Here is a 57,671-nt window from a genome sequence, read left to right as displayed (position 1 = left end):
GCCGACGCCGAAATTTCGCGCCTTCGAGATGTTCACCTACAGCGCCGCCGCGCTGCGCAGCCCGTTCCAGCCGCCGATGAAGGTCGATCTGGTCAATCGCCAGAAAGGCTCCCACGAGGTCAAGCCAGATCCGAATCGGACCAAGCAATTCCTCGAGGGCTTCAATATCGAGCAGTTCGAGATGGTCGGCACCCTGTCCAATGCCAGCGGCATCTTTGCCCTGGTACGCGGGGCCGGGGGTGTCCATCGGTTGAAAGTGGGCGACTATCTGGGGCGCAATGATGGCCGTATCGTGGCTATCACCGACGCCCAGGTCGAGGTGATCGAGATCGTTCCGGATGGCGAAGGCGCCTGGCTGGAACGACCGCGCACCATCCCTTTGAAAGAGCACTCATAGTGGAATTCGATATGAACAGGATTATTTCATCCCTCGGCATTTCGCTATGGATGGCGCTGGTGTCGCCGATGGTGTTGGCGGCCAACCTGAAAACCCTGGACGTGGCGGCGCTGCCCGGGGATCGGGTCGAACTGAAGCTGGGCTTCGACAGCCCGCCCGCCGCGCCCCACGGCTACACCACCGACCAGCCGGCGCGTATCGCCCTGGACCTGAGCGGTGTCACCAGCCAGTTGGTCAAGAAGACCCGTGACCTGGGCGTGGGCAACGCCCGCAGCGTGACCGTGGTCGAGGCCAAGGACCGCACGCGGCTGATCATCAACCTGACCAAGCTGGTGCCTTACAGTACGCGTATCGAGGGCAGCAATCTGTTCGTGGTGGTGGGTCAGGGTGTCGGCCCGGCCGTCCAGGCCAGCGCGCCAAGGCCCGCGGCGGCGGTGTCGGTTCCGGCGCGAGCGGCGCCCAAGCCCTATGTGGCGGTGGGGCGGGCGATCCGCAATGTCGACTTCCAGCGCGGCGAGCAGGGTGAAGGCAATGTGATCATCGAGCTGTCCGATCCGTCCATCAGCCCGGATATCCAGGAGCGTGGCGGCAAGATCAGCGTCGACTTCCCCAAGACCCAATTGCCCGACCCCCTGCGGGTACGCCTGGACGTGAAGGATTTCGCCACCCCGGTGCAGTTCGTCAACGCCAGTGTCGTCGCCGACAAGGCGAGCATTTCCATCGAGCCCAGTGGCGCCTTCGATTACTCGACCTACCAGACCGACAACAAGCTGACCATCAGCGTGCGGCCGCTCACCGTCGACGACCTGCAACGGCGTAATGCCGAGCGTTTCGTCTACAGTGGTGAAAAGCTCTCGCTGAACTTCCAGGACATCGACGTGCGTTCGGTGCTGCAACTGATCGCCGACTTCACCAACCTCAACCTGGTGGCCAGCGATACGGTACAGGGCGGTATCACCCTGCGCCTGCAGAATGTGCCCTGGGACCAGGCGCTGGATCTGGTACTGAAAACCAAGGGCCTGGACAAGCGCAAGATCGGTAATGTGCTGCTGGTGGCCCCGGCGGACGAGATCGCCGCCCGCGAGCGCCAGGAGCTGGAGTCGCAGAAGCAGATCGCCGAGCTGGCGCCCCTGCGCCGCGAGCTGTTGCAGGTCAACTACGCGAAAGCGGCGGATATCGCCAAATTGTTCCAGTCGGTGACCAGTGCCGAATCCAAGGCCGACGAGCGTGGCTCGATCACCGTGGATGAGCGCACCAACAACATCATCGCCTACCAGACCCAGGACCGCCTCGACGAGCTGCGGCGCATCGTTGCCCAACTGGACATCCCGGTGCGCCAGGTGATGATCGAGGCGCGGATCGTCGAGGCCAACGTCGGTTATGACAAACAGCTTGGCGCCCGCTGGGGCGGCAAGATCAGCGGCGGCAACTGGAACACCTCGGGTGGTTCGCCGACCCTGAGCAAACTGACCGGGCAGAGTAGCAGCACGCCGTTCGTCGACCTGGGCGCGACCACCGCCACGTCGGGCATCGGCATCGGCTTCGTGACCAACAACACGACCCTGGACCTGGAGCTCAGCGCCATGGAAAAAACCGGCAACGGCGAAGTGGTGTCCCAGCCCAAGGTGGTCACTTCCGACAAGGAAACCGCCAAGATCCTCAAGGGGACCGAGATTCCCTACCAGGAATCCAGCTCCAGCGGCGCGACCTCGGTGGCCTTCAAGGAGGCCTCGCTGTCCCTGGAAGTGACTCCGCAGATCACCCCGGACAACCGGATCATCATGGAAGTGAAGGTGACCAAGGATGAGCCGGACTACCAGAACGTGTTGAACAACGTGCCGCCGATCAAGAAAAACCAGGTCAACGCCAAGGTCCTGGTCAACGACGGCGAGACCGTGGTGATTGGTGGCGTGTTCTCCAATACCCAGAGCAAAACCGAAGAGAAGGTGCCATTTCTCGGTGATGTGCCGTATGTTGGCCGCCTCTTCCGTCGAGACATTGTCTCGGAAGCAAAATCCGAGCTGCTGGTATTCCTGACTCCGCGTATCATGAATAACCAGGCGATTGCTGTGAGTCGTTGATTCTGTGCGAAATTTGATTCTTGTAGGGCCTATGGGGGCTGGAAAGAGCACCATAGGCCGGTTGCTGGCCAAAGAGCTGCGCCTGCCTTTCAAAGATTCCGACAAGGAAATTGAACTGCGTACCGGCGCGAATATCCCGTGGATCTTCGACAAGGAAGGCGAGCCCGGCTTTCGCGACCGCGAGCAGGCGATGATTGCCGAGCTGTGTGCGGCCGACGGTGTGGTCTTGGCCACCGGCGGCGGCGCGGTCATGCGCGACGAAAACCGCCAGGCCTTGCATGCCGGCGGTCGGGTGGTCTACCTGCACGCTTCGGTGGAACAGCAGGTCGGGCGCACGGCCCGTGATCGCAATCGACCGCTGCTGCGCACCGCCGATCCGGCCAAGACCCTGCGCGACCTGTTGGCGATCCGTGATCCGCTGTATCGGGAAATCGCCGACCTGGTGGTGGAAACCGATGAGCGGCCGCCGCGCATGGTGGTACTGGACATCCTTGAACGCTTGCAGCAGCTGCCTCCCCGTTAAAGCGCGGGAGGAAATGCGCTATTCTCGACCACCGCCATGCTCGGTGTCGGTCATGGCTTAAAGCCATTGGGCCGCGTCCACACCAGACGCCGCCGACAATCGTTAATCCTGAGACTGGACGCCCGCGTCCATCTTCACTGTGGGGACACATGCAGACACTTAAGGTCGATCTTGGCGAGCGTAGCTACCCGATTCACATTGGCGAAGGGCTGTTGGACCAGCCTGGGCTGCTGACGCCGCACATTGCCGGTCGGCAGGTCGCGATCATCTCCAATGAAACCGTCGCTCCGCTCTACCTCGAGCGCCTGACCCGCAGTCTGTCGGCCTATTCCGTGATTTCGGTGGTGTTGCCCGACGGCGAGGCCTTCAAGACCTGGGAAACCCTGCAACTGATCTTCGACGGCCTGCTGGGCGCCCGTCATGACCGCCGCACCACCGTGATCGCCCTCGGCGGCGGGGTGATCGGCGACATGGCCGGCTTTGCCGCCGCCTGCTACCAGCGCGGCGTGGATTTCATTCAGGTGCCGACTACCCTGTTGTCCCAGGTCGACTCGTCGGTGGGCGGCAAGACCGGGATCAACCATCCGCTGGGCAAGAACATGGTCGGCGCCTTCTATCAGCCCAATGTGGTGCTGATCGATACCACGACCCTCAGCACCCTGCCACCGCGCGAGCTGTCGGCGGGCCTGGCGGAAGTGATCAAGTACGGCCTGATCTGCGACGAACCGTTCCTGACCTGGCTGGAAGAGCACGTCGACCAACTGCGCGCCCTGGACCAGGGCGCCCTGACCGTCGCTATCGAGCGCTCCTGCGCGGCCAAGGCCGCGGTGGTCGGTGCTGACGAGCGCGAGTCCGGCGTGCGCGCCACGCTCAACCTCGGGCACACCTTCGGTCACGCCATCGAGACCCACATGGGCTATGGTGTCTGGCTGCACGGTGAGGCCGTGGCGGCTGGCACCGTGATGGCGCTGGAAATGTCCACACGCCTGGGCTGGATCAGTGCCCAGGAGCGTGATCGCGGTATTCGCCTGTTCCAGCGTGCGGGCTTGCCAGTTATTCCGCCGGAGGAAATGACCGAAGCCGATTTTCTCGAACACATGGCAATTGACAAGAAAGTGATCGACGGTCGCCTGCGCCTGGTGCTGTTGCGCCGAATGGGCGAAGCCGTGGTAACCGACGATTATCCGAAAGAAGTTCTACAGGCCACGCTGGGGGCGGACTACCGCACTCTGGCTCAGCTTAAAGGTTGATAGGATTCCGATGACCAGTTTGCATGCCGACGAGGCTTTCCTCGGCCATTACCAGTTAAGTCACGACCCTTTCGCTCCTCGGGTGCCTGGCTTCAAATTCTTCCCCGCCCAGCGCAAGCCGGTGCTCGGGCAATTGCACCACCTGGCTCGCTACAGCCAGCTGCTGCTGGTGGTTACCGGGCCGCAGGGCAGTGGCAAGACGCTGCTGCGCCAGGCGCTGGTGGCGAGCACCAACAAGCAGTCGGTGCAAAGCGTGGTGGTCTCCGCGCGTGGTGCCGGCGATGCGGCGGGCGTGCTGCGGCAGATCGCCCAGGCACTGAATGTGGCTCAGGCCGATATCCGCGAGATCCTCAACCAGGTGGTGCAACTGGCGCTGACCGGCCAGGAGGTCTACCTGCTGGTGGACGATGCCGAGTCGCTCGACGACTCCGCCATCGAGGCCCTGCTGGCCCTGGCGGCCGGCGCGCCGGAAGGTCGCCCGCATGTTTTCCTGTTCGGCGAATCGTCGCTGATCGCGGCGCTGGAGCAGCACGGCGCGGAGGAAGAACGCTTCCACGTGATCGAATTGCAGCCCTATACCGAAGAAGAAACACGTGAATACCTGGCCCAGCGTCTTGATGGCGCCGGCCAGGGAATCGAACTTTTTTCCGCTGAGCAGATCACTGAGATTCACGAAAGCGCCGAGGGCTGGCCTGGCAGCATCAACCAGGTCGCCCGTGACGCCATGATCGAAGCCATGATCGCCAGCCGCTCCGCGGTGAAGCGTCCAAGTATGGGGTTCAAGATGCCTAAGAAGCAGGTATTGGCGTTGTCCGCCGTGGTGGTGGTTGCCGTGGCGGCGGCCTGGATGATTCCGGGGCGCAACAAGGCGCCGTCCACCGCTGGCACAACCGCTAGTGAACAGGCGCAACTGCCATTGGGGCAGGCGCCGAAGCCGAACGCCTCGGGTAATCCAACAGTGGAATTCGCCGGCAATTCGCAACCGATGCCGCTACCGTTGGTCGGTCAGTCGCAGCCGGTGATGCGCGGTCCTCTGGCTGAAGCGGCGGGCGGCAGTATTGAAGGCGATGATGGCGTCGCGCCGCCAGTTGACGGTGGTCCGGCCAAGCCGCCGACCGTCACCACCACCGCACCGCCTGTCGGCGTGCCGGCGGGCCCGACGCCGACGCCGGTGACCAAGCCGGCCCCGGTCCCGGTTGCCACCGCCAAACCGGCCCAGCCCCCGGCTCCGGTGCCCAAGCCGGCCGCCAAGGCGCCAGAGAAGGCCGTTGAGAAGCCCGCCGTGGTGGCCAAGGCTGCCGCGACCGGCCACAGCTGGTACACCGGCCAGGCGCCGGGCAACTACGTGGTCCAGATCCTCGGCACCAGTTCCGAGGCCACCGCGCAGAATTTCGTCAAGGAGCAGGGCGGCGAGTACCGTTATTTCAAGAAAGTGCTCAACGGCAAGCCGCTTTACGTGATCACCTACGGCAGCTTCGGCAGCCGCGATGCGGCCGTCAGCGCCATCAAGACCTTGCCAGCGAAGGTTCAGGCTGGTAAACCTTGGCCTCGTACTGTCGCCAGTGTCCAACAGGACCTGGCTACAACTCGCTGAAGAATCGGCGGCCTTATCCAGGCCGCCTTCCCGGCACCTCAAAATTTCCGCAAGCGCATGCTGCTTTCAAAGCCGCGTGCCTTGTGGTGTCTGCGTCATAGTGGTTTTGAGTCGTCACGGTCAAAATTCAAAAATGTTTTGACTAGCACGAGATATCGCTTTAAACCTTTCATAAATGCGACATGAATTTTCGACAGGTCGTCGTTAAATTTGTGGGCGTGAATGTCGGTGTGTACAATGACCTCCCTTTTGCCCCTGCAAAGCCGGCGTACGTTCGGCGTGGATGGTAAGCGGTTGAATTGAAAAGAAATTTGCCTCGATAAAGAGGCAGCCTGGTGAGAAAGTGTCTATGAAAGCAGGTCTGTACCAACCAGATGAATTCAAGGATAACTGTGGTTTCGGCCTGATTGCCCACATGCAGGGCGAGCCCAGTCATCACCTGTTGCAGACGGCCATTGAGGCCCTGACCTGCATGACCCACCGCGGTGGGATCAACGCCGACGGCAAGACCGGTGACGGTTGCGGCCTTCTGATCCAGAAGCCGGACCAGTTCCTGCGTACTGTCGCCAAAGCGACATTCGGTAGCGATTTGCCCAAGCAATATGCGGTGGGCATGGTGTTCTTCAATCAGGACCCGGTCAAAGCCGAAGCCGCCCGCGAACACATGAATCGTGAAATCCTCGCGGCCGGCCTGCAACTGGTGGGCTGGCGCAAGGTGCCGATCGATACCAGCGTCCTTGGCCGCCTGGCCCTTGAGCGCCTGCCTCAGATCGAGCAGGTCTACATCGGCGGCGAAGGCCTGAGTGACCAGGCGTTCGCCATCAAGCTGTTCAGCGCCCGTCGTCGCTCGTCGGTGGCCAATGCCGCCGACACCGATCACTACATCTGCAGCTTTTCCCACAAGACCATCATTTACAAAGGCCTGATGATGCCGGCGGACCTCACCGCCTTCTATCCGGACCTCAGCGACCCGAGCCTGAAAACCGCGATCTGCGTGTTCCACCAGCGCTTCTCCACCAATACCCTGCCGAAATGGCCATTGGCGCAACCGTTCCGCTTCCTGGCGCACAACGGCGAGATCAACACCATCACCGGCAACCGCAACTGGGCCCAGGCCCGGCGCACCAAGTTCGCCAACGACCTGATCCCCGACCTCGACGAATTGGGCCCGTTGGTCAACCGCGTCGGCTCCGACTCCTCGAGCATGGACAACATGCTCGAGCTGATGGTGACCGGCGGTATCGACCTGTTCCGCGGCGTGCGCATGCTGATTCCGCCGGCGTGGCAGAACGTCGACACCATGGACGCCGACCTGCGTGCGTTCTATGAATTCAACTCCATGCACATGGAACCGTGGGACGGTCCGGCGGGCGTGGTGATGACCGAAGGTCGCCACGCGGTCTGCCTGCTCGACCGCAACGGCCTGCGTCCGGCCCGTTGGGTGACCACCAAGAACGGCTATATCACCCTGGCGTCGGAAATCGGCGTGTGGAACTACCAGCCGCAAGACGTTATCGCCAAGGGCCGCGTGGGACCTGGGCAGATCTTTGCCGTGGACACCGAAACCGGCCAGATCCTCGACACCGATGCCATCGACAACCGCCTGAAGTCGCGCCATCCGTACAAGCAGTGGCTGCGCAAGAACGCCTTGCGCATCCAGGCGACCATGGAAGACAACGACCATGGTTCGGCGTTCTACAATGTCGAGCAGCTCAAGCAGTACATGAAGATGTACCAGGTCACGTTCGAAGAGCGCGACCAGGTGCTGCGTCCGTTGGGCGAGCAGGGCTACGAGGCGGTCGGCTCCATGGGCGACGATACGCCGATGGCCGTGCTGTCCCAGCGCGTGCGCACGCCGTACGACTATTTCCGCCAGCAGTTCGCCCAGGTGACCAACCCGCCGATCGACCCGCTGCGTGAAGCCATCGTCATGTCGCTGGAGATCTGCCTCGGTGCCGAGCGGAACATCTTCGAAGAGTCGCCGGAGCACGCCTCGCGGGTGATCCTCAGCTCGCCGGTGATTTCCCCGGCCAAGTGGCGCTCGCTGATGAACCTCGAGCGTCCGGGCTTTGCTCGCCAGGTCATCGACCTGAACTACGACGAGAGCGTCGGGCTGGAAGCGGCGGTACGCAACATCGCTGATCAGGCCGAAGAAGCCGTGCGTGCCGGACGGACCCAGATCGTCCTCAGCGACCGCCATATCGCCCCAGGCAAGCTGCCGGTGCACGCGTCCCTGGCGACCGGTGCCGTGCACCACCGCCTGACCGAGAAAGGCTTGCGCTGCGACAGCAACATCCTCGTGGAAACCGCCACGGCGCGCGACCCGCACCACTTTGCCGTGCTGATCGGTTTCGGTGCGTCGGCGGTCTATCCGTTCCTGGCCTACGAAGTGCTGGGCGACCTGATCCGTACCGGCGAAGTGCTGGGCGATCTCTACGAAGTCTTCAAGAACTACCGCAAGGGCATCACCAAGGGCCTGCTGAAGATCCTCTCGAAAATGGGGATTTCCACCATCGCTTCCTACCGCGGCGCGCAACTGTTCGAAGCCATCGGGCTGTCCGAGGAAGTGGTCAACCTGAGCTTCCGTGGTGTACCGAGCCGGATCAAGGGCGCGCGTTTCGTCGACCTCGAAGCCGAACAGAAACTGCTGGCGGCCGAGGCCTGGAGCGCGCGCAAGCCAATCCAGCAAGGTGGCCTGCTGAAGTTCGTCTACGGTGGCGAATACCACGCCTACAACCCGGACGTGGTCAGCACCCTGCAAGCCGCCGTGCAGCAGGGCGACTACGCCAAGTTCAAGGAATACACCGCGCTGGTGGACAACCGTCCGGTGTCGATGATCCGCGATCTGTTCCAGGTGAAAACCCTGGACACGCCGCTGTCGATCAGCGACATCGAACCGCTGGAGTCGATCCTCAAGCGCTTCGACTCCGCGGGTATTTCCCTTGGCGCCTTGTCCCCAGAGGCCCACGAAGCCCTGGCCGAAGCCATGAATCGCCTGGGTGCGCGTTCCAACTCCGGCGAAGGCGGTGAAGACCCGGCGCGCTACGGCACCATCAAGAGCTCGAAAATCAAGCAGGTGGCCACCGGTCGTTTCGGTGTGACCCCGGAGTACCTGGTCAACGCCGAAGTGCTGCAGATCAAGGTGGCCCAGGGCGCCAAACCCGGCGAAGGCGGGCAACTGCCCGGCGGCAAGGTCAACGGCCTGATCGCCAAGTTGCGTTATGCGGTCCCGGGCGTGACCCTGATCTCGCCACCGCCGCACCACGACATCTACTCCATCGAAGATTTGTCGCAGCTGATTTTCGACCTGAAACAGGTCAATCCGCTGGCGCTGGTCTCGGTGAAACTGGTGGCGGAAGCCGGTGTCGGCACCATCGCCGCCGGCGTGGCGAAAGCCTATGCCGACCTGATCACCATTTCCGGTTATGACGGCGGCACCGGTGCCTCGCCGCTGACCTCGATCAAATACGCCGGTGCTCCGTGGGAACTCGGCCTGGCCGAAACCCACCAGACCCTGCGTGGCAACGACCTGCGCGGCAAGATCCGGGTGCAGACCGACGGTGGCCTGAAAACCGGCCTCGACGTGATCAAGGCGGCCATTCTCGGCGCCGAGAGCTTCGGCTTTGGTACCGCGCCGATGATCGCCCTGGGCTGCAAGTACCTGCGTATCTGCCACTTGAACAACTGCGCCACCGGTGTCGCGACCCAGAACGAGAAGCTGCGCAAGGATCACTACATCGGGACCGTCGACATGGTGGTGAACTTCTTCACCTACGTCGCCGAAGAAACCCGTGAGTGGCTGGCCAAGCTCGGTGTGCGCACCCTTGAGGAGCTGATCGGACGTACCGATCTGCTGGAAATCCTCAAAGGTGAAACCGCCAAGCAGAACCACCTGGACCTGACGCCGCTGTTGGGCAGCGATCATATTCCGGCGGACAAGCCACAGTTCTGCCAGGTTGAGCGCAATCCGCCATTCGACAAGGGCCTGCTGGCCGAGAAGATGGTCGAGATGGCCTTGCCGGCGATCAAGGACTTGAGCGGTGCGGACTTCTCTATGGATATCTGCAACTGCGACCGTTCCATCGGCGCGCGGATCTCCGGTGAAATTGCCCGCCTGCACGGCAACCAGGGCATGGCCAAGGCGCCGATCACCTTCCGCTTCAAAGGGACGGCGGGTCAGAGCTTCGGTGTGTGGAACGCCGGTGGCCTGCACATGTATCTGGAAGGTGACGCCAATGACTACGTAGGCAAGGGCATGACCGGCGGCAAGCTGGTGATCGTTCCGCCTAAAGGCAGCATCTACAAGACTCAAGACAGTGCCATCATCGGCAACACCTGCCTGTACGGTGCAACCGGTGGCAAGTTGTTTGCGGCGGGTACGGCGGGTGAGCGTTTCGCGGTGCGTAACTCCGGTGCTCACACCGTGGTTGAAGGCACGGGCGACCACTGCTGCGAATACATGACCGGTGGCTTTGTCGCGGTTCTGGGCAAGACTGGCTACAACTTCGGTTCGGGCATGACCGGCGGTTTCGCCTACGTGCTGGACCAGGACAACACCTTCGTCGACAAGGTCAACCATGAGTTGGTCGAGATCCAGCGGATCAGCGGCGAAGCGATGGAATCCTATCGCAACCACTTGCAGCATGTGCTGGACGAATACGTCGAGGAAACCAATAGCGAATGGGGTCGCAACCTCGCTGAAAACCTTGATGATTACCTGCGTCGTTTCTGGCTGGTCAAGCCCAAGGCTGCCAACCTGAAATCGTTGCTTTCCAGCATCCGTGCCAACCCGCAGTGATATGCGCCTGAAGAGTTTGATGAGGTTTTAACATGGCTGAACGTCTGAGTAACGACTTCCAGTTCATCGATGTCGGGCGCAAGGATCCGAAGAAGAAACTGTTGCGTCAGCGCAAGAAAGAGTTCGTGGAGATCTACGAACCCTTCAAACCCCAGCAGTCGGCCGACCAGGCCCACCGCTGCCTGGGTTGCGGTAACCCGTATTGCGAATGGAAGTGCCCGGTGCACAACTTCATTCCCAACTGGCTGAAGCTGGTGGCCGAGGGCAATATCCTCGCCGCCGCCGAGCTGTCCCACCAGACCAACACCCTGCCGGAAGTCTGCGGTCGGGTCTGCCCGCAGGATCGTCTGTGCGAGGGTGCCTGCACCCTCAACGACGGTTTTGGCGCGGTGACCATCGGTTCGGTGGAGAAGTACATCACCGACACCGCGTTCGCCATGGGCTGGCGTCCGGACATGTCCAAGGTCAAGCCGACTGGCAAGCGGGTCGCGATCATTGGTGCCGGTCCGGCGGGCCTGGGCTGTGCCGACGTGCTGGTGCGCGGCGGGGTGACCCCGGTGGTGTTCGACAAGAATCCGGAAATCGGTGGCCTGCTGACCTTCGGCATCCCCGAGTTCAAGCTGGAAAAGACCGTGCTGAGCAATCGTCGCGAAGTCTTCAGCGGTATGGGCATCGAGTTCCGCCTCAACACCGAGGTGGGCAAGGACGTGACCATGGAGCAACTGCTCGCCGAATACGACGCCGTGTTCATGGGCATGGGCACCTACACCTACATGAAGGGCGGCTTTGCCGGCGAGGACCTGTCGGGGGTGTATGACGCCCTGGACTTCCTCATCGCCAACGTCAACCGCAACCTGGGCTTTGAAAAGTCGCCGGAAGATTTCGTCGACATGAAGGGCAAGAAGGTCGTGGTCCTCGGTGGTGGCGATACGGCGATGGACTGCAACCGTACCTCGATTCGCCAGGGCGCCAAGTCGGTGACCTGTGCCTATCGGCGTGACGAGGCGAACATGCCCGGCTCGCGCAAAGAGGTGAAGAACGCCAAGGAAGAAGGGGTGAAATTCCTCTACAACCGCCAGCCGATCGCGATTGTCGGTGAAGACAAGGTCGAAGGCGTGAAGGTGGTCGAGACCCGTCTCGGCGAGCCGGATGCCCGTGGCCGCCGCAGCCCCGAGCCGATCCCGGGCTCCGAGGAGATCATCCCGGCCGACGCCGTGGTCATCGCCTTCGGTTTCCGTCCGAGCCCGGCGCCGTGGTTCGAGCAGTTCAGTATCCAGACCGACAGCCAGGGCCGTGTGGTGGCGCCGGAACAGGCGCAGTTCAAGCACCAGACCAGCAACCCGAAGATTTTTGCCGGTGGCGATATGGTGCGTGGTTCCGACCTGGTGGTGACGGCGATCTTCGAAGGGCGCAATGCCGCTGAAGGGATCCTCGATTACCTGGGCGTCTGATCCGTCTGGTCGAACTATGGCTTTATTGTGGCGAGCGGGCTTGTCGGAACGCCGCACCGCCGCTCTGGGCTGCGAAGCAGTCCTAAAACCTGTGACTGGTTCTGCCTGACACAATGTAGTCGCTGGTTTTAGGGCCGCTTCGCGCCCCGGCGCGGGCGAGCCCGCTCGCCACAAGGGGGGTATCTGCTGTTACAACGGCAAATCGCTCGCTCCAGCATTACCGCGACAAATTGACCCGATAGACAAAAGGCACGGCTCTTGCCGTGCCTTTTGCGTCGCGCTCTGAGAAAATGCCCGCACTTTTTTTGCGGATGCCGACATGACTGCCCTGAAGAACGACCGTTTCCTTCGCGCCCTGCTCAAGCAACCCGTGGACGTCACCCCTGTGTGGATGATGCGCCAGGCCGGTCGCTACCTGCCGGAATACCGCGCCAGTCGCGCCAAGGCCGGCGACTTCATGAGCCTGTGCATGAACCCGTCTTTCGCCTGCGAAGTCACCATGCAGCCCCTGGATCGCTACCCGGGCCTGGACGCCGCAATCCTGTTCTCCGACATCCTGACCATCCCCGACGCCATGGGTCAGGGCCTGTACTTTGAAACCGGCGAAGGCCCGCGCTTCAGAAAGGTCATCAGTACCCTGGCCGATATCGAGGCACTGCCGATCCCCGATCCGCAGAAGGACCTGGGTTATGTCATGGACGCGGTCGGCACCATTCGCCGCGAGCTCAATGGCCGCGTGCCGCTGATCGGCTTCTCCGGCAGCCCCTGGACCCTGGCCACCTACATGGTCGAAGGCGGCTCGTCGAAAGACTTCCGCAAGACCAAGGCCATGCTCTACGACAACCCCCAGGCCATGCACCTGCTGCTGGACAAGCTGGCGCAGTCGGTCACTTCCTACCTCAACGGGCAGATCCTCGCCGGCGCCCAGGCCGTGCAGATTTTCGACACCTGGGGCGGCAACCTCTCGGCGGCGGCCTACCAGGAGTTCTCCCTGGCCTATATGCGCAAGATCGTCAGCGGCCTGATCCGCGAGCACGAGGGGCGCAAGGTGCCGGTAATCCTGTTCACCAAGAACGGCGGCCTGTGGCTGGAAAGCATCGCCGAGGCGGGGGCCGATGCCCTGGGCCTGGACTGGACCTGCGACCTGGGCGAAGCCCGTCGTCGCGTCGGTCACCAGGTCGCCCTGCAGGGCAACATGGACCCGACCGTGCTCTACGCCAAGCCCGAGGCCATCCGTAGCGAAGTGGCGCGTATTCTCGCCAGCTACGGCGAGGGTTCCGGCCATGTATTCAACCTTGGCCACGGCATCACACCCGAAGTCGACCCGGAACATGCCGGTGCATTTATCAATGCGGTGCACGAGTTCTCCGCCCAGTACCATCGCTGATTCTTCCCCCGTGTGTTCAATGACCCCGCCTCGGCGGGGTTTTTGCGTTTAGTCCTTCGCAGTTTTCCTTTTCTTGATGCTACTGGCTCATGTGTCGCCATACATTCGGCCCGCCGCCCGGATAACGACCGGCTTATAGACCCGTCCGTACCGCCTTCCTCTTGGCTCTGTCGGAGTATTCTTTTTCTGAACGTTAATACGGAGATATTTGTTCGATGTCTTCAGGAGTTTTCGTGTTTTGTTACAGATTTTCCGGGAAAAACTCAGCGGCAGGGTGAATAAGTTAAGTGCAGAGCTGTCGTGCGATATCACAAGATTTTTCCTACATATAAAAAAATCCAGGTTCGTACAATGCGTGCTCTGAAGTTCAATTCGCGGGAGTGGTTGCTCGATACACCACTTCTGATTGTCGAGACTCTTTGAAGGTAATCCTGGGTAGGACGCGGGCCTTTGTTCGAGGGGCGGGTCTGCTTTTTTGAAACGTGCCTTTTTGAAAAAAAATTGATGAAGTGCGGAACTTTTGCGGTTGATCTCTGCGGTCAGGATGGCTGCATGGATCGATTGAATACCGATGGAAGTAAAAAGGGGCAGTGCATCTCGGAGGGATGTCTTGCAACCCAATAAATATGATAAGTCTGGAGTTGATTCGAATGGAAAGAAAGATGTCGGCGCTTGGCAAGGCGGGGTGTGTGTCTTCCCTGGCGGTTATCGCGACCCTGGTCGCTTCGCAGCATGTCGCCGCGCATGGTTACCTGAATGATCCGCCATCCCGGGCCTTTGCTTGCCAGAAGGGCCTGAACAAGGATTGCGGTCAAGCGCAGTACGAACCGCAGAGCGTCGGTGAAACCACCAAGGGCTTCCCCAATGGCGGGGTGGCTGACGGCAAGATTGCCAGTGGTGCGATAGAACTGTTCTCCGCCATGGATGTGCAGTCGGCCAATCGCTGGTACAAGACCGAAATCCTCGATCGCACGATCAACTTTGACTGGTACTACAGGGCCACTCATCCGGCGACCAAGTATGAGTACTTCATTACCAAGAACGGCTGGAACCCCAACCTGCCGCTGGCCCGCGCGTCGTTCGACCTGACTCCGTTCTGTTTCGTCGACGCCGGCGGCCGCCTGCCCACCGACCAGCCCCAGGGCAGCAACGGCCCGGCGCGGGAGAAGCACGAGTGCCAGATCCCGGCCGACAAGAGCGGGCATCACGTGATCCTCGGCATGTGGACCGTGCATGACACCGGGGGGGCGTTCCACAACGTGGTCGACGTGAATATCGTCGCCGAGGAACTGGCACCGGATGGCTGGCACACCGTCGGTAACATCACCCCGACCCAGACCCTGCTGGCCGGTGACAAGGTCAAGGCCCGGGCCATGACCGGTGAGGGTGAAAGCTCCAGCTACAGCACTGAAATCACCATCGCCGATGACGAAGAAGGCAAACCGGAGAACTGGGCGTTCAAGCTGGCCGAGCAGGTCAACCAGGGCCAGACGCTGGTCCGCGCCGGTGTCCGTGGCGAAGACGGTGCCATCGAGCCGGTCAAGGGGGTGAACAAGCTGTTCGCCAAGGCTGAAAGCGGCGTGAATCGTTATGAGCTCGACGTACTGATGCAGGAAGACGCCGATGCCGATATGAAGATTTCTGCCATCGCCAGCAACCTTGAGCTGAAGGAAGGCCGCCTGGCGATGCCGTTCCCGGTGCTCACCAACCGGAAAATGAACATCGAGGCCACGGTCTTCGATGCCGCCAACAAGCCGGTGGGTAGCATGACGCAACTCGTGGAAGCGGGTAGCAGCCAACTGAGCGTGGATGTGCGCAGCGAGCCGGGTGCCCATGAGCTCAAGCTGGTCGGCGTGACCGTCGACGGTCGCACTACCCGCCAGGACCTGGCGTCCGTGGAGCTCGGCGGCGAGGGCGGCAGCCAGGATTACGACTTCGTCTATCCGCAAGGCATCGACAGCTATCAGTCCGGGACCAAGGTCCTGGCCGAGGACGGTAACGTCTACGAGTGTCTGCCATTCCCCGCTGGTGGCTGGTGCAAGATCAACAGCCATCACTACAAGCCGGGTGTCGGGCCGAACTGGCCGGACGCCTGGGTCGCTAAATAACCACTGAGGTTGTGCGCCGGGCCGCTGAGCGGCCCGGCGTACTTCATTTATGGGTGATTTTACTGATGAGTGTTATTACCGGATTTTAGGTGAGCGCCAATTGTTTTATTCAGGAACACGCATCTTTCTTCACTGGTTGTCGGCGGCCGTTATTTTATGGGCGTTGATCAGTGGCTTTTATGTGGCGTTATTTGATGTTTCGTGGGTGCTCAAGGAGGCAGTCAGTTTTTTTAATGTGTCCCTCACGACACTGTTTATTCCTTTTTTTGTGGTCAGGGCTTTTCTTTCTTTTTTCCAGGAGCGGCAGATGCTCCGCACGCCTGCGCAGTGGACGGCTTTTTGGGTTCACAAGTGTATGTATCTGGTGACGGGTGTGGTGCTGACCAGCGGGGTCATGATGATGGACAGGGCGATCAATGTATTTGACGTTCTTTCTATTCCCGCGCCCCTTGAAAGTGCCGGGCTCATTGCTGTTTTCAAAAAGATCCATGATGTTTCCTGTGTGGTTCTGGCGGTCTTGGTTGTTTTGCATATGGGCGCGGTGATCCGTCATGAAGTGTCCGGTCATCGAATACTCAGGCGGATGCTGTGGTGAGGGCGCGAGTCCTCAGGCACGCAAGACGCTTCTTGAGTCTTGCGTTGTGCTCGCTGCCGCTGGGTTATGCGGTGGTGTCGTTGTGGAGCGAACAGACCTTCCGGCAGACCTTGCCCGCGCTGCCTATCGCCCAGGCCGCCAGCCGATCGACGGCGGTCGAGCGTGTGCCGCTCAACCACGCTGCCGTGGCCACCGTGATGGGGCTGGTGGCCCAGGGCCCGCTGGCCCGCAGCGCCGAACCCTTGAAGCTGCAGGCCAGCTTTGTCTCCAGTTCGGGCGACTCCCGTGCACTGCTGGCGGGGGCCAACGGCCAGCGGATCTACCGGGTGGGAGAAAGCTTGCCGGGCGGCAGCGTCCTGCGCCGGATCGAAATCGGCCGGGTGCTGCTCTGGCGTAACGGTCGCGAGGAATTGTTATCGCTGGAGCCGCCGGGCCGTATCACCTTGCAGGCCCTCAAGGACCCCGCTCCTGGCGCCGCTGCAGCAACGTCTTCCCTTTATCTTCGACCGACGGCCGCGTCGCGTCAGAGTGAGTAAATGAACAGAACTTTCGAATCTGGCCGGCGCTGCCTGAAGCTCGCGAGCCTGATCGTCAGCCTGATGCTGGCATCGGGCGCGCTGGCCGATGAGCCGCAATGGCAGCTGGCGATGAACGATGCCGAGCTGCGCGATGTGGTGCGGGAAATGTCCGCGATTCTCGGCACCACGGTGGTGCTCGACCCGCGGGTGCAAGGGCGGATCACCGTTCTTTCCGAGCAGCCCCTGGACCGTGAAGGGGTTCGCCGGCTGTTCTATTCGGTGCTCGACGCGCATAACTTCACGGTGATCGACGAAGGCGAGCGCATTCTCATCGCGCCCGTGGCCGATGCCCGCACCCGCGCCAGCCGCGCCGAGACTGCCAGCGCCCAGAGCGGCCAGTTCGTCACCGAAGTGGTGGCGCTCGGCAGCAGCGTCGCGGCGGATATCGCCGGGCTGGTACGGCCGCTGGTCTCGGTCAACGGATATATCGGTCCGTCGGCGTCGGCCAATGCCTTGGTCATCACCGACAGCGCGGCGAACGTCCGGCGGATCGCGAAGATCGTCCGGCAGTTGGACCTGGGGCAGAAGAATGCCCATGACGTCATCCAGTTGCGTCACGGGCTGGCGAATGAATTGGCGCGGATGATGGAGCAATCCCTGGGGCGGCAAGGCGCCGAATCGGGGAGCCAGGTCATTGCCGATTCGCGCAACAATCGCCTGGTGATCATCGGCACCCAGGATGTACGCAAGCGCCTGGGCGATCTGGCGCGTTCCCTCGATACCCCGGCGGCGGCGGTGGCCGACAATGCCCGGGTGATCCATCTGCGTCACAGCGATGCCAAGCAGTTGGCCGAAGTGCTGGACGCCATGGGTCAGGGGCTCGGCCAGGAAGCCGGTGCCGCCACCAGCCGGGACGCGGTTTCCAGCAAGGCGGTGGTCAAGGCCGATGAAAGCCAGAACGCCCTGGTGCTGATCGCCGAGCCGACCCAGGTGCGGACCCTGGAAAATATTGTTCGGCAACTCGACCTGCCGCGTTCGCAGGTGTTGATCCATGCAGCCATTGTCGAGATTTCCGGGGATATCAACGAAGCCCTGGGGGTACAGTGGGGCGGCGAGTCGGGCAGTGCCCAGGGTGGGGTCCTGTTTGCCGGTGCCGGTATTACCCTGCCCAAGCTCAGTGATCCCAAGGCCACGCTTCCCGATGGTGCGGTGCTGCGGGTCGGCAACGATCGCTTCGGCATGCTGGTCTCCGCCCTGGCGAGCAACACCCACAACAATGTGCTGTCCACCCCCAGCCTGCTGACCCTGGACAACCAGGAGGCGGAGATCCTGGTGGGGCAGAACGTGCCGTTCCAGAGCGGCTCCTACCAGACCTCCGGTGCGGGTACCGACCGACCCTTCAACACGGTCACGCGGCATGATATCGGGATCAAGCTGAAGATCCGCCCGCATATCAACGAAGGCTCGACCCTGCGCCTGCAGGTCGAGCAGGAAAACTCCGAACTCGCCAAGAGTGCGGAGATTACCAATGACCTGATCACCAACAAGCGCTCCCTGAAGAGCACCATTCTCGCCGACGATGGCGAGATCATCGTGATCGGCGGGCTGATCAAGGACAGTGTCCGTGTCCAGGAAAGCGGCGTTCCGTTGCTGCGCGATATTCCGTATCTGGGAGCTCTGTTCCGCTGGAGCAGCGAAAAGCACGAAAAAACCAATTTGATGGTGTTCCTGCGTCCGACCATCGTCCGCTCCAGGGAGGATATCGCCGAGGTCAGCGAGAACCGCTACAACGCCTTGCGCAAGCTCAGCCAGCCCGCCGCGGGGAAGAGCAACTCGCTGTTGTTGCCGCACGAGGCCCGGGAACTGTTCGATGGACATGACGGCGAGCCGGCGATAGACCTGCGACGGCAGAAGGCCGGGACACCATGAAGCCGTGCCTGCCATTCGGTTTTGCCCGCCGCTATGGGCTCTTGCTGGAGCCGCGAGGCGAGGGCGCGTGCCTATCGATCCGTGCTGACACACCCTTGAGCGCCGTGTCCGAGGCCCGGCGCCTGATCGTCGGTGAACTGCCGTTGCAGCTGCTTGACGAGCCGCTGTTCGCCGCCCGCCTCGCCGCCAGCTATAGCGACGGCCATAGCGCGGCGCAGGAGGTGGCCCAGGGTCTGGATGACGAGCTCGACCTGATCAGCCTGGCCGATCAACTGCCGCAGACTGCCGACCTGCTGGAGCAGGAAGGGGACGCGCCGATCATTCGCCTGATCAACGCATTGCTCGGCGAGGCGGTACGCGAGAAAGCCTCGGATGTGCATCTGGAGACCTTCGAGCACAGCTTGTCGGTGCGCATGCGCATCGACGGCCAGTTGCGTGAAGTGCTCAAGCCCCGGCGGGAACTGGCGAACCTGCTGGTGTCACGAATCAAGGTCATGGCCCGGCTGGATATTGCCGAGAAACGCGTGCCCCAGGACGGACGGATCGCGTTGCGGCTGGCCGGGCATGAGGTCGACGTGCGGGTCTCCACCTTGCCCTCGGCCCACGGCGAACGGGTGGTCCTGCGCCTGCTGGACAAACAGGCCGGCCGCCTGGATCTGCAACGCCTGGGCATGCCGGCGGATACCCTGGAGCGCTTCCAGCGCATACTCGGCAAACCCCACGGCATCTTCCTGGTCACCGGCCCCACCGGCTCGGGCAAGACCACCAGCCTGTATGCGGCGCTGAGCAGCCTCAACGACCAGACCCGCAATATCCTCACCGTCGAAGACCCCATCGAGTACCACTTGCCGGGCATCGGCCAGACGCCGGTCAATCCCAAGGTCGAGATGACCTTTGCCCGGGGGTTGCGGGCGATTTTGCGACAGGACCCGGATGTGGTGATGGTCGGGGAGATCCGCGACCGCGAAACCGCCGAGATCGCCGTGCAGGCTTCGTTGACCGGGCATCTGGTGCTGTCGACCCTGCACACCAACAGCGCGGTGGGCGCGGTCACGCGGCTGCTGGACATGGGCGTGGATGCCTATCTGCTGGCATCGTCCCTGGTCGGAGTGCTGGCCCAGCGCCTGGTGCGCACCCTGTGCCGCGAGTGCAGGAGCGCCTATGTGGCGGACCCGACCGCCTGCCAGCGCCTGGGCGTCGAGTCGAGCAATCCGCCGAGGCTATTCCGGGCCGAGGGCTGCGAACACTGCCAGCAAGGTTATCGCGGCCGTATCGGGCTCTACGAACTGATCGGCATCACCCCGGCCCTGGCAGAGCTTATCCACAACGGTGCCAGCGAAGCCGAGCTGGTCCGTGAAGCGCGGACGGCATCGCGCAGCCTGTTCCAGGATGGCCAACGGCTGGTTCTCGAAGGCAGCACCAGCCTCGATGAATGGTTGCGCGTCACCCAGGAGGACTGAAGATGCCGGCTTTCGATTATCAGGCCCAGGATACCAACGGTCGTCGCTGTCGCGGCCAGCAGGAGGCCGACAGTCCACGTCATGCCCGCCAGTTGCTGCGAGCGCGCGGCCTGTTGCCCACGCAGCTGAAAAGTGCGCGCGGCCACACGGGCACAGGCCATGGTTCCAACCGTTCCGTCGGCTTGAAGGCCAGCGAACTGGCCTTGCTGACGCTGCAACTCTCGACCTTGATCCAGGCCGGTTTGCCACTGGAAGAGGCCTTGCGGGCGGTGGCGGCGCAGAGTGACAAGCGCCGGGTCAGCAACCTGCTGGCAGCGGTGCGTAGCCGGGTCATGGAAGGTTACGACCTGGCGTCGGCGCTTGCCGGTTTTCCCAAGGCATTCCCGGACATGTTCCGGGCCAGCATCGCTGCCGGCGAACGCGCCGGGCACCTGGGTGCGGTGCTCGAACAGCTTGCCGAATACACCGAGGCTCGCCAGCAGGCCCGCCAGCAGATCCAGATGGCATTGGTCTATCCGCTGATCCTGCTGTGCTCTTCGCTGGCCATCGTCGGCGGGTTGCTCGGCTACGTGGTGCCGGATGTGGTGAAGGTCTTTATCAACAACGGTCAGGCCTTGCCCCTGCTGACCCAGGGCCTGATTGCCCTGAGCAGTGGCCTGCAGCGTTATGGCTGGCTGCTGTTGCTGGGGCTGGCGGGGCTGGTCCTGCTGGTGCGCTGGGCGCTGGCCCGCCCCGCCGTGCGCTGGCGCTGGCATGCCGGGTTGCTGCGTGCGCCGCTGATCGGCGGTGTCCTCAAGGCCATGGAGGCCTCCCGTTTCGCCAGCACCCTGGCGCTGCTCGGCAAGAGTGCCGTGCCCCTGGTGGACGCCCTGGAAATCGCTGCGGCGGTGATCGGCAACCTGCCGATTCGCACGCGGATGGGCGAGGCCGCGCGTTCGGTGCGCGAGGGCGGAACCCTGACCCGTGGTCTGGAGCGCAGCGGCGATATCCCGCCGTTGATGCTGCACATGATCGCCAGCGGCGAACGCGCCGGCGAACTCGACAGCATGCTCGCCCGTGCCGCCGAGCAGCAGGAGAAAACCCTCGCGGCGCGGATCGCCCTGATGGTGAGCCTGTTCGAGCCGGCGATGCTGGTGATCATGGGGGCTATCGTGCTGTTGATTGTCATGGCGATTCTGTTGCCGATCCTTAGCCTCAACCAACTGGTGAACTGATCTTATGAAAACCTCTGGAACACAGCGACAAGGTGGTTTCACCCTGATCGAAATCATGGTCGTGGTAGTGATTATCGGCGTGCTCGGGGCGATGGTCCTGCCGCAGTTCATGAGTCGTCCTGACCAGGCCAAGGTCACCGCGGCCCGCGCCGATATCAAGGCTGTCGGCACCGCACTGGAAATGTACCGGCTCGACAACTTCCAGTACCCCTCGACCCAGCAGGGGCTGGAGGCGTTGGTCAAGCGGCCGCTGGGCGTGCCTGAGCCGCGGAACTGGAACCCCCAGGGCTACTTGAAAAGGCTGCCGGTGGATCCCTGGGGCACGCCTTACCAATACCTGAGCCCGGGCACCCGGACCCAGGGCTATGACCTGTATTCCTTTGGCTCCGACGGCGTATCCGGCGGCGAAGACTTTGCCGCCGATATCGGCAACTGGAGCGATTGATCCATGCCTGCACGTTCCCGTGGTTTCACCCTGCTGGAGTTGCTGGTGTCCATGGTGGTGATCGGCGTACTGGCCGGCATGATCGCCGTGGGCATGAACCCCAGCCCGGTGCGTCAGGCCCGTGAGGAGGCCGGTGCGCTGGTGCACCTGTTGCAGCAGTTGCGTGAATACGCGGTGGTCAACAGCCAGGAATATGGCTTGCGGATCGGTGCCGAGGGTTATCAGGTGATGGTCTTCGAGCGGCCCGACTGGCGCCCGGCGGGAGCGGCCTATCGCCTGCCCGACGGTCTGTATTTTCGCCTGGAGCTGGAAGGCCGTCCGCTGAAACTGGGCGACCGGGTGAACCAGCCGCAATTGCTGGTGCTGAGCAGCGACGAAATGAGTGCCTTTACCCTGCATTACGAATCCGCGCAGCGGCGCTGGTTGAGTGTGTCTGGTGACGGCCTCGGTGATCCGGCTATCGATGAAAGCTGAGTCGGGGTTTACCTTGCTGGAGGTGATGATCGCCTTGGCGATCTTTGCCTTGCTGGCGGCCACCGTGCTGTCCGCCAGCCAGTTCGTGGTGCGCCAGGGTGGTACGTTGCAGGAGCGTTTGTTCGCCACCTGGCTGGCGGACAATCAGTTGAATGAACTGCGCCTGCAAGCCCCGCCGGCCCAGGGCCGACAGACGCTACGCCAGCGTTTCGATCGGCGTGAATGGCGTCTGGAGCAGGTGGTCACGCAGGCCTCTGATCCGCGCTTGCTGAACGTCGAGATCGAGGTGCGACTGGCTGACGACGGGCCGCTGCTGCACCACGCCAGCACCTGGCTACGGGCCCGGGATGAATAGACAGGCCGGCTTCACCTTGGTCGAACTGGTGATTGCCCTGGCGATTTTCAGCCTGATCGGCCTGGCCAGTTATCGGTTGTACGAAGGGGTGCTGATCACCCAGGCCCGGGTCAGCGCGCATGAGCAGGGCTTGCGCAGCCTGCAGCGGGCGCTGGCGCTGCTGGAACGCGATGTCATGCAGGCGACGATCCCGAAAGAGGGCGTGGCCGTGACGCTGAGCGCGGGGCAGTTGAACCTGCAACGGGTCAATGCGCGCAATCCGCTGGATGAACCCCGCAGCGAGCGCCAGGAGGTTGCCTATCGCCTCGAAGAGGGCACCTGGTGGCGCTACCACCGCAGCCTTGATTTGCCCGAGACTCACAAACAGCCGGTGCTCAAGGACGTACGTGCCTTGCAGTGGCGGCTGTATATGGACAAGGCCGGTTGGCGCAGTGACGGGGCGTCGACGCCGGGCCGTGCCAGCGTGCAGCCGCGTGCGCTGGAAATCACCTTGTCCGCGGGCCGCTTCGAGCAGATCCGCCGCGTCATCCTGCTGCCGGAGGGTTCATGAACCGAATCGGTCAGCGCGGTGTGGCGCTGATCAGCGTGCTGCTGATCATGACCCTGGCCCTGGTCGTGGTGGGCGGCCTGTTGCGCAGTCACACGCGGGCACTGCAAAGCAGCGCGCAGCATATTCATCAGGTACAACTGCGGCAGTGGGCCCTCGCTGCGGAGAGCTGGGCGCGGGAGTTGTTGCTGGCGCCGGAGCTGCTTGAGGCGAAGACGATCCATCTGGCCCAACCCTGGGCGCGCCCGTCGCTGCCGTTCGAGTTGTCGGGTGTCGAGGTCCGGATCGGGATCGAAGACCTGGCCGGGCGGTTCAACCTGAGTCGCCTGCTCCTGCCCGGCAAGGCCGATGAAATCAGCCTGGAGCGCTGGAGCCGGCTGCTTGCGGCGCTGGAGATCCCGGCGTTCGACCTGGCGCCGCTGCGTGGCACCGAGGTCACCGACAGTAGCCAGTTGCGGCTGTTGCCGGGAGTCGACCTGGACCTTTTGCAGCGCCTGCAACCCTTCATCGCGTTGCTGCCGCCCGAGGCGACGCTGAACGTCAATACCACCACGGCCACGTTGCTGGCGACGCTGGAAGGTATGACTGCATCCAGTGCCCGGGAGCTTGTCGCCCGGCGCCCGCTGGAAGGTTATGCCGATGCCCATGAATTTACCCGAGCACCGGGGCTGGATGGACTGGGCATTGCCAGCCATGGCCTGGGTGTCGACAGCCGCTGGTTCCGGGTCACGGTCGAGGTCGGCGCGGGGGCGGCGCGACTGCGGCTGGTCAGCGATCTTGAGCGGCCTCGCGACAGCCGTCGCCTGCGCGTCCTGCAACGCCGCTTCCTGGCCCCGATTCAAGGTGAATCCCCGTTATGAGCAATTGGCTTTATCTCACCGCCGAAGGCCTGGCGACCTGTGACGCTGGCTGGCCGGTTGGCTATTGGCAGGCGGATGGCGAGTACCGCAGTGTCAGTCTGGCCGAGGCGGCGACATTCCTGTCCGGGCAATCGGTGCGGGTGATCCTGCCCATGGAAATCTGCAGCGGCTTGCGCAGCGAGCCTTGGCCCGGTCGACGCAAGCCGACGGTCCAGGCGCTGGCCTATGCCGTGGAGGATCGGTTGGCCGAGGATCTGGATGGATTGCATATCGCGGTCGGCGCGGCGGCCAGGGATTCGCGTTATCCGCTGCTGGCGATCAACAAGGAACGCTTCGAGGCGATCCTGGCGTTGTTGCGAGACTCGGGGCTGCAGGTGGTCAGCGTCAAGGTGGATGCCGATTTGTTGCCGGATGATCAGGTTTATGGCGTCTGGTGGGGCGGGCGATGGTTATTGGGTGGGGCTATCGAAGCTCGGCTTGCGTTATCGCCCGAGGACCTGGAAGTGCTCCGCCCGCGCTTGCCGGATGAACTGTTCCGGATGGGCCCTGAGCGACAGCGGGAGATCATGGCTTTGTTTATGGTCGGTCATTTGCACGCGGTGGACTTGCTGCAAGGTGAGTTTCGCCGGGTGTCGGCGCGCTGGCCGTGGCGGACGTTGGTGCTCTCGGCGCTGGCGTTGTTCGCGGTGTCCTGGGGGTTTACCCTGGCGCGAGCCCATTTTCTGGAAAGCGCTGCGGGACAGCTGTACGAGCAAAGCGTGCAACGCTTCCAGAGCCTGTATCCCGAGCAGACCCGGATTGTCGACCTGGCGGCCCAGCTCAAGGCTTTGCAGGGGCGGACCGAGCAACCAGAAAGCCAGATGGGCCGTCTGCTGCAGTTGATCGAACAGGTGGTCGGAGGCAGCAGCGTTGAAGTTCAGCGAATCGAATACCGGGCCGGCATGGGCTGGACGCTGCTACTGACGGCAGGCAGCTTCAGCGATCTTGAGCGCTTGCGCGAGCGCGGCCAGGGCAGCGGCTTGCCGATCAGGTTGGGCAGCGCCAGCAAGGACCGCGAGCGGGTACAGGCGGTGCTGACGTTGGAGGAGAAGAGCGGATGATCGGATCACTGGTTGTGCCGGCGGCGCTGAGACAAAGGTGGCAGGGGCTCAGCCTGCGGGATCGACGGATGCTGATCGGACTGGCGATTTTCCTGACGGTGGTGAGCCTGTTCAGTGGCGTCTGGCAGCCGGCGCAACAGCGTCTGGAAACGGCCGAGCGCTTGTATCAGCAGCGCCTGTTGCTGGCGACTGAAGTCCAGCGCGCCCAACCCACGAGTCAGCGCTCAATCTCCGCGCAACCCCTGTCGACCCGGCTTAGTGAAACGGTGACGGTGGCGGGGTTGGAATTGCAGCAACTGGACCAGGACGGCCAGTCACTGCGGGTCACGCTGAGCGGTAATGCATTGGCCATGCTGCAGTGGTTGGACCAGACCGAGCAATCGGGTGCGGTGCTGCAGTCGTTGAGCCTGGAAAAGCGCGAGAAGCTGTTGCTGGCGCAGGTTGCGTGGCGTGCTGATTGAGGGACCGTTTCCCTGTGGATCAAGCCCCGTGCCTTGGCCCGCGCCAGTCTTGTGACTAGGCTTTCACATTACCCGGCAACGCTGGCAACCGCGCCAGCTTCAACGCCACCAGCAAGGCCACCACCAGCAGCGTGCCGATAAACAGGCCGATGCCGTTCCAGCCGCCGTAGTGCCAGAACACCCCACCGAGGGTCCCGGCGACGCTGGAACCTACGTAGTAGCAGAACAGATAGAGCGATGAGGCCTGGCCCTTGGCTTTCAGCGCCCGCCGGCCGATCCAGCTGCTGGCCACCGAGTGGGCACCGAAGAAGCCGAAGGTGAACAGCAGGATGCCGAGCACCACCACCGGTAACGGGGTCAGCAGGGTCAGGGCGATACCCACCAGCATCATCAGGATCATGCCCCAGAGCACTTTGCGTCGGCCCAGCTTGTCGGCCAGGGCGCCGATCTGCGCGGAGCTGTAGATGCCCGACAGGTAGACGATCGACAGCAGGCCGACAAACGCCTGGCTCATGCCATAAGGTTCGGCCAACAGGCGGTAGCCGATATAGTTGAACAGGGTGACGAAGCTGCCCATCAGCAGGAAGCCTTCGAGGAACAGCCACGGCAGGCCGGCATCGCGAAAGTGCAGGGTGAAGCCGTCGATCAGGCTACGGGTATTGAAAGTGCTGGCGCGGAAGTTGCGCGATGGCGGCAGGATCTTCCAGAACACCGTCGCCGCGATCAACGCCAGAAGGCCGATCACCAGCATTGCAGTGTGCCAGCTGACGAAGTCGATCAGCACGCCGGTGATCAGCCGCCCGCTCATTCCGCCGATGGCATTGCCGCCGATATACAGGCCCATCGCCAGACCGATGTGGCTGGGGTGAATCTCCTCGCTCAGGTAGGTCATGCCGACCGCCGCCAGGCCGCTGAGGGAAAGCCCCACCAGGGCTCGCATTACCAGCACGCCCTGCCAGTTGGGCATCAATGCGCCGAGTATGGTGAACAAGGCTGCACCGAACAACGCCACCACCATCACCGGCTTGCGCCCGAGGCTGTCGGAGATCGGCCCGGTGATCAGCAGGCCGATGGCGAGCAGGGCAGTGGCCACCGAGAGAATCAGGCTGCTCTGGGCGGCATTGATCCCGTACTCCTTGGACAGTACCGGCATCATCGGCTGCACGCAGTACAACAGGGCAAAGGTCGCAAAGCCGCCGGAGAACAGCGCCAGCACCGTGCGCATAAATGCCGGGGTGCCTTTTTCGATATAGGTTTCGTTGAGTTCGGCGAGCACATCGTCCAGCGCAGTGGGGGGAATCTCGTGGGCGAGGGGAGCGACAGCAGTTTTCACGGGGGACCTCGGGGGGAGCAGCCGGTCAGGCAATGGAAAAAGCATATAGCTGGCTAACTATTCTTTCCAATATATTGTTCGACCTGTTTGATAGGTTTTACGACTTGATGAGGTGTTCATGGAATTGCGGCATTTGCGCTACTTCATCGCGGTGGCCGAAGAACTGCATTTTGGCCGCGCCGCCGAGGTGCTGGGGATTTCCCAGCCGCCGCTGAGCCAGCAGATCCAGGCGCTGGAACAGGAGCTGGGGGCGCGGCTGTTCGACCGGACCAATCGTCGGGTCGAGTTGAGCGAGGCGGGTCGCCTGTTTCTGCAAGAGGCGCGCCTGGTGCTGGCGCAGGTGGACAAGGCGGCGGACGTGGCGCGGCGGGCGCAGTTGGGAGAACTGGGGGAATTGAAGATCGGCTTCACTTCGTCGGCGCCGTTCAACTCGACCATTCCCCAGGCGATCTTTGCCTTTCGCCAGGCGTTCCCGGCGGTGCATTTGAACCTGCGGGAGATGAGCAGCAAGACCGTCGCCGATGGTTTGATGGATGAGTCCATTGAAGTGGGCCTGATGCGACCTCTACCTTTGCCGGAGGCGCTGAGTGTTGTGGAATTGATGCATGAGCCGCTGGTGGCGGTGCTCAGTGCCAAGCACCCGTTGGCCGGCGGCAGCGAGGATGGGATGTATTTGTCCGAGCTGGCGTTGGAGCCCTTTGTGTTTTTTCCGCGCAGTTACGGCAGTGGTTTGTATGCGCAGTTGCTGACCTTGGCGCGGCAGGCGGGGTTCAGCCCGCACTTTGCCCAGGAGGCGGGTGAGGCGATGACCATCATTGGCCTGGTGGCGGCGGGGCTGGGAGTGTCGGTGTTGCCGGCGTCCTATCAGCGGATTCGGATTGATGGCGTGGTCTATCGACCGTTGCTTGATCCGGATGCGGTGTCGGCGGTGTGGCTGGTGCAGCGCAAGGACCAGAAGTCACCGATGGCCAAGGCGTTTATCGAGTTGCTGACGCGTCGGGCAGTGCCACAGGTCTGAGATCTGAAGTGGGATTCAGCAAAGAGTTTTTGCTTACAGTTTTGCGCTGTCAGCTTGATTATTTGAACGCCTGCCTGGAAGAGGCGGGTGATGATTCTGCGTTCATGGCCAATGCTTTGGCCGTTCTGGCCCGGGCATGTGGTATGCCGCAAGTCGCGCAGGACGTGGGGATGCTGCTATCGGAAGATGACGAGCTTGAGTTCCGGACCTTTTTGAAGGTTATAGACGCGCGGGGGGTCAAGCTTCAGGTGTCTGCTATTAAGGACTAAGGATGTTTGAAGCCGAGCGCGGTTTTGTGGCGAGCGGGCTTGCCCGCGCTCGGCTGCGAAGCAGTCGCAAAATCGGTTATCTCGGGCTGCCTGATACACCGAGTCCGCCGGTTTTAGGGCCGCTTCGCGCCCCAACGCGGGCAAGCCCGCTCGCCACAAGGGTGTAACCGTCTAGTGCAGTGGCAGATTGTCCAATGACTGATCCAGCTCGGCTTTCGCCATTTCCACCAGATGCATGGCCGAGAACGCCAGCGCTCGTTTGGAGCCACTGAGTCCATCGCCGGACTCGTAGGCAGTGGCCGCCGCGCAGGTCAGCAGCTCGGAGACGTGAACCAGGGATTCCTCCAAGGTTCGACCAGGTTTGGTGTTGGATAGCCGGATAGTATCCGGAGATGCAGGTGCTGGGTTGGGCAGATAGTGATCAAGAGCCCGCTGGATGGCGGCCTGATCCTTGAACCGGTCGGCAGAAGGGAAAGCGTTGGGATCCTGGACAGGTGGTGCAGGGGTAGTTTTGCTCATGGTTGAGTCCCTATATCAATAATTGGAACTGCAACCCATCGCTTGCACGCAGAAGGGTGGCAGCTGTGCGCAGGTGTGCAAGACCGAGGATATAGGACTCGGCAGACCCGAAGGTCTCCCACGCACAGCCACCATTGATCGACTTTACGGACGAATTAAGACACGTCGCGAGAAGAGGAGATAGGGCAGGCGCTGAAGCGCTATATCAGTCGGACTTGCACGTCCAGTCATCGACATTGCGATGACAGGGCAAGACTAGTCGGGAGATATAGCAGCCGCAAGAGGTTGGGATTTTCTAGGAAATGTCCTGCAAGGGAAAGAGAATTGTCTTCCAAATCTCAGCTAACAAAAGGGTGGCGGCTGTACGCGAGCCTGCAAGACCGGAACGTCAGGCATACCGGCTGACCCGAAGGTCACCCGCGTACAGCCACCATAGCAATCGAGCGTCGAATACCAGTCTACTGAACGACGCGAATATTGTGGGAGCGGAGCTTGCCCGCGAAGCTTTTAGCGGCATCAAGGGCCTCTTCGCGGGCAAGCTCCGCTCCCACAGACTCTTGTGATGCAGGGACTAAGCGCCGTTACTGCGCCAGCGGCTGCGCCTCGCCAACCTCAATGGCACGTGCCGTCGGCTGCTCATGATGGGCGCGCAGTTCGGCGAGGATGTCCTGGTCCAGCAGGTTGACCCAGCGCAGGTAGTTCCTGTGGATCTTGCCGTTCTGGTAACCCATGCCGCTGCTGTCGCGGTAGGCGATGGTGTAGCCGCCCGCGCTGTAGTTGATGTCGATCTCGACGTGGAATTTCTCACGCACGGTGATCTCGGCCTGGACCTGGTCCGGGTTGACGCGCTGCACGCTCCATTTGCGTTTGGTCAGGGCGGTGACAATCGCCTGTTTCACCTCGTCCTGGCTGGCCAGGACCTGCGGGGCGAGGGTCCGGCTCGGGTTGACAATGGGTTTGCTGGTACAGCCCGCCATTGTCAGCAGGGCCAGGGTGACAAGTGCAGCACGAAGCAGGGAAGACATTCCGTTTTCTCCAGAGGTTTAAAAAATCAGCGCCAGCGTCGGAACACCAGGGAGGTGTTGACGCCGCCAAAGGCAAAGTTGTTGTTCATCACATACTCGGTGCTCATCTGCCGGAACTCGCCGCGCAGGTAATCCAGTTCGCCGCACTGCGGGTCGATCTGGTCGAGGTTCAAGGTGTGGATGTAGCTGTCACGGTTCAGCATCTCGATGCTGAACCAGGACTCCAGCGCCCCACAGGCGCCCAGGGTGTGGCCGAGGAAGCTCTTTTGCGAACTGATGGGCATGCGGCTGCCGAACAGGCTGCTGGTGGCCAGGGTTTCGGCGATATCCCCCTGTTCGGTGGCGGTGCCGTGGCCGTTCACATAGCCGATGGCGTCCGCCGTCAGGCCGGCATCTTCCAGGGCCAGTTCCATGGCCCGGCGCATGGTGCTCTGCTCCGGGCGAGTGGCGTGCTGGCCGTCGGCGTTGCTGCCGAAACCGACGATTTCGGCGTGAATATGCGCGCCGCGGGCCAGGGCATGTTCCAGTTCTTCAAGCACCAGCATGCCGCCGCCTTCGCCGATCACCAGGCCATCGCGGTCGCTGTCGTAGGGCCGCGGACTGCTCTGCGGCGCATCGTTTTTCAGGCTGGTGGCGTAGAGCGCGTCGAACACCATGGCTTCGGTGGGACACAGCTCCTCGGCACCACCGGCCAACATCAGTGGCAGGCGCCCGAACTTGATCGCCTCGTAGGCATAGCCGATGCCCTGGCTGCCACTGGTGCAGGCGCTGGAGGTGGGGATCAGGCGTCCGGTCAGGCCGAAGAAGATGCTGATATTCGCCGCCGTGGTGTGCGGCATCATGCGCACGTAGGAGTTGGCGTTGAGCCCCTCGGCCACGGAGTTGATCAACATCATGCCGAAGGCCTTGATCTCGTCGGTGCTGCCGGTGGACGAACCGCAGGCCACGCCCATGCGCCCGTCGCGGATGATTTCGTTGCCCAGCAGGCCTGCATCAGCCAGGGCCATTTCCGCCGCGCCGACGGCGAAGCGCGAGACCCGGCCCATGCTGCGCAGCTGCTTGCGGGTCCAGTGCGACGGCACCGCGTAATCATCGATCGGCCCGGCCAGGCGCGTGTTCAGTTCAGTGAAGCGCTCCCACTCGGTCATGTAGCGGATGCCGCTGCGGTTGGCGCGGAAGTTGGCCTCGATGCTGGCCCAGTCGCTGCCCAGGGAGGTGATGCCGGCCATGCCGGTGACGACGACGCGCTTCATCAGCACAGGCCTCCGTTGACGGCCAGTACTTGCCGGGTGATGTAGGAGGCTTCCGCGGACATCAGGAAGTTCACTGCGCCGGCAACTTCTTCCGGGGTGCCCATACGCTGTGCCGGGATCATTTTCAGCAGTTCCTCCACCGGCACGTTGTCATCGAGCATGGCGGTGTCGATCAGGCCCGGGGCCACGCAGTTGACGGTGATCCTGCGTTTGCCCAGCTCGATGGCCAGGGCCTTGGCGGCGCCGATCAGGCCGGCCTTCGAAGCGCTGTAGTTGACCTGTCCACGGTTGCCGATCAGCCCGGACACCGAGGTGATGCAGACGATTCGCCCAGGCGCGCGACGGCGGATCATCGGCATCATCACCGGGTGCAGCACGTTGTAGAAACCGTCGAGGTTGGTGCGCAGGACCAGGTCCCAGTCTTCTTCGGAGAGGGCCGGGAAAGCGCCGTCACGGGTCAGGCCGGCATTCAGCACCACGCCATAGTAGGCGCCATGTTCTTCGACATCGGCCTCAAGGCGGGTGCGACAGGCTTCACGATCGGACACATCGAATTGCAGCACGCGGGCCTGGCGACCCAAGGCCTGGATTTCGACCTGCACGGCTTCGGCGTCGGCGCGGCCGCTGCGGCAATGCAACACCAGGTCAAAACCGGCGCGGGCCAGGCGCAGGGCGATTGCACGGCCGATACCGCGGCTGGAGCCGGTGACCAGGATGGATTCAGTCATGACGCGACTCCTGTGATTCTGAGAGGTAAGCGGCGGCCTGGGGTGGACGGAACACGTTCAGGCGCGCGGTGGCATGGATGTCGGGGCCGGTCAGGTGGCATTCGAACACACCCATGCCGTTGTCGTCTTCCAGCGAGCGCAGGGCATGGATGCGCAGTTCGCTGCCGACGGGAAAGTGTTCCACGTTGCAGTCGAATTTGCGCGTGCCGAGCAGGAACCCCAGCTCCACCGGCCTGCCTTCGCCACGGGCGCGGCAACCGGCATAGGCGGCGACGCTCTGGGCCATCAGTTCGATCCCGATCCAGGCCGGCAGGCTGCCGTCCTCGCGGTTGAACAGGCCGTCCGGGCGCACGGTGAGGCGGGTGTGGATCTGTTCTGCGTCGCAGGACAGGACCTGGTCGATCAGGATCATGTCCCCGGCATGGGGCAGCAATTCGGCGAGCGGCCAATCGATCATGGGGCGTCTCCGATAATCAGGCTGACATTGTTGCCGCCGAAGGCAAAGGAGTTGCTCATCAGGCGGCGCGGTGGATAGGGGTTGAGGCGGTCGCCCGGCTTGACCCAGTTCAGGGGCGGCAGCGCCGGGTCGGGCTGGCCGTCCCATACGTGGGGCGGCAGGGCCGAGGACGGGTTGTCGGCACTCAGGCTCAACCAGCAGAACGCCGCTTCCAGTGCGCCGGCGGCGCCCAGGGTATGGCCGGTCATGGGCTTGGTCGAGGAGCAGGGCGGGCTCGTCGGGAACAGCGTGGACACGGCCAGGCTCTCCATGGCGTCGTTGTGCTGGGTGGCGGTGCCGTGCAGGTTCAGGTAGTTGATATCTTGTGGCTGCAGGCCGGCCTGCTTCAGCGCTTTGCCCATGGCCTGCACGGCGCCCCGGCCGGTCGGGTCGGGGGCGGAAATATGGTGGGCGTCGCAACTGGCGCCCGCGCCGAGCAAGGCAATGGCCGGGCCGTCGTCGGCGCGTTTGCTCATCAGGAACAGCACCGCCGCTTCGCCGATATTGATACCGTTGCGGTTCAGCGAAAACGGATTGCAACGCTGCGCCGACACCGCTTCCAACGAGCTGAACCCCCTGAGAGTCAGCTGGCACAGGCTGTCGACCCCGCCGCACAACACGACGTCGCACAGGCCCAGGTCGAGCAGGCGCCGGGCACTCATCAGTGCCCGCGCGCTGGAGGTGCAGGCGGTGGAGATCACATAGGCCGGGCCGCGCAGTTGCAGCCAGTCGGCGAGGAAGGTCGCCGGGGCGCTCAGTTCCTGCTGCTGGTAGTCGTAGCCATCGGGGAAGTGTCCCTCTTTCAGGTAGCAAGCGATGCCATGGCTGGCTTCGTCGATGCCCGAGGTGCTGGTGCCCAGGACGATGCCGATGCGTTCGCGACCATAGGTGTCGATGGCATGCTGGATGGGCCCGGCGATTTGCAGCGTGGCCTCCATCAGCAGTTGATTGTTGCGGCTGGCCTGGGCGCTCAGTTCGGCGGGAATCGCCATCAGTTCGCCTTGCACCGCGGCTACCGACAGGACGCGCTCGGGCACCCAGCCGCTTTGCGCACGCATGCCCGAGCAGTCGCCGGCAAACAGCTTGCGCGCCACGCTCGGCTTGTCGCGGCCCAGCGCGCAGATCACGCCGAGGGCGTTCAGGTAGGCGGTCATGGGGCGGCCTCGCTCAACGGACTGATTCGGTAATGCAGACTGTCCGGCAGGCTCAGGGTGAAGTCCAGCGGCTGGCGATAGCTGACTCGCCAGCGGGTATCGAGAATGCGCTCCATGGCCTGGCGTTGCGCGGTCGGGTAGTTGCCCGCGAGTTCGGCATCCGGGGTCAGGGCGAACAACAACGCGGCGAACAGTTCGCGGGCCTGGGGGTTGGGCGGCAGCAGGCCATCGGCCTGCCATTCACCGTCTTGCAGGCGCTGGCGGGCCAAGGGAATGCCCAGTGGGTCCATCAGCGACCAGCGCAGGCTGTTCGTCTCGCGCTGGATCACCAGCAGCCAGTCCTGGCGCTGTCCGGCCTGTTCGCGCTCGATATGCAATTGCAACGGCAAGGCCAGGCTTGGCGCATGCATGGGCAGCGGCGCGCGGCTGGCGCAGGCGCTCAGCAGCAGGAGGCAGCCCAGCAACAGGGCGCGGATCATTCGACGGTCTCGCCGAGGGGTTTGCGCGCGACCACGTTGACCAGGGTCTCTTCACGCTGGCCCACCGGCGGCGGATTCTTCAGGCGCAGGCGTTCGAGCAGCCCGAAGTCCTTGGCCCGGCTCCACCACAGGTAAGGGTAGGAGACGTTCCGCGGGGTGAACTCGAAACCCTGGTCGCCGATCATGTCCAGGTACTGTGCCGCGCTTTTCTGCACATGCATCGGGTGGCGGAACAACCAGCGAATCACCCAGGTGTCGATATAGGCTTCGGTGGACTCGGCGAACAGCAGGTAACCGCCCGGCTTGAGCACCCGATAGAACTCGGCCAGGGCGCGATCCTGTTGCACCAGGTGATGGAAGGTCTGGTGGCAGAAGAGGATGTCGACGCTGTGCGAGGGCACGTCGAGGGTCGCGCAGTCGCTGCCGATCAGCTCGACTTCCAGGCCACGGCGTTGTGCCTCCTCAGCACTCAATTCGAGGCTGTGGGGGTCGGCGTCAAGGCCGATCAGTCGCGCCGGGGCGAATGTCTGCTGTAAATACTGGAAGGACTTGCCCTGGCCGCAGCCGGCGTCGAGTACCACCGGGTTGGCCGGCAGGGCCTCGCTGAACAGGCCACGCAGGTCGTTGATTGCGACCCGCAGGACGTGGTGCTGCCAGGTGTGGCTGCGCAGGAACCAGAAGCCGAAACGGGTTTCCTCGACGTAGGTGTCGCTCAGGTACGGGTTGCTCATGTCGGGGTGCTCGCACAGATTTCCGACAACATCCGCAGACGGCGCCGGGGTTCGCTGACAAAGGGGTTGCGCTCGTCCCAGGCATAGCCGGCGAGGATCGCACTGATCATGGCGCGGATTTCCGGCGAACTGCCGGGATGGAAGATCACATCCTGGAAGGTCCCGGCGTACCAGCCTTCGACGTAGCAGCGGAAGGTGTCGACACCACGTTTGAGCGGCTCGGCGAACTGGGTCTGCCAGTCGACGCTTTCGCCTTGCAGCTGACGATGCAACAGGCCGGCGGCCATGCTCGCCGAACGCATGGCAATGGTCACGCCGGAGGAGAATACCGGGTCGAGGAATTCCGCAGCGTTACCCAGCAGGGCGAAGCCCGGCCCGTGCAGGGTCTTCACATTGGCCGAATAGCCGCCGATGGTCCGCGCCGGGGTGTCCCATACGGCGTTTTCCAGCACGGCTTGCAGGCTTGGGGTTTCGGCGACGAAAGCCTTGAGGCAGGCGTCCAGGTCCTCGCTGCGTCCGGCAAAGTGCTCGGCGGCGGCAACCACGCCGAGGGAGCAGCGGCCATTGCTGAAGGGGATGGTCCAGAACCAGATATCGCGCTGTTGCGGATGAGTGGTGATAAGGATCTTTTCCCGCTCGAAAGCGGGATGTTCGATGCGGTCTTCAATATGGGTGAAGACTGCCTGGCGCAGCGGGAAATTCGACGGCGCTTCCAGGTCAAGCAGGCGCGGCAGCACCCGGCCGTAGCCACTGGCGTCGAGGACGAAGCGTGCTTCGATCAGGTACTCGCTACCGTCTTCGCGGCGGGCCCGCAGCTGCGGTTGTGGCAGGTCGAAATCAACGCTGACGATTGCCTCGCCATAGCGGATTTCCACGCCTTGCAGGGCGGCCTGATCCGCCAGCAGTTTGTCGAAGTCGGCACGCTGGACCTGGAAGGTGCTCGGCTTGCCGTGGCTGAAAGTCTTGCCGAAATCGAAGGCGCTGTAGTGTTCGCCCCAGGCGAAGGCCGCGCCGTTCTTCAACTGGAACCCGGCAGCGTTGACGGCGTCGAGCATGCCGGCCTCCTCGACGAAGTCCAGGCAATGCGAGAGCAGGCTTTCTCCGATGGAAAAGCGCGGGAAATGCTGGCGCTCGACGATCAGTACGTCGTGGCCGTTGCGTTTGAGCAAGGCGGCGGCGATGGCGCCGGAAGGGCCCGCGCCAATCACCACGACTTCACGACGTTCCATATCAATCATTGGCACACAGGCTCCTTGAGGGGTTCGACGGTTTCGAAGGGATAGAGCTCGGCTTGACTGTGGTGACCGAGTGTTCGGCTTGCGGTGTCGCGTTCTTGTCGGTCGGACGGGCGGCCCAGGGCGCGAGCAGGAAGCTGAAGGCCAGTCCCAGACTCACTGCCAGGCCGAAGTTGCTGACTGCCGGGGTGCTGGAAATCGCCAGCAGGCCGAACGACAGCCAGGTGGTCAGGGCGGCCAGCAAGGTGCCCAGCAGGCTGACGGCGGCCCCGCCGATCTGCTCGCGCATCAGGATCGCGTAGTCGACGCTGATGGCAGTCACCAGCAGCAGGCCGAACAGGCTGAACAGCGTCAACGGCTGGCCGAACCAGCCGAGGCTGGCCAGGCTGCACAGCGCTGCCAGCAGCGGCAGGGTGATGATCCGCAGGGCCCCGCCTAGGCCGAACGGCAGGATCAGCAACAGCACGATCAGCACGCAGGACGCCAGTTTCAGCTCGGCGGCGCTGACCTGGGTGGCGGCAAACACCTTGTTCAACTCGCCCAGCCGGTCCACCAGTTTTACCCCTGGCAGGCCGTCGGTTTGAGCGCGCAGCAGGTCGGCGTTGTTCAGGCCGCGCAGGCTGACCATGCCGGCCACGCCATCGGCTTGCGTACCCAGCCAGAGCAGGCGCCAGGGCTCGGACAGCGGGCCTTTGAGGGCGCTGTCGATATCCTGGATCGGCAGGGCTTGCAACTGGGCCAATTCGTTTTGCAGGGCCGCGGCCGGAACACCGAGGTCGAGCAAGGGTTGCCAGAACCCTGGCAGTTGCTTGAGCGAGTCCTGTAACTGTTGCTGTTCCCGGGGCAGGCTGACCACCTGATCGAGGGACTGATAGCCCTGGAGTTTGCCTTGGCTCACCAGTTGATCGAGCCGCTCGCCGAGTGCGGCCTGGCGCTCCAGCAACTGTTGTTGATCGGCGCCGCGGACCAGGAAGAACTGGCTGGTGGGCTGGTAACCGGTGATCCGCGCGACGGCTTGGGCCTCGGCCTGCAATTGCGCCGGCGCGCCGACCCATTGGCGGATATCGTTCTTGCTGGTCAGGTGCCACAAGCCGCCGGCACAGAACAGCACCAGCAGCGCCAGCAGCAACCGGTTGCCGACCTTGCGCAGCAGCGCTTCACGCACCTTCAGCAACACTTCGCAGACCCGCAGCGGCCACTGCGCCGGACATAGGTCTGTGCCCTTGAGCAGCGCGGGCAGCAGGCACACGGCGCTCAGGTAGGCCCCCAGCAGGCCGGCGGCGGAGAACACGGCGATCTGGGTCAGGGCCGGAAACGGTGTCCAGGCCAGAGCCAGGTAACCGATGCAACTGGTGGCCAGGCTCAGGCTCAGTCCGGGCAAGGTGATGCGCAGGGCCGGCCAGCTGTGCCAGGGTTTCAGGCTCCAGCTCTTGGACAGGTAATGCAGCGGGTAGTCCACGGCCACGCCGATCAGGCTGGCCCCCAGGACCAGGGTCATCACATGCAGATGACCGAACAGTGCCACGCAGGCCACGCTGCCGAAGAGCATGCCCACCAGCACCGGGACAAACGCCAACAATACCCGCCAGCGCCGGAAAGCCAGCAACAGCAGCAGGAGAATGCCGAAGGTGGCGCCACCACCGACCCAGGTGATTTCCCGGGTTGCCTGTTGCTGGCCGGCGGCGGCATACAGCAGGCCGCTGGCGGCGAGCAGTTGCGCGTCATCGCGCGCGGCCTCTTCGCGACCTTGCTTGAGCAGTTCGGCGACCTGCACCGGCAGCTTCATGTCGAAGGCGTTGCCGCGGGTGCGGGCGCGCAACAGCACCCAGTTTTTGCCGTCGGCCTCGGCGATCAGCGCGCCGCTGCCGAGATCGAATTGCACCGCGCCGGTTTTCGGCCGGCTGTCCTGGATGCGTCCGGTCAGGCCGAGCCAGTCGTCCTGGCTCGGCACCAGGCTGACGCCGGCAAAGGGGTCGAACAGGGACTGGAGCCGTTGCTGGATAAACGCTGCCGGGTGTTCGATCAACTGCTCTCGGTCCGTCCGGGCAAGCATCGCCAGGCGGCTGACCAGCAGTTGTTGGCGCAAGGCCGGCAGGTCGGCCTGCAAGCTCCACTGCACGGTTTCGAACAGTCCGCTGGCCTGCCAGCGTTCACCCAGCCGTTGCGCCAGGGCAATGGCTTTCTGGCGATCGGCCTGGCCCACCAGCACCAGCATTTCCCGGTTCAAGGGCTCCTGCATGCGCTGTTCGGCCTTGAGTTCCAGGGCATTCGGCGCCGAGCCCGGCACCAGTTCCATGAGATCGGCCGACAGTGGCGCGCCATGGCGCCATTGCCAGCCGGCGAGCGCCAGCACTGCCAGCAGCAGGATCAAGAACAGACGCGGGAGCAGGCGTTCACTCGGCAAAGTCATGCTGCTCCGCGTCGCTCAGGGGGAGGGCGGCGCTGCTGTCCTGCATGCGCAGGACCGTGCTGTCGCCCTGGGTTTCCAGCAGTTCGATGCGCTGCACCAATTCGCCGCCGTCGATATTGATCCGGGTGAAGATCTGCTTGAGCAGCACCGAGCGCGGAATCAGGGTCAGTTGCCAGTGCTGGGCCTCACCTTGCAGTTGCAGTTCGAAATCCCGTTGCAGGCCCGTGCTGTCGCCCTGCAGGACGGCGATGAACAGGCGGTTCTGTTCGGCTCCGGCGCTTTTGTTCGGGACCATTTGCCAGCCGCTGGGGTCACGGCGGGCGATGCCCTTGGCGCTGATGCGGTAGTCCTGCTGCAACGGTGACTTGAGCAGCCAGAGCAGGCCGTGGTCCTTGGCGAGGACGAAGGTGCCCTTGCTGGTCAGCGGTTGCGCTAGGGCGCGCAGGTGTTTTTCCTGGATGAAGTCGCCGTGGATCACCGAGGGCTTGGCCAGTTGCTCGCTAAGCTGTTGCAGGTCGAAGGCCGAAGCCTGGGCGGACAGGCCCAGGCCGGACAACAGGCTCAACAGGCAAGCGAACCTTGCAGGCGCTGGCTTGCCGGCGATGAGGTCCTTGAGCCTTTCGGTGATCCTGCGGACGCTATCGCCAGCAAGCCGGCTCCAACAGGTTTTGTGTCGTGCTTGAGTAAAGAGGCTCATGCCAGCACCTTCTCGACGGCGGCGACGAAGACTTTTGGCGAAGCCAGTTGCATTTCCCGGCTGTGGAGATCCACGGCCACCTGCACGCTACTGGCGCGGGTCAGGCGTTCGCCGCTGGCCAGGTCGGTGATCAGGTAGTTGACCTTCAAGCGGTTCTCCCACTCCACCAGGTTGGCCCGCACATTGATCTTCTGGCCGAACACCGCCCCGCGCACATAACGCAGTTGCAGGTCGATCACCGGCCACGCATAGCCGGATTCGAGCATGTGCGTGTAGTTGTGGCCGATATGGTCCAGCAGCGCGCAGCGGGCGACTTCCAGGTACTTCACGTAATGGCCGTGCCAGACCACATGCATGCTGTCGACGTCGAAGAACGGCACCAGGATCTCGGTGTCGACATGCAGTACGCCGCGGCTACGCATGCAGCCTCCAGTGTTGTTCGGCGATGCGTTTCAGGCACAGGCGCAGTTCGGCTTCGAGGGCGCGGTCTTCGATCACCGGGGGGAAGTCTTTTGCCAGGGTTTCGTGCATGGCCGCCAGGGCCGGCGGCAGCGGTCGTGCGTCGCTGGCCTGGCCACGCAACCAGACCCCCTGATTGGCGGCGAGCAAGGTGGCGGCGGCGACCTGTTCGGTCAGCTCCAGCACGCGGATCGCGTCGCGGGCGGCAATGGTGCCCATGCTCACCTTGTCCTGGTTGTGGCATTCGGTGGAGCGCGAGAACACGCTGGCCGGCATGGTGTTTTTCAGGGCTTCGGCGGTCCAGGCGCTGGCGCCGATCTGCACGGCCTTGAAGCCATGGTTGAGCATCGCGCGTTCGGCGCTTGAGCCGGACAGGTTGCTCGGCAGGCCGTGGTTGTAGCGCACGTCCACCAGCAGCGCGAGCTGCCGATCGAGCAGGTCGGCGACGTTGGCCACCAGGGTCTTGAGGCTGTCCATGGCAAAGGCGATATGCCCGCCGTAGAAGTGCCCGCCGTGGAGCACGCGTTCTTCTTCGGCATCGATGATCGGGTTGTCGTTGGCGCTGTTCAGTTCGGTTTCGATAAATGAGCGCAACCAGCCCAGGCTGTCGGCCAGCACGCCGAGGACGTGGGGGGCGCAGCGCAGCGAGTAGCGATCCTGCAAGCGGTGCAGCGGCGCGGTTGGCGCATCGATGGCGAGGTCCTTGCGCAGCCAGGCGGCCACCTGCATCTGCCCTGGGTGTGGCTTGGCGGCGAACAGGCGCTCGTCGAAGTGCTCCGGGTTGCCTTGCAGGGCCACCACGTTGAGGGCGGTGATGCGGGTCGCCAGTTGCAGCAGATAGTCGGCGCGGGCAAAGGCCAGGCAGGCCAGGCCGGTCATCACCGCGGTGCCGTTCATCAACGCCAGGGCTTCCTTGGGCCGTAGCACCAGCGGTTCCCAGCCCAGTTCACGGTGCACGTCGCAGGACTGGCGGCGTTCGCCGCGAAACAGTACTTCGCGTTCGCCGGAGAGGGTCGCGGCGACGTAGGACAGTGGCGTCAGGTCGCCACTGGCGCCGACCGAGCCCTCTTCGGGAATCAGCGGCAGGATGTCCAGGTCGAGAAAGGCCTGCAGTCGTTCCAGCAGCTCCACGCGCACGCCGGACACGCCGTGGCACAGCGACTGCAAGCGCGCCGCCAGCACCGCGCGGGTCGCCTGCGGGTCGAGCAACTGGCCGAGGCCGCAACCGTGGAAGGTGTAGAGGTGGCGCGGCAAGGCTTCGACGTGCTGCAGCGGCACCGCCACCACGCAGGAGTCGCCGTAGCCGGTGGTGACGCCGTAGATCACGCCTTCCTTGTCCAGCAGTGAGTCAAGGAACTGCGCGCCCTTGGCAATGCGCTGGCGGAACGCCGGGTCGCCTTGCAGTTGCGTCGGCACCTGACGGTTGGCCAGGGCCAGCACGTCTTCGATGCGCAGCGGGAGTTCGCCGAAGGTGACCGGCTCAAGCGGATGCGTTGTCATCGGATTTCCAGAAAGGGTAGAAATTGAACCATTGGTACGGTGCCTGCAGGCAGTACTGGCCCAGGCGTTCGGCGTAACGGGTGGCCCACTGGGCAATCACCTGTTCGCGGTCGCCGCGTTTCCACTGCACCCTCTCGCTGAAGGCTTCGAGGGTGATGCGGTAGCGGCCCTGGAGTTTCACGCAGAACAGCAGGTTGACCGGGCATTTCAGCAGCCCGGCGAGAAGCCATGGGCCTTGCGGGAACGCCGCGGACTGGCCGAGGAAATCCACCCGCACATGGCGCCCGCCATGCAACGGCACGCGGTCGCCGGCAATCGCCAGCCACTCGCCCCGCTCCAGGCGCTGGCTCAGTTGCAGCATGATCGCCGGATCCAGCTCGCTGACCTGGATCAGCCGCAGGTTGCTCGCCCCGGCCTCGCCCAACAGGCGGTTGAAGCGCTCGGCGTGCTTGGTGTGCACCAGCACGTTCATGGTGACCTTTTCACCCAGTTCGGCGAGCGCGCGACAGACTTCCAGGTTGCCCAGGTGGGCGCCCACCAGCATCTGCCCGCGCGCGCCGCGCAACTGATCGCGGAGCAGTGCCGGGTCGATGATTTCGAGCTGTTCCAGGCGCAGCTTGCCGTTCCACACGTCGAGCTTGTCCAGCAGAGAGTCGGCAAAGGCCATGAACTGTTTGAAGACTTTCATGCGGGTCGGTCGCAGGGCGCCATAACCGCTCCAGTCGGCCAGGCACTGCTGGTACTGCCAGGCACTCTGCCGGGCGCTGCGACCGAACAGGAAAAAGTACAGGACGATGCCGTGGAGCACCGGGCTGAGCACCCGGCGGCCGAGGACCCTGACGCCGAAGGCGGTGAGTTTCATCAAGCAGAAACTGCCACGCTCCTGGCGGTCGGCCCAGTGTTTTTGCGCGTCGCTCATGCTCGCCACCGTCGCCAGAGGATGCTTGGCAGGCGCACCAGCATGCCGAAGAACATCCGGGTGTGCATGCTGGAAATCAGCGCGTTGTCGTGGAACATGCGGAAGTGCGATAGGCCGTCCTGGGGGTAATGAACCTTGATCGGCAGCCAGCGCATGGGCTGGTTGCGCCAGGACAGGCGCACGAGGATTTCCGAGTCGAAGTCCATGCGTTTGCCCAGCTTCGCCGAGTCGATCAACGCCAGTACCGGTGGCAGCGGGTAGATCCGGAAGCCGCACATGGAGTCGCGGATCTGCAACGAAAGGCTGTTGATCCAGACCCAGACGTGGGTCAGGTAGCGGGCGTAGAGCCGGCCCTTGGGCACGCTCTCGTCGTATTGCGGGTAGCCGCAGATCAGCGCCTCGGGATGGCGGCGCGAGGCGTCGAGGAAGCTCGTGACGTCGCTCAGGTCGTGCTGGCCGTCGGCGTCCACTTGCAGGGCGTGGCTGAAGCCCAGGCGCGTGGCTTCCCGCAGCCCGACCATGACCGCGCCGCCCTTGCCCTGATTGACCGGTAGTTTCACCAGGGTGACTCGTTCGTGTTCGGCGAGTCGTTCCAGTACCGCCGCGCAGGCCGGGCTGCTGCCGTCGTCCACCAGTATGCAGGTCAAGCCGATACGCAGCAGGGCGTCGATCACCGCGGGTACGGCGGCTTCATGGTTGTAAACCGGGATGATTGCGCAGGGCTTATGCATGGGCCGCCTCCAGCACAATGCGTCCGCTGGAGCAGGCGGCGGCCGCATTGCGAAAGGCGAAATGCAGTTTGCTGCGTTCACGGTCGAAGCGCAGGCTCAGTTCGAGCTTATCGCCCGGACGCACCAGTTGCTGGAATTTCAGCACTTCCATGCCGGCGAACTTTTCCGGCAGTTCGAGTCGCTCACGCCCCAGCTCCAGGGCCCAATCCACTTGCACCACGCCGGGCAGCACCGGGGTGATCGGGAAATGGCCGCTGAAGTAGGCCAGGTCCAACGGAACGACCAGTTGCAACAGCCATTCGCCGTCCATCTCGTGTTGCGCCAGCACTTCCGGCGCTTTGGGGCGCGGGGCTTGCAACAGGGCCTGGACTTCGGCTTGCGGCAATTTGCCCTGGGGGGTCAGCGGCATCTGCCGCAGCAAACGCCAGCGGCGCGGCAGCGCCAGGGCTTCGCAATGTTTGAGCAGGTGCTTGCGCAGGGTCTCGGTCAGCGCACGCCGACCCTGGTTGCGCAGGCTGTGCAGCCCCTGTTCGGAGAGCACCAGCAGCGCGCCGAGGTAGGCGCGGTTTTCCTGCACCACGCCCAGGCGCGCTTCGGCAACCCAGTCGTGCGCCATCAGGGCCTGTTCCAGCATCGGCAGGGAGATGCGTTTCTCTTCCAGTTTGACGATGCGGTCCAGCCGCCCCAGCAATTCGAACCGACCATCGGCTTCGATGCGTGCCGCGTCCGCCGTTTGCTCGACATGACCGGCCGGCAGGTAAGGCGAAGCCACCCGCAAGGCGCCGTCCGCGTCCTGGCTCAGTTGCACATCGGCGAAGGGACGCCACAGCGGGTCGCCCCGGCGCCAGGCAATACCGCCGGTTTCCGAGCTGCCAAGGATTTCCGTCGGCCATTGCTGCAAGCGTTGCTGCAGGCTGGACGCTGCTTCGGGCGGGAGCGCGCCGCCGGAAGAAAACACCCGGCGCACAAGGCTCAGAGCCGGCCAGTCGAGGTTGTCGCCCATGCGCTTGAGCAGGGCCGGGCTCGCGACCCAGGCGAACTGCCGGTGTTCACGGCTGGCGCGTTGCAGGTCTTCCGGGAAGGCCAGTTGCCTGCGCACGAAGGTACGACCGGCACACAGTGGCCAAAGCACGCGGAACAGCAATCCATAGATGTGTTGGGTGGCGACGCTGCCGATGATGCAGGCCTGGTCGAGGTCAGCGCCCCACAGCTGTTCCAGGGCCAGGATCTCATTGGCCAGTTGGCGCAGGCTTTTGTCGATGCGCTTGGGTTCGCCGCTGGAGCCGGAGGTGCACAGGCTCAGGCGGCAGTCATCGAGATCGAGCGCGGCCGGGCTCAACGGTTCGGCGCAGAGTGTCTCAAGGGCATGACTGTCGGTCAGCCACAGGTCGACATCCGCCATCCAACGTTGGCGGGTCTGTTCTTGCAGGTCGGCGGGCAGCAGCACCCGGACGCCGGCCCGCCAGGCACCGAGCAGGGCGATGGCCAGTTCCCCGGCATCTTCCAGGTGCACGGCGATATGCTTGACCTCACGGGCCTGCAAGCCGGCCGCCAGGCTCAACGCCCGTAGCGACAACCCGGCGTGATCCAGCGGCGGATCCAGGGTGACCGCTCGCGGTCCATGCGACTTGAGCAACAACTGCTCAAGGTTTATCCAGTTCATGCGCGGCCTCTTACCCGTTGTCGTACCAGCCACTCAATGGCGAACAGCAAACCCATCAGCCCATAGGAGATCAGGCCGGTGTACAGCATCCACCAGCTCAGCGGCGCCCAGAGGGTCAGGGCGGCGGCGATCAGGCCATTGCAGAGAAAAAACAGGCTCCAGACGCGGGTTACCTGTCTCGTATAGTCAATCGCCACGTCCGGCAGTTGCGGCTCGCGCAGACGGGCCAGTCGCTCGACCATCGGCGGGCCGAATTTCAGGCTCAGGCCGAACAGGCCGAGCATGAAGGCGCTGATCAGCACCGGGTACCAGCGCAGCAGCAGCGGACTGTTCAGCAGTGCCAGCAAACCGCAGAAGGCGATGGCACTGAGGGCCATCCACAGGCTGCCGGGACGCCGCTCCCCGCTCAGGGCCCGGGCCAGCCACAGGCCGCCGAGCAACAGCCCGAACTGCCAGGGCGCGAAGTGCTCCATGCCGAAATACACCGCAAAGGGGTACAGCAGGCCCGCCAGCAGCAGGCCCAGGCCGATCAGGCGCTTCATGCGGCCGGTTGCACCAGGCGAAAGACCGCCTCGACCACATCGTTGACGGTACGCACCGACTTGAACTCCTCGGCGGCGATTTTCTTGCCGGTCTGACGCTTGATGTGGTCGATCAGGTCCACGGCATCGATGCTGTCGATTTCCAGGTCCTGGTACAGGTTGCTGTCCAGGGTGACGCGTTCGGGTTCCAGTTCGAAGAGTTCGACCAGGGCATCGCGCAGGGTGTTGAAGATGTCGTCACGGGTTTGCATGGTACGGCCTCACGCTGCCTGTTTTGCCGTGACGAAAGCCGCAAGGCTGGCCACGTTGGAGAAATGGTCGCGGGTGTCCTTGGCGTCCGCATCGATCTTGATGCCATAGCGCTTCTGGATCGCCAGGCCGAGTTCGAGGGCATCCACCGAATCCAGGCCCAGGCCTTCGCCGAACAGGGTTTGCTCGTTGCCGATGTCTTGCGCGCTGATGTCTTCCAGGCCCAGGGCCTCAATGATCAGCTCTTTGATCTCAAGGTGCAGGGCGGGGGTTGGATCGCTCATCTGAGGCGAGCTCCTTAATGAAGTAATGGTGCAGATAATCGTTTAGTTTGCGCGAGGCCTGGGGCGCGGGGCCCTGCGCGGCAAAGCCTTGTGGGTCTATATCGGCGCCGACCCGAAAACTGAAGTGCACCCGGCGTTGCGGAATGCGATACCAGGGTTCGGCCTTGGTCAGGGTGGTGGGGCTGACCTTGATCACGACCGGGGTGATGATTCTCGCACCCCGCAGGGCAATCGCGGCGGCGCCGCGATGAAAGGCGGGTGCCGTGCCCGGCGTGGTGCGGGTGCCTTCGGGAAAAACGATCAGGGTCTGGCCGTCTTGCAGGGCGCTGGCCGCGGCATCGAGCATGTCCAGGCTGCCGTCGTTACTGATGTATTCGGTGGAACGTACCGGCCCGCGGGTGAAGGGGTTTTGCCAGAGACTCTGTTTGACCACGCAGTTGGCATGGCGCACCAGGCCGATCAGGAACACCACGTCGATCAGCGACGGGTGGTTGGCGATGATCATCTGGCCGGGACGACCGAGTTTTTCCGCGCCTTCGACTTCGTAGGTCAGGACGCCGGTGCGGGCCATGAAACGGATGAACAGCCAGAACAGTCGGCTGACCGTTTGTCGTGCGCGCAGGCGCTGGCGTTCGGCATCGCCCGGCAGGCAGCCGAGCAAGGGTAATATCACCAGGCGCAGGCACAGGCCGCCCAGCCCGAACAGGGCGAAGCTCAAGGCGGTGGCCAGCAAGCGCCAGTAATAGGCGTCGCGGGGCTTGGTCATGGGCGGCGTTGCCAGTTCCATACCCGGGTCTTCCATCGGTGTTGGCAGGAGGCGTGTTGGCCGAGCAGCGTACGCAACAGATCGAGGGCATGGGGCCACTCGCTCTGGCGCTGTTCGTCCGTGCCGCTTTCGAGGGACAGTTGCCATTCGTCGCCCGGGGTCAGCAGCAGGCCGAGGGCGTAGGGGAACGGCACGTCGTCGATCCAGTGGCGGTAGGCTTCGGGCGGTTGTTCTTCGGTGATCACCAGCAGCACCGCCGGCGCGCCTTCGGCGAGCAGCGCGGCGGCTTCGAGCATGCCGTGCTCGAGGCCGTCGCCGTTGGCGGCCAGGGCAGTCATTTCGCTGGTTTCTCCGCGCAGGATCGACCACAGGCCAATCACCGCGTTGTGAACCGAGAGGCTGAACTGGGTGGGTGACAGCGGTTGATCTGCGGCCAGGTCGCAGAGGATCTCGAAGGTGCGTGGGGTTTCGCCATGGCGGGAGATGAACACCAGCGGCAGTTGCGCGTGCCCCTCGGCCAGTGGCCAGCCAACGCTGAACGCCATGCGCGCCAGGCGACTGAGGCGGCGGCGCTGCATGGCAGGGAGGAAGGACACATCCGGTGCCGCATCGCTGGGCGCGGGCACGCAGGGCTGGAGGCTCCAGGCCTGCCAGTCGTCCACACTTTCCAGGCCCGGGGCCCAGGCGCGCCATTGGGCGATGTTGAAGTTGATCACTGAATGTCTTCCCGCCCCTGCGGGCTTCCTTGAGCGCTATGGTTGATCCCTGAACCCCTACCAACCCTGGCGTGGCGCGATGGCCGAGTGGCGCGCATTATCCCGGTGCACAAGGCCTGTAGCAAATTTTTGGTCACATTTTGCACGATTAAATTTGCCAAATGCGAAGAGTGAGCTAGCAACTGGCTATTATTCGTAGTTTTTTTGATACGTCTGTCAGCGATTTCGTGATTTATAGGGGAATTACCTTGAATTCGTGATGTTATGACGAACTGATAGGTAATCCCCTCCCTGCCAAGGTGGCGCGGTAGCGGCCAAGCCCTCTACACTCGGTGATCCATCGATACACGGAGGTCTTGTCATGCGGCGTGTGGTGTTCAATCAGAAAGGCGGGGTCGGCAAATCGAGCATTGCCTGCAACTTGGCGGCGGTCAGCGCCAGCGAGGGCTATCGGACCCTGTTGGTGGACCTCGATGCCCAGGCCAACTCCACGCAATACCTCACCGGGCTCACCGGCGACGACATTCCCATGGGCATCGCCGATTTCTTCAAGCAGATCCTCTCGTCCGGGCCGTTTTCGAAGAAAAACCAGGTGGATATCTACGAGACGCCCTTCGACAACCTGCACGTGATCACGGCCACGGCCGAGCTGGCTGATCTGCAGCCCAAGCTCGAGGCGAAGCACAAGATCAACAAGCTGCGCAAACTGCTGGATGAGTTGTCGGAAGATTACGACCGGATTTACCTGGATACCCCGCCGGCGCTGAACTTCTATGCGATATCGGCGTTGATTGCCGCCGATCGCGTGCTGATTCCCTTCGATTGCGACAGCTTTTCCCGTCAGGCGCTGTATGGCTTGCTGGCTGAGATCGAAGAGTTGAAGGAGGACCATAACGAAGGTCTGCAAGTGGAAGGGATCGTGGTCAACCAGTTCCAGGCCCGGGCGAGCCTGCCGCAGCAGATGCTCGACAGCCTGATCGCCGAAGGATTGCCGGTGTTACCGGTGTATCTGGCCAGTTCGGTGAAAATGCGCGAGTCCCACGAGGCCAGCAAGCCACTGATCCACTTCGACCCGCGGCACAAGCTGACCCAGCAGTTCGTCGAGCTGCACGCACTGCTGGAAAACAACGCTTGACCCCGATACCCGCCCGCCAAGGCTGAGTGCGCTCTCTGTAGGAGCAGAGCTTGCTCGCGAAGAGGCCCGTGAGGGCACTAAAAGCTTCGCGGGCAAGCCGACAGTGGCCGTGGGGCTCTCAGATGCCCTGGCTGCGCAGCCAGGCCATCAGCTGTGGCAAGGGAAAGGCGCCGCTCTGGCGCGCCACTTCCCGGCCATTTCTGAACAGGATCAGGCTGGGAATCGAACGTATCCCCAGCTGTGCCGACAGTTGCTGGTTGGCCTCGCTGTCGAGCTTGGCCAGGCGGCACTTGCCGGCCAACTGGGCCGCCGCCTGCTCGAACACCGGCGCAAAGGATTTGCACGGCCCGCACCAGTCCGCCCACACATCCACCAGCAATGGCAGGTCGCCCTTGATCTGGCTGGCGTAGTCGCCCTGTTTCAATTCGAACGGTTTGTCCAGCAAGACCGCAGCTTTGCAGCGCCCGCATTTCGGCTGGTCGCCCAGGCGCTCGGCGGGGATGCGGTTGAGGCCGTTGCAGTGGGGGCAGGGGATCAATAGGGGATCGGGCATGAGCGAGGGCTCCAGAGAAGTGACCAATGCTCTCTATCTGGAGCCGAGAGTTGGTTTTATCAAGCCTTGTTGCATGCCCTCAGATTTTTAGCCGCCGGTGTTCGACCCGCGAATCCAGTATGAGAGGACGTACCGTCAGCGGTTTGTGGTCATCACTGCGCGTGAGATCAACGTGCTGGGTGTCAGCATGACCGTTCCGATCACCAGTGGTGGCTCGTTTACCCGTAACTCTGGTTTGGCGGTCATCGTCACCGGCCATGAAATCACCGGCGTCGCCGTCTGCAATCAAGTGCGCAGTTTCGATATCGAACAGCGTGTTCGAGACGGTTCCGCCAAGTTCATAGAGCGGCTGGACGATGTCATCATGATGGACATCGTTTGCCGGGTCGTCAGCGCTATCGCGCCAGAGGCATGAGCCCTCACGACGAACAACTGATCTCCAGATGCTTGCCCCACTCCGGTGGCCGCTCGGCGTAGCGTTCCATGCCCGGTTGCTCGTCGAACGGTTTGCTCAGCACCTCGTGGAGTTGCCGAACCTCTGAATAATCGCCACTCTCCGCCGCATCGATGGCTTTCTGCGCCAGGTAGTTGCGCAGGATATACAGCGGGTTGACCGCGTGCATCCGCGCTTTGCGCCGGGACTCGTCCTGATCCGTTTCGCGGGCGACCCGGGCCTTGTAGCGCTCGGCCCAGGCGTCGAAACCCTTGATATCGATAAAGTCATCGCGCAGCCGCGCGGTAGACAGTGCGGCCGGCTCATTCCCCAGGCGGCGGAAGAACAGGGTGTAGTCGACCCCGCCGGCCTGCATCAGCTGCAGCAGGTTTTCCACCAGCTTCAGGTCGTCGTCTTCGGCGCTGGTCAGGCCGAGGCGGCGGCGCATCAGGTCGAGGTAATGGGCCTGGTACAGCGGCAGGAACAGGCCCAGTGCCTCGCGCAGCGCCTCGACACTGATGAACGGCGTCAGGGCCTGGGCCAGCGCACTTAGGTTCCACTGGCCGATCGGCACCTGGTTGCTGAACGAATAGCGGCCCTGGTCATCGGAGTGGTTGCAGATGAAGTGCGCATCAAAATCATCGAGAAAGGCGAACGGGCCGAAGTCGAAGGTGATGCCCAGAATCGACATGTTGTCGGTGTTCATCACGCCATGGCAGAAGCCGTAGGCCTGCCACTTGGCGATCAGTTCGGCATTGCGCTCGACGATCTCGCGGAACATCGCCAGATAAGGTTCCGGCTGTTCCAGGCATTCGGGGAAGTGCAGCGCCAGCACGTGCTCGCCGAGCTGCTTCTGCTGCTCCGGCTGCTTGGTGTAGTAGAAGTATTCGAAATGACCGAAGCGCACATGGCTGGGCGCCATGCGCAGGACCATGGCGCCGCGTTCCTGTTTCTCGCGCCAGACCGGTGTGTCGGAGCCGATCACGCAGAGTGCGCGGCTGCTGGGAATTCCCAGGGCATGCAGGGCTTCGGAGGCGAGGAATTCGCGGATCGACGAGCGCAACACCGCGCGGCCGTCGCCCATGCGTGAGTACGGCGTTTGCCCGGCACCCTTGAGGTGCAGGTCCCAATGCTCGCCCGCGGCGTTGTAGACCTCGCCCAGCAGCAGCCCGCGACCGTCGCCGAGGCGCGGGTTGTAGGAGCCGAACTGATGCCCCGAGTAGACCATCGCCCGAGGCTCGGCCTCGGCCCAGAGCTTGTGCCCGCCGAACAGCTCGGCGAACACCGGCTCTTCGGCAATGGCCGGGTCCAGGTCGAGCAGGGCCAAGGCCGCCGGACTCACCGCCACCAGGCGCGGATTGTCCAGGGGCTCGGGCAGGATATGAGTGGAAAACCCATCGCCCAGGCGGGCGAAGCGGTTATCGAAGGTCAGTTCGTCGAGGGCTTTCAACGGCCGGCTCCAGCAGAATGTCCGAGTATTCTGCTGGGATTAGCCGGCAGACACCAGTGGCTGCATGCAAACGGCATGAACGCCGCGTTTGTGCAGCCTCAGTCGAGCTTGTCCGGCGGCGGCAGTTGCTCTGGCTTGGCCGGCGTCGTCGGCACCGGCCCGGGTGTTTCACCCTCCACCGGCACCAGCTTGTATTCCTGGCCCTGCAGGTTCTTGAGATAGACCTCCATTTGCCGGAACGAGATGTTGATGTGCTCTTTCTTGAACTCACGATTGATGAAGCGGTTGACTTCGTCGACCACCGGGTTGCGGTCGCCCAGGTCGCGCACGTGCATGCGCAGTTCGTGGTCCAGGGTGCTTTCGCCGAAGTTCAGGAAGTACACGTGGGGCTCGGGTTCCTTCAGTACCCGCGGGTTCTCCCGGGCGGCCTTGAGCAGCAGTTCCTTGACCCGGTCCAGATCCGAGCCGTAGTCCACGCCGAGCTTGAGGGTCACGCGGGTGACAGTGTCGGTCAGCGACCAGTTGATCAGTTGCCCGGTGATAAAGGTCTTGTTCGGGACAATGATGTCCTTGCGGTCGAAGTCGGTGATGGTGGTGGCACGGATACGGATCTTGCTGACCGTGCCCGACAGGGTGCCGATGGTGATGGTGTCGCCGATCCGTACCGGACGTTCGAACAGGATCATGATGCCGGAGATGAAGTTGGCGAAGATTTCCTGCATGCCGAAACCCAGGCCCACCGACAGCGCCGCCACCAGCCATTGCAACTTGTCCCAGCTCACGCCGAGGGTCGATAGGGTCGAGACGAAGCCGATACCGGCGATCACGTAGGAGAGCAGGGTGGTGGTGGCGTAGGCGCTGCCCTGGGCCAGGTCGAGCTTGGACAGCACCAGCACTTCCAGCAGGCCCGGCAGGTTGCGCGCCAGGGCGAAGGTGATGCCGATGATCGCCAGCGCGCCGATGACGTTGCCGATGCTGATCGGCACCATGCTCATGGTCGCGCCGGTGCCGCTGGTGTATTCGTAGAGGGTGATGTTGTCCAGGTAGGAGAACACGCTGATCAGGTCCGACCAGACCCAGTACAACGCCGCCACGAAGCCGCCGAGCAGGGCCAGGCGGATCAGGCGCATGGATTGTTCGTTGACCTGTTCGATGTCCAGGGTCGGCTCTTCGATCAGCAGTTCACCATCGCCGGCGTCCTTGGCCGCCTGGCGTTTGCTCAGGGCGCGCTGGTAGGCCAGGCGCCGGGCCGCGACCCCGAGGCCGCGGGCGAAGGTCGCCTCGATCACCAGCCAGAGCATCAGCAGGTAGAGGGTCTCGATCAGTCGGTCGCTGAGTTTCAGGGCGGTGTAGTAGTAGCCGAAGCACACGGCGATAAACAGTGCGATGGGCATGGCGGTGAAGAGCACACCGACCAGTTTGCGGAATAGCGAGGCGCTGCCGTGGTTCGGCGTGCCCAGTAGCAGGCGACTGAGCAGCCAGGCCATCAGGCCGTAGCAGGTCAGGACCACGGCGATGCCGAGCACGTCGTCGGCCAGTGAGGCCGGCTGTAGCTCGGCGACGGAAACGATGGCTACCAGCGCCAGGACCACGAAGCCGAGTCGACGAATCCAGCCCTGGAGAAATTCGACCTGAGGCTTTTCCCAGCGGAAATGCAGCTCGGCCACGCCGCCTGGCGCGAGGATCCGATAGGCGGTATAGAACACCAGCCAGGCCAGGGATATCTGCAGCAGCGCGGCACCGAGGCTGGCGTTCTGGCCGCGGGCGTCGATCTGCAAGGCATAGCCGCACAGGGCCAGTGCCAGGGTAATCGGCATCGCCAGGGCGACGTTGACCAGGATCGCCAACGGCGTGTGCCACTGGCTATCACGCTTGAAGTGGCCAATGTCCTTGTGCACTTTGCTCAGGCGCGCATACAGCGACTTGCGCCACCACAGCAGGGCACCGATCAGCAGCAGCAAGGGCAGGAACAGCAGCGGGCGTTGCACCAGGCCGTCGGTCAGTTCACTGAAGCTGGAGGCCCAGGGCAGGCTGATGACCTGTTTTTGCAAGCGTGTCGGTACGCCGGCGATCCAATCCAGGTCCAGTGGCTTGTTGCTCGGGATCCAGAACATCTGCTCGTCCAGCGTCGCACGCAGGCTCTGAGCGGTGCTGAGCAGTTGTTTCTGGTTCAGTTGCAGGGTGATGGATTCGTTGAGCAAGGCGCTCAGTTCGCGGTTCAGACGCTCCAGCAGGTCGCTGCGGGTCACCGCCAGGTCCAGCAGGGTCTTGCGCAGTTGTGCGTTGACCTGGTCCGGCGGCTGGGTCGCCAGCAGCTTGTCGACATAGGTGGCCGGGCTGCTGATCAGCTCGCGCTGCTGGTTGACCTCGAACTGGTAGAGGCGGATATCGGCGATTTCATCGGCCAGGTCCTTGTCCACCTGCAGGCGCGGCAAGGCCTGTTTCTGCTTGTAGAGAATCTTCGACAGCAACAGGCTGCCCTTGAGCACGCTGATCTGCTCGTCCAGGGCCTGGTCGCTCTGGGTCACGCTGTCGAGCTGCTGTTTGGTCTGCAGGTTCTGCTGGGTCAGCTCGTTGAGTCGGTCGGTGCTCTTGAGCAGATAGTCGGAGAGCTTGAGGTTGGTGGCGCTTTCGGTGGCCAGCACGCTGCTGTCGCCAGCCTTCTGCGCTTCGATGGATTGCTGGGTGACGGTCTGCTGGGACTGGGCCAGACGCTTCTGGTTGATCAGTGACTGCATGTCCTGGATTTCCTGCTCCAGACGCGCGGTTTTTTCCATCAGCAGGTCGTGCTGGCTGTTGCCCAGGTCCTGCAACTGGCTGTTGCCGGCCAGTTCCTGGCGACGCAGCAGGATCAGCGCGTTGATCGAGGCCAGTTCGGCATTCAGTTGGTTGCGCTGGTCGGCGTTGAGGGTTTTGCCGTTGTCCTTGCCCTGCTTGAGGATGCTGTTGATCTGCTGGATGCGTGTCTGGCTGGTGCTGATTTCCGACTGCGCGCGCTCGGGGCGGGTCTGGGCGGTGATGATCAGGCTGTTGGCATCGGCCAGGGCTTTTTGCAGGTCGCCCTGTTGGGTGGCGCGTTCGGTCAGCAGTTGTTCCAGCTGCGACACCGACTGGCTGGCATAACGCTGGGCTACCGGGATCACCTTGGTGACCTTCAGGCGGGCCAGTTCGCGCTGGTTTTCAACGGTTTGGCGCGGTGCATCGGCGACTTGCTGCTTGGTCGCAGCCAGGCGCTTTTCATAGTCGTCCTGGTTCGACATCCAGGTCAGCGTCTGCTGCAGCACGGCCTGCAGGGCCTTTTGATCGGCGTCGGCGAGCTTGCGGTCGGCGATCTTGTCCAGGCTTTGCTGGACTGATGCACGGGTGGGCGGTTCGGCCGCTTGCAACGCGCCGACGGAAAGACTCAGGCCCAGCAGGGCTATGGCAAGAAAAGTGCGCAAGGAAGACATAAGTACCGGTCAAGCAGCGTGAAGAAAGTGGGCAGTTTAGAGGAAGAGACCGGGACCCGGGCGACTTCCTTCGGGGAATCTGACGCCGACTTTGCCGATCTTGTTCCCGTCCATGACCGCGACAGTCCACAGGGTGTTGTTCCACTCCACCTGGTCGCCGACGACGGGCGCGCCGCCGACCTTGTGGGCGATGAAGCTGCCCAGGGGCGTGTTCGGGTCGACGCCTTCGAGTTTCAGGCCGTAGAGCGCCGAGACCGCGCCCAGTTGGGCGTCACCTTCGAGCACGAAATCGCCGAAGAAGCGTAGGTCGAGCCCGCGCTGCGGCGCCTGGCTGAACAGCTTGCCAAGGGCCGGGAGGTTGTGTTCGTGGCCGATCACGCAGAGCAGGTCATCGACTTCCAGGGTGGTGCTACCCGACGGATGGAGCAGTTGCTGACCACGGAACAGCGCGGCGATACGGGTACCTTCAGGCATTTTCAGTTCACGCAGGGCAGCGCCGATGCACCATTTTTCAGCGCCCAGGCGATAGACGAACAACTCCCACTCACTGGTGACATGCACTTCCAGGGCAGCCCGGGAGATGGGGGCCGGCTCCGGCGGGACCGTGACCTTCAGCAGTTTTGCCACCCACGGCAGGCTGGTGCCCTGCACCAATAGCGACACCAGCACGATAAAGAACGCCAGGTTGAAGTACAGCTGCGCATGGGGCAGGCCGGCCATCAGCGGGAACACCGCGAGAATGATCGGCACCGCGCCGCGCAGGCCGACCCAGGAAATGAATGCCTTTTCCCGGCCATGGAAGGCCTTGAACGGCAACAGGCCGACCAGCACCGACAGCGGCCTGGCGAACAGGATCATCCACAATGCCAGGCCCAGGGCCGGCAGGGCGATGGGCAGCAGGTCATGGGGCGTGACCAGCAGGCCCAGCACCAGGAACATGCCGATCTGCGCCAGCCAGGCCATGCCGTCGAGCATGTGCAGAATGCCGTGACGACTGCGTACCGGGCGGTTGCCGATCACCAGGCCGCACAGGTACACGGCGAGGAAGCCGCTGCCGTGCAGGGCATTGGTCAGGGCGAAGACCACCAGGCCGCCACTGATCACCAGGATCGGGTACAGGCCGTTGGCCAGGTTGATGCGGTTGACCAATTGCAGCATCAGCCAGCCGCCACCGAGGCCGATGATGCCGCCGATGCCGAATTCGCGAATCAGATGGCCGAGCAGGCTCCAGTGCAGGCCGGTCTGGCCGCTGGCGAGCATGTCGATCAGGGTTACGGTGAGGAACACCGCCATCGGGTCGTTACTACCAGACTCGATTTCCAGGCTGGCGGTGACCCGTTCATTCAGGCCTTTGCCGCCCAACAGCGAGAATACCGCGGCGGCGTCGGTGGAGCCGACGATGGCGCCGATCAACAGGCCCTGGATGATGTTCAGGTTGAACAGCCAGGCGGCGGCCATGCCGGTCAGACCGGTGGTGATCAGCACCCCGACCGTGGCCAGCGACAGCGCCGGCCAGAGCGCCACGCGGAAACTCGCGACCCGCGTGCGCAGGCCGCCGTCGAGCAGGATCACGGCGAGGGCGAGGTTGCCGACCAGGTAGGCGGTGGGGTAGTTGTCGAAGATGATGCCACCGCCGTCGACGCCGGCGGTCATGCCCACCGCGAGGATGATCACCAGGATCGGGATGCCGAGGCGTGAGGACAGCGAGCTCACCAGGATACTTGCGCTTACCAGCAACGCGCCGATCAAGAACAGGCTGTTGATGGTCGTCGCATTCAAAGGCAGTACTCCAGGAAAGCTTGCAAAGGCCGGGCGCAGACTGACCATGCAGTCTGCGTGCCAGCGATTCTAACCTGTTGAAATGTACCGCTGTCAAAAAGCTTTAGAACCAGGCGTCCTGCATCGACAGGCAGGTATCGTCACGCGCTTCGAGAATGGCCAGCTCATGATGGCAGCCGGGAACTTCCCAGGTGAGGAAGTAGCGTGCGGCTTGCAGCTTGCCTTTGTAGAAGGGCAGGTCCGCCGGGTTGCCCCTGGCCAGGCCTTCCTCGGCCCGCACCGCCTGTTCCAGCCAGCGCCAGCCGATGACCGTGTGCCCGAACGCCTTGAGGTACAGCGCCGAGTTGGCGAGGCTGGTGTTGACCTTGCCCTGGGCCAGGTCGGTCAGCAGCCCGATGGTCACGCCTTGCAGGCGCGCCAGCAGATCCTCCAGCGGTTGGCGCAGGACATCCAGGGAGGCATGGGCGGCGGCGCGTTGCGCGGTGTCGGCGATCAGTCGGATCAGTTGTTTCAAACCGGCCCCGCCGTTCTGCGCCAGCTTGCGCCCCAGCAGGTCGAGGGACTGGATGCCGTGGGTGCCTTCGTGAATCGGGTTCAGCCGATTGTCGCGGTAGTACTGTTCCACCGGGTATTCGCGGGTATAGCCGTGGCCGCCGAGGATCTGGATCGCCAGTTCGTTGGCCTTGAGGCAGAACTCCGAGGGCCAGGATTTGACGATAGGTGTCAGCAGGTCGAGCAGCTCATGGGCCTGCCGACGCTCTGCCTCGGAGGTCAGTGTGGTGGTGTCATCGAACAGCCGTGCAGCGTACAGGCCGAGGTCGAAGGCGCCTTCGACGTAGGCTTTCTGGGTCAGCAGCATGCGTTTGACGTCGGCATGCTGGATGATCGAAACCGGCGCGGTGGTCGGGTCCTTGCTGTCGGGCAGGCGACCCTGCGGACGCTCCCGGGCGTATTCCAGGGAATACAGGTAACCGGCATAACCGAGCATGACCGCGCCCATGCCGACGCCGATCCGCGCTTCGTTCATCATCTGGAACATGTAGCTCAGACCCTGGTGCGGCTTGCCCACCAGATAGCCGACGCAATTCCCATTATCGCCGAAGTTCAGCGCCGTGGAGGTGGTGCCGCGCCAGCCCATCTTGTGGAACAGCCCGGCCAGCAGCACGTCGTTGCGCGGGCCAAGGCTGCCGTCGTCGTTGACCAGGAACTTGGGTACGATAAACAGCGAAATGCCCTTCACTCCGGGCGGTGCATCCGGCAGCTTGGCCAGGACCATGTGCACGATGTTTTCCGACAGTGGGTGGTCGCCGCCGGAGATGAAGATTTTGTTGCCCTTGAGTCGGTAACTGCCGTCGGCGGCCGGTTCGGCACGGGTGCGGATATCGGACAGCGAAGAGCCGGCGTGGGGCTCGGTCAGGGCCATGGTGCCGAAGAAGCGGCCGTCGATCATTGGTTGCAGGAAACGCTGCTTTTGCTCGTCGCTGGCGAAGCTTTCGATCAGGTTCGCCGCGCCCATGGTCAGGAACGGGTAGGAGGTCGAGGCGGCGTTGGCTGACTGGAAGTGGGCGAAGCAGGCCTGGGACAGCAGGGTTGGCAGTTGCATGCCGCCAGCTTCGAAGCTGCGCGCGGCGTTGAGAAAGCCCGCTTCGAGGAAGGCGTCGACGGCTGGTTTCACTTCCGGGATCAGGATCGCTTCGCCGTTTTCGTAGCGCGGTTCGTTTTCGTCGTTCTTACGGTTGTGCGGGGCGAAGAATTTTTCGGCGATGGTACGGGCGGTGTTGATGGCTGCGTCGAAGGTTTCCCGGGAGTGTTCGGCGAATCGCTCGCGCTGGGTCAGGCCCTCGGCGTCGAGGACTTCGTACAGCTCGAAAGCCAGATTGCGGGAACTGAGCAGCATCTCGGACATGGCGGCCTACCTGTGGGGGAGTGCGCCGAGTCTAGGCGGCTGAATAAGCGCTGCCTAGCAAGATTGATGTGGGTGATGGAGGGGCAGAATTCAGGGAGGTGTGTTGTCTGGGCGGGCCTCTTCGCGGGCAAGCTCCGCTCCCACAGGATTTCTGTCGTGTCAGAGAGAGGGGGGGAACACAAAATCCTGTGGGAGCAGAACTCCCACAGAGCACTGTTTGCCGCGGATGAGTGGCCGAGCACC

The 57,671-nt window shown here is 63.2% G+C and carries 52 protein-coding genes (1 of these 52 running past the window's edge); 25 read left to right on the top strand and 27 right to left on the bottom strand.

Annotation, left to right across the window (positions count from 1 at the left end; translation table 11 throughout):
- The 21 genes from M5B99_RS20495 to gspM all read left to right on the top strand — a co-directional run.
- On the top strand, positions 1–397 hold the 3' portion of the coding sequence (locus M5B99_RS20495) for a pilus assembly protein PilP (protein ID WP_248805742.1). 131 nt of this gene lie to the left of the window's left edge; 397 of the gene's 528 nt are visible here — the last part of the coding sequence; the start codon falls outside the window, past its left edge; its stop codon occupies positions 395–397.
- 11 nt (positions 398–408) lie between these two features.
- Positions 409–2,478, top strand: a complete 2,070-nt coding sequence (gene pilQ / locus M5B99_RS20490; RefSeq protein ID WP_248805741.1) for a type IV pilus secretin PilQ — start codon at positions 409–411, stop codon at positions 2,476–2,478.
- Between the two features lie 4 nt (positions 2,479–2,482).
- Positions 2,483–3,001, top strand: a complete 519-nt coding sequence (gene aroK, locus M5B99_RS20485; RefSeq protein WP_042935610.1) for a shikimate kinase AroK — start codon at positions 2,483–2,485, stop codon at positions 2,999–3,001.
- Between the two features lie 149 nt (positions 3,002–3,150).
- A complete protein-coding gene (gene aroB / locus M5B99_RS20480; protein ID WP_248805740.1) occupies positions 3,151–4,251 on the top strand; it encodes a 3-dehydroquinate synthase in 1,101 nt (366 codons plus the stop codon).
- A 10-nt stretch (positions 4,252–4,261) separates the two neighbouring features.
- Positions 4,262–5,845, top strand: a complete 1,584-nt coding sequence (locus M5B99_RS20475) for an AAA family ATPase (protein WP_248805739.1) — start codon at positions 4,262–4,264, stop codon at positions 5,843–5,845.
- 349 nt (positions 5,846–6,194) lie between these two features.
- Entirely contained in the window at positions 6,195–10,643 is a 4,449-nt protein-coding gene (gene gltB, locus M5B99_RS20470; RefSeq protein WP_248805738.1) for a glutamate synthase large subunit, read from the top strand.
- A 32-nt stretch (positions 10,644–10,675) separates the two neighbouring features.
- A complete protein-coding gene (locus M5B99_RS20465; protein WP_248805737.1) occupies positions 10,676–12,094 on the top strand; it encodes an FAD-dependent oxidoreductase in 1,419 nt (472 codons plus the stop codon).
- Between the two features lie 319 nt (positions 12,095–12,413).
- Entirely contained in the window at positions 12,414–13,481 is a 1,068-nt protein-coding gene (gene hemE, locus M5B99_RS20460) for a uroporphyrinogen decarboxylase (protein WP_248805736.1), read from the top strand.
- Positions 13,482–14,131: 650 nt separating this feature from the next.
- Entirely contained in the window at positions 14,132–15,589 is a 1,458-nt protein-coding gene (gbpA, locus tag M5B99_RS20455; RefSeq protein ID WP_248805735.1) for an N-acetylglucosamine-binding protein GbpA, read from the top strand.
- 49 nt (positions 15,590–15,638) lie between these two features.
- On the top strand, positions 15,639–16,184 hold the full coding sequence (locus tag M5B99_RS20450; RefSeq protein WP_248805734.1) for a cytochrome b: 546 nt from the start codon (positions 15,639–15,641) through the stop codon (positions 16,182–16,184).
- Between the two features lie 32 nt (positions 16,185–16,216).
- A complete protein-coding gene (locus M5B99_RS20445; RefSeq protein ID WP_248805733.1) occupies positions 16,217–16,720 on the top strand; it encodes a type II secretion system protein N in 504 nt (167 codons plus the stop codon).
- Positions 16,721–18,631, top strand: a complete 1,911-nt coding sequence (gene gspD, locus M5B99_RS20440; RefSeq protein ID WP_248805732.1) for a type II secretion system secretin GspD — start codon at positions 16,721–16,723, stop codon at positions 18,629–18,631.
- A complete protein-coding gene (gspE, locus tag M5B99_RS20435) occupies positions 18,628–20,091 on the top strand; it encodes a type II secretion system ATPase GspE (RefSeq protein ID WP_248805731.1) in 1,464 nt (487 codons plus the stop codon). The genes gspD and gspE overlap by 4 nt, the downstream gene beginning before the upstream one ends.
- Positions 20,092–20,093: 2 nt before the next feature.
- Positions 20,094–21,305 (top strand): type II secretion system inner membrane protein GspF, encoded by a 1,212-nt coding sequence (gspF, locus tag M5B99_RS20430; protein ID WP_248805730.1) that lies wholly within the window; start codon positions 20,094–20,096, stop codon positions 21,303–21,305.
- Positions 21,306–21,309: 4 nt separating this feature from the next.
- The gene (gspG, locus tag M5B99_RS20425; RefSeq protein ID WP_248805729.1) at positions 21,310–21,750 is read left to right on the top strand and encodes a type II secretion system major pseudopilin GspG; all 441 of its coding nucleotides are present in this window, start codon (positions 21,310–21,312) and stop codon (positions 21,748–21,750) included.
- Between the two features lie 3 nt (positions 21,751–21,753).
- On the top strand, positions 21,754–22,224 hold the full coding sequence (gspH, locus tag M5B99_RS20420; RefSeq protein WP_248805728.1) for a type II secretion system minor pseudopilin GspH: 471 nt from the start codon (positions 21,754–21,756) through the stop codon (positions 22,222–22,224).
- The gene (gene gspI / locus M5B99_RS20415) at positions 22,214–22,579 is read left to right on the top strand and encodes a type II secretion system minor pseudopilin GspI (RefSeq protein WP_248805727.1); all 366 of its coding nucleotides are present in this window, start codon (positions 22,214–22,216) and stop codon (positions 22,577–22,579) included. The genes gspH and gspI overlap by 11 nt, the downstream gene beginning before the upstream one ends.
- Positions 22,572–23,129, top strand: coding sequence for a type II secretion system minor pseudopilin GspJ (gspJ, locus tag M5B99_RS20410; RefSeq protein WP_248805726.1), 558 nt, complete (start codon positions 22,572–22,574; stop codon positions 23,127–23,129). The genes gspI and gspJ overlap by 8 nt, the downstream gene beginning before the upstream one ends.
- Positions 23,126–23,986, top strand: coding sequence for a type II secretion system protein GspK (locus tag M5B99_RS20405; RefSeq protein WP_248805725.1), 861 nt, complete (start codon positions 23,126–23,128; stop codon positions 23,984–23,986). Before gspJ ends, M5B99_RS20405 begins: the two co-directional genes overlap by 4 nt.
- Entirely contained in the window at positions 23,983–25,086 is a 1,104-nt protein-coding gene (gspL, locus tag M5B99_RS20400) for a type II secretion system protein GspL (RefSeq protein WP_248805724.1), read from the top strand. The genes M5B99_RS20405 and gspL overlap by 4 nt, the downstream gene beginning before the upstream one ends.
- Positions 25,083–25,547: a type II secretion system protein GspM gene (gspM, locus tag M5B99_RS20395; protein ID WP_248805723.1), complete on the top strand. Its 465-nt coding sequence runs from the start codon at positions 25,083–25,085 to the stop codon at positions 25,545–25,547. Before gspL ends, gspM begins: the two co-directional genes overlap by 4 nt.
- A gap of 55 nt (positions 25,548–25,602) precedes the next feature.
- On the opposite strand, the gene M5B99_RS20390 is transcribed toward gspM, so the two are convergent.
- Positions 25,603–26,880 (bottom strand): MFS transporter, encoded by a 1,278-nt coding sequence (locus tag M5B99_RS20390; RefSeq protein WP_248805722.1) that lies wholly within the window; start codon positions 26,878–26,880, stop codon positions 25,603–25,605.
- A gap of 118 nt (positions 26,881–26,998) precedes the next feature.
- On the opposite strand from M5B99_RS20390, the gene M5B99_RS20385 reads away from it, so the two are divergent.
- Positions 26,999–27,898 carry a LysR family transcriptional regulator gene (locus M5B99_RS20385; RefSeq protein WP_248805721.1) on the top strand — a complete coding sequence of 300 codons (900 nt, stop codon included), beginning with the start codon at positions 26,999–27,001 and terminating at the stop codon, positions 27,896–27,898.
- An 8-nt stretch (positions 27,899–27,906) separates the two neighbouring features.
- Entirely contained in the window at positions 27,907–28,167 is a 261-nt protein-coding gene (locus M5B99_RS20380) for a DNA-binding protein (RefSeq protein WP_248805720.1), read from the top strand.
- Positions 28,168–28,338: 171 nt separating this feature from the next.
- Here the strand turns inward: M5B99_RS20380 and M5B99_RS20375 are convergent, their stop codons facing one another.
- The 21 genes from M5B99_RS20375 to M5B99_RS20275 form a co-directional block, all read right to left on the bottom strand.
- Positions 28,339–28,686 carry a DUF6124 family protein gene (locus tag M5B99_RS20375; protein WP_248795959.1) on the bottom strand — a complete coding sequence of 116 codons (348 nt, stop codon included), beginning with the start codon at positions 28,684–28,686 and terminating at the stop codon, positions 28,339–28,341.
- Positions 28,687–29,267: 581 nt separating this feature from the next.
- Positions 29,268–29,711 (bottom strand): hypothetical protein, encoded by a 444-nt coding sequence (locus tag M5B99_RS20370; protein ID WP_248805719.1) that lies wholly within the window; start codon positions 29,709–29,711, stop codon positions 29,268–29,270.
- 26 nt (positions 29,712–29,737) lie between these two features.
- Entirely contained in the window at positions 29,738–30,964 is a 1,227-nt protein-coding gene (locus M5B99_RS20365) for a beta-ketoacyl-ACP synthase (protein ID WP_248805718.1), read from the bottom strand.
- On the bottom strand, positions 30,964–31,692 hold the full coding sequence (locus tag M5B99_RS20360) for a 3-ketoacyl-ACP reductase FabG2 (RefSeq protein WP_248805717.1): 729 nt from the start codon (positions 31,690–31,692) through the stop codon (positions 30,964–30,966). Before M5B99_RS20360 ends, M5B99_RS20365 begins: the two co-directional genes overlap by 1 nt.
- A complete protein-coding gene (locus M5B99_RS20355; protein ID WP_248805716.1) occupies positions 31,685–32,149 on the bottom strand; it encodes a hotdog family protein in 465 nt (154 codons plus the stop codon). Before M5B99_RS20355 ends, M5B99_RS20360 begins: the two co-directional genes overlap by 8 nt.
- Entirely contained in the window at positions 32,146–33,342 is a 1,197-nt protein-coding gene (locus M5B99_RS20350; RefSeq protein ID WP_248805715.1) for a beta-ketoacyl-[acyl-carrier-protein] synthase family protein, read from the bottom strand. The genes M5B99_RS20355 and M5B99_RS20350 overlap by 4 nt, the downstream gene beginning before the upstream one ends.
- On the bottom strand, positions 33,339–33,821 hold the full coding sequence (locus M5B99_RS20345) for a DUF3261 domain-containing protein (RefSeq protein WP_248805714.1): 483 nt from the start codon (positions 33,819–33,821) through the stop codon (positions 33,339–33,341). Before M5B99_RS20345 ends, M5B99_RS20350 begins: the two co-directional genes overlap by 4 nt.
- Positions 33,818–34,552, bottom strand: coding sequence for a class I SAM-dependent methyltransferase (locus M5B99_RS20340; RefSeq protein ID WP_248805713.1), 735 nt, complete (start codon positions 34,550–34,552; stop codon positions 33,818–33,820). The genes M5B99_RS20345 and M5B99_RS20340 overlap by 4 nt, the downstream gene beginning before the upstream one ends.
- The gene (locus M5B99_RS20335) at positions 34,549–35,796 is read right to left on the bottom strand and encodes an NAD(P)/FAD-dependent oxidoreductase (RefSeq protein ID WP_248805712.1); all 1,248 of its coding nucleotides are present in this window, start codon (positions 35,794–35,796) and stop codon (positions 34,549–34,551) included. Before M5B99_RS20335 ends, M5B99_RS20340 begins: the two co-directional genes overlap by 4 nt.
- Positions 35,783–38,197, bottom strand: coding sequence for an MMPL family transporter (locus M5B99_RS20330; RefSeq protein WP_248805711.1), 2,415 nt, complete (start codon positions 38,195–38,197; stop codon positions 35,783–35,785). The genes M5B99_RS20335 and M5B99_RS20330 overlap by 14 nt, the downstream gene beginning before the upstream one ends.
- Positions 38,181–38,894, bottom strand: a complete 714-nt coding sequence (locus M5B99_RS20325; protein ID WP_248805710.1) for an outer membrane lipoprotein carrier protein LolA — start codon at positions 38,892–38,894, stop codon at positions 38,181–38,183. Before M5B99_RS20325 ends, M5B99_RS20330 begins: the two co-directional genes overlap by 17 nt.
- Positions 38,891–39,316: an acyl-CoA thioesterase gene (locus tag M5B99_RS20320; RefSeq protein ID WP_248805709.1), complete on the bottom strand. Its 426-nt coding sequence runs from the start codon at positions 39,314–39,316 to the stop codon at positions 38,891–38,893. The genes M5B99_RS20325 and M5B99_RS20320 overlap by 4 nt, the downstream gene beginning before the upstream one ends.
- A complete protein-coding gene (locus tag M5B99_RS20315; RefSeq protein WP_248805708.1) occupies positions 39,309–40,853 on the bottom strand; it encodes an HAL/PAL/TAL family ammonia-lyase in 1,545 nt (514 codons plus the stop codon). The genes M5B99_RS20320 and M5B99_RS20315 overlap by 8 nt, the downstream gene beginning before the upstream one ends.
- Positions 40,834–41,772: a glycosyl transferase gene (locus tag M5B99_RS20310; RefSeq protein ID WP_248805707.1), complete on the bottom strand. Its 939-nt coding sequence runs from the start codon at positions 41,770–41,772 to the stop codon at positions 40,834–40,836. Before M5B99_RS20310 ends, M5B99_RS20315 begins: the two co-directional genes overlap by 20 nt.
- Positions 41,769–42,503, bottom strand: coding sequence for a glycosyltransferase family 2 protein (locus tag M5B99_RS20305; RefSeq protein ID WP_248805706.1), 735 nt, complete (start codon positions 42,501–42,503; stop codon positions 41,769–41,771). The genes M5B99_RS20310 and M5B99_RS20305 overlap by 4 nt, the downstream gene beginning before the upstream one ends.
- Positions 42,496–44,166 (bottom strand): AMP-binding protein, encoded by a 1,671-nt coding sequence (locus M5B99_RS20300; RefSeq protein WP_248805705.1) that lies wholly within the window; start codon positions 44,164–44,166, stop codon positions 42,496–42,498. Before M5B99_RS20300 ends, M5B99_RS20305 begins: the two co-directional genes overlap by 8 nt.
- Complete coding sequence (locus M5B99_RS20295) at positions 44,163–44,708, bottom strand: hypothetical protein (RefSeq protein ID WP_248805704.1); 546 nt, start codon at positions 44,706–44,708, stop codon at positions 44,163–44,165. The genes M5B99_RS20300 and M5B99_RS20295 overlap by 4 nt, the downstream gene beginning before the upstream one ends.
- Complete coding sequence (locus M5B99_RS20290) at positions 44,705–44,959, bottom strand: acyl carrier protein (protein ID WP_100940447.1); 255 nt, start codon at positions 44,957–44,959, stop codon at positions 44,705–44,707. The genes M5B99_RS20295 and M5B99_RS20290 overlap by 4 nt, the downstream gene beginning before the upstream one ends.
- A 9-nt stretch (positions 44,960–44,968) precedes the next feature.
- Positions 44,969–45,241, bottom strand: coding sequence for a phosphopantetheine-binding protein (locus M5B99_RS20285; RefSeq protein ID WP_248795975.1), 273 nt, complete (start codon positions 45,239–45,241; stop codon positions 44,969–44,971).
- Positions 45,210–46,028: a lysophospholipid acyltransferase family protein gene (locus tag M5B99_RS20280; RefSeq protein WP_248805703.1), complete on the bottom strand. Its 819-nt coding sequence runs from the start codon at positions 46,026–46,028 to the stop codon at positions 45,210–45,212. Before M5B99_RS20280 ends, M5B99_RS20285 begins: the two co-directional genes overlap by 32 nt.
- Positions 46,004–46,723 carry a beta-ketoacyl synthase chain length factor gene (locus M5B99_RS20275; RefSeq protein ID WP_248805702.1) on the bottom strand — a complete coding sequence of 240 codons (720 nt, stop codon included), beginning with the start codon at positions 46,721–46,723 and terminating at the stop codon, positions 46,004–46,006. Before M5B99_RS20275 ends, M5B99_RS20280 begins: the two co-directional genes overlap by 25 nt.
- Before the next feature lie 361 nt (positions 46,724–47,084).
- Between M5B99_RS20275 and M5B99_RS20270 the strand changes: the two genes are divergently transcribed.
- Positions 47,085–47,858, top strand: a complete 774-nt coding sequence (locus tag M5B99_RS20270) for a ParA family protein (RefSeq protein WP_248805701.1) — start codon at positions 47,085–47,087, stop codon at positions 47,856–47,858.
- A gap of 118 nt (positions 47,859–47,976) precedes the next feature.
- Here the strand turns inward: M5B99_RS20270 and trxC are convergent, their stop codons facing one another.
- The gene (gene trxC, locus M5B99_RS20265; RefSeq protein ID WP_248805700.1) at positions 47,977–48,411 is read right to left on the bottom strand and encodes a thioredoxin TrxC; all 435 of its coding nucleotides are present in this window, start codon (positions 48,409–48,411) and stop codon (positions 47,977–47,979) included.
- 97 nt (positions 48,412–48,508) lie between these two features.
- Here trxC and M5B99_RS20260 point away from each other — a divergent pair, with 97 nt between their 5' ends.
- Positions 48,509–48,826, top strand: coding sequence for a type II toxin-antitoxin system PemK/MazF family toxin (locus tag M5B99_RS20260; RefSeq protein WP_318654582.1), 318 nt, complete (start codon positions 48,509–48,511; stop codon positions 48,824–48,826).
- A 4-nt stretch (positions 48,827–48,830) separates the two neighbouring features.
- On the opposite strand, the gene selO is transcribed toward M5B99_RS20260, so the two are convergent.
- The 4 genes from selO to M5B99_RS20240 all read right to left on the bottom strand — a co-directional run bounded on the left by selO (position 48,831) and on the right by M5B99_RS20240 (position 57,428).
- The gene (selO, locus tag M5B99_RS20255; RefSeq protein WP_248805698.1) at positions 48,831–50,294 is read right to left on the bottom strand and encodes a protein adenylyltransferase SelO; all 1,464 of its coding nucleotides are present in this window, start codon (positions 50,292–50,294) and stop codon (positions 48,831–48,833) included.
- Between the two features lie 98 nt (positions 50,295–50,392).
- Entirely contained in the window at positions 50,393–53,743 is a 3,351-nt protein-coding gene (gene mscK / locus M5B99_RS20250; protein ID WP_248805697.1) for a mechanosensitive channel MscK, read from the bottom strand.
- A gap of 36 nt (positions 53,744–53,779) precedes the next feature.
- The gene (locus M5B99_RS20245; RefSeq protein ID WP_248805696.1) at positions 53,780–55,522 is read right to left on the bottom strand and encodes a potassium/proton antiporter; all 1,743 of its coding nucleotides are present in this window, start codon (positions 55,520–55,522) and stop codon (positions 53,780–53,782) included.
- 103 nt (positions 55,523–55,625) lie between these two features.
- Complete coding sequence (locus tag M5B99_RS20240; RefSeq protein WP_248805695.1) at positions 55,626–57,428, bottom strand: acyl-CoA dehydrogenase; 1,803 nt, start codon at positions 57,426–57,428, stop codon at positions 55,626–55,628.
- Between the last annotated feature and the right edge of the window lie 243 nt (positions 57,429–57,671).

Origin of the sequence: Pseudomonas sp. MWU13-2100 (genome assembly GCF_023242365.1) — a bacterium.
Lineage (GTDB): Bacteria > Pseudomonadota > Gammaproteobacteria > Pseudomonadales > Pseudomonadaceae > Aquipseudomonas.
The sequence above is the reverse complement of the archived record's forward strand: the minus strand, read 5'-3'. Positions and strand labels throughout refer to the sequence as shown.

Bases quoted from the DNA above. Each gene is read 5' to 3' on its own strand.
- pilQ (WP_248805741.1), top strand. From the start codon at position 409: ATGAACAGGATTATTTCATCCCTCGGCATTTCGCTATGGATGGCGCTG.
- aroB (WP_248805740.1), top strand. From the start codon at position 3,151: ATGCAGACACTTAAGGTCGATCTTGGCGAGCGTAGCTACCCGATTCAC.
- M5B99_RS20475 (WP_248805739.1), top strand. From the start codon at position 4,262: ATGACCAGTTTGCATGCCGACGAGGCTTTCCTCGGCCATTACCAGTTA.
- gltB (WP_248805738.1), top strand. From the start codon at position 6,195: ATGAAAGCAGGTCTGTACCAACCAGATGAATTCAAGGATAACTGTGGT.
- M5B99_RS20465 (WP_248805737.1), top strand. From the start codon at position 10,676: ATGGCTGAACGTCTGAGTAACGACTTCCAGTTCATCGATGTCGGGCGC.
- hemE (WP_248805736.1), top strand. From the start codon at position 12,414: ATGACTGCCCTGAAGAACGACCGTTTCCTTCGCGCCCTGCTCAAGCAA.
- gbpA (WP_248805735.1), top strand. From the start codon at position 14,132: ATGGAAAGAAAGATGTCGGCGCTTGGCAAGGCGGGGTGTGTGTCTTCC.
- M5B99_RS20450 (WP_248805734.1), top strand. From the start codon at position 15,639: ATGGGTGATTTTACTGATGAGTGTTATTACCGGATTTTAGGTGAGCGC.
- gspD (WP_248805732.1), top strand. From the start codon at position 16,721: ATGAACAGAACTTTCGAATCTGGCCGGCGCTGCCTGAAGCTCGCGAGC.
- gspE (WP_248805731.1), top strand. From the start codon at position 18,628: ATGAAGCCGTGCCTGCCATTCGGTTTTGCCCGCCGCTATGGGCTCTTG.
- gspF (WP_248805730.1), top strand. From the start codon at position 20,094: ATGCCGGCTTTCGATTATCAGGCCCAGGATACCAACGGTCGTCGCTGT.
- gspG (WP_248805729.1), top strand. From the start codon at position 21,310: ATGAAAACCTCTGGAACACAGCGACAAGGTGGTTTCACCCTGATCGAA.
- gspH (WP_248805728.1), top strand. From the start codon at position 21,754: ATGCCTGCACGTTCCCGTGGTTTCACCCTGCTGGAGTTGCTGGTGTCC.
- gspI (WP_248805727.1), top strand. From the start codon at position 22,214: ATGAAAGCTGAGTCGGGGTTTACCTTGCTGGAGGTGATGATCGCCTTG.
- gspJ (WP_248805726.1), top strand. From the start codon at position 22,572: ATGAATAGACAGGCCGGCTTCACCTTGGTCGAACTGGTGATTGCCCTG.
- M5B99_RS20405 (WP_248805725.1), top strand. From the start codon at position 23,126: ATGAACCGAATCGGTCAGCGCGGTGTGGCGCTGATCAGCGTGCTGCTG.
- gspL (WP_248805724.1), top strand. From the start codon at position 23,983: ATGAGCAATTGGCTTTATCTCACCGCCGAAGGCCTGGCGACCTGTGAC.
- gspM (WP_248805723.1), top strand. From the start codon at position 25,083: ATGATCGGATCACTGGTTGTGCCGGCGGCGCTGAGACAAAGGTGGCAG.
- M5B99_RS20385 (WP_248805721.1), top strand. From the start codon at position 26,999: ATGGAATTGCGGCATTTGCGCTACTTCATCGCGGTGGCCGAAGAACTG.
- M5B99_RS20375 (WP_248795959.1), bottom strand. From the start codon at position 28,686: ATGAGCAAAACTACCCCTGCACCACCTGTCCAGGATCCCAACGCTTTC.
- M5B99_RS20370 (WP_248805719.1), bottom strand. From the start codon at position 29,711: ATGTCTTCCCTGCTTCGTGCTGCACTTGTCACCCTGGCCCTGCTGACA.
- M5B99_RS20365 (WP_248805718.1), bottom strand. From the start codon at position 30,964: ATGAAGCGCGTCGTCGTCACCGGCATGGCCGGCATCACCTCCCTGGGC.
- M5B99_RS20360 (WP_248805717.1), bottom strand. From the start codon at position 31,692: ATGACTGAATCCATCCTGGTCACCGGCTCCAGCCGCGGTATCGGCCGT.
- M5B99_RS20355 (WP_248805716.1), bottom strand. From the start codon at position 32,149: ATGATCGATTGGCCGCTCGCCGAATTGCTGCCCCATGCCGGGGACATG.
- M5B99_RS20350 (WP_248805715.1), bottom strand. From the start codon at position 33,342: ATGACCGCCTACCTGAACGCCCTCGGCGTGATCTGCGCGCTGGGCCGC.
- M5B99_RS20345 (WP_248805714.1), bottom strand. From the start codon at position 33,821: ATGATCCGCGCCCTGTTGCTGGGCTGCCTCCTGCTGCTGAGCGCCTGC.
- M5B99_RS20340 (WP_248805713.1), bottom strand. From the start codon at position 34,552: ATGAGCAACCCGTACCTGAGCGACACCTACGTCGAGGAAACCCGTTTC.
- M5B99_RS20330 (WP_248805711.1), bottom strand. From the start codon at position 38,197: ATGACTTTGCCGAGTGAACGCCTGCTCCCGCGTCTGTTCTTGATCCTG.
- M5B99_RS20325 (WP_248805710.1), bottom strand. From the start codon at position 38,894: ATGAGCCTCTTTACTCAAGCACGACACAAAACCTGTTGGAGCCGGCTT.
- M5B99_RS20320 (WP_248805709.1), bottom strand. From the start codon at position 39,316: ATGCGTAGCCGCGGCGTACTGCATGTCGACACCGAGATCCTGGTGCCG.
- M5B99_RS20315 (WP_248805708.1), bottom strand. From the start codon at position 40,853: ATGACAACGCATCCGCTTGAGCCGGTCACCTTCGGCGAACTCCCGCTG.
- M5B99_RS20310 (WP_248805707.1), bottom strand. From the start codon at position 41,772: ATGAGCGACGCGCAAAAACACTGGGCCGACCGCCAGGAGCGTGGCAGT.
- M5B99_RS20305 (WP_248805706.1), bottom strand. From the start codon at position 42,503: ATGCATAAGCCCTGCGCAATCATCCCGGTTTACAACCATGAAGCCGCC.
- M5B99_RS20300 (WP_248805705.1), bottom strand. From the start codon at position 44,166: ATGAACTGGATAAACCTTGAGCAGTTGTTGCTCAAGTCGCATGGACCG.
- M5B99_RS20295 (WP_248805704.1), bottom strand. From the start codon at position 44,708: ATGAAGCGCCTGATCGGCCTGGGCCTGCTGCTGGCGGGCCTGCTGTAC.
- M5B99_RS20290 (WP_100940447.1), bottom strand. From the start codon at position 44,959: ATGCAAACCCGTGACGACATCTTCAACACCCTGCGCGATGCCCTGGTC.
- M5B99_RS20285 (WP_248795975.1), bottom strand. From the start codon at position 45,241: ATGAGCGATCCAACCCCCGCCCTGCACCTTGAGATCAAAGAGCTGATC.
- M5B99_RS20280 (WP_248805703.1), bottom strand. From the start codon at position 46,028: ATGGAACTGGCAACGCCGCCCATGACCAAGCCCCGCGACGCCTATTAC.
- M5B99_RS20270 (WP_248805701.1), top strand. From the start codon at position 47,085: ATGCGGCGTGTGGTGTTCAATCAGAAAGGCGGGGTCGGCAAATCGAGC.
- trxC (WP_248805700.1), bottom strand. From the start codon at position 48,411: ATGCCCGATCCCCTATTGATCCCCTGCCCCCACTGCAACGGCCTCAAC.
- mscK (WP_248805697.1), bottom strand. From the start codon at position 53,743: ATGTCTTCCTTGCGCACTTTTCTTGCCATAGCCCTGCTGGGCCTGAGT.
- M5B99_RS20240 (WP_248805695.1), bottom strand. From the start codon at position 57,428: ATGTCCGAGATGCTGCTCAGTTCCCGCAATCTGGCTTTCGAGCTGTAC.